The sequence below is a fragment of the Psychrobacter immobilis genome (assembly GCF_003148585.1).
Taxonomy (GTDB): domain Bacteria; phylum Pseudomonadota; class Gammaproteobacteria; order Pseudomonadales; family Moraxellaceae; genus Psychrobacter; species Psychrobacter immobilis.
The window spans coordinates 1-57,671 of the sequence record NZ_QGGM01000003.1 but is presented as its reverse complement, the minus strand read 5'-3'; the positions used below and the strand labels follow the sequence as shown (position 1 = coordinate 57,671).

Below are 57,671 nucleotides of genomic sequence, written 5' to 3'. Positions count from 1 at the left end.
CTCCTCTACGCTGCACAAACGCACGTTCTGTAACGATATTGGATCGGATGGACTCTTGCTGTCCTGAATGCAACTTATTTTTGCTGCCTGCTCAAGATATCAGTGAGCAATTACGTGCTGACGAACGATTCTTACGCTTCGCTATCATCGCCATTGTGCTGGTGCTAATTTTGTTTGCCTACATGTATTATTTAAATTTAGTATAATCACCGATCATGCTTCATACTAAATAAGCCAGTCCTATCACTAGTAATGCTTTAAGAGCACTACATCGTCAAGTAGTGATGGGTATGAAATACTGATGGTGGCCGAGCATTAATGTCATATTCTGTGATGACTGCTTTATTATACTAATATAAGACCGGTGTTTCACCGCATAGGGACGGCATGCTATTCCAATCTATACGGCGCTTGCGTCTTTTCGTTTACGATATTCTGCAAAATGATGAGCACGATACGCTGTTTAGCCGTTGCGTTGACTACTTCTTAATATTTTTAATCATGACCAATGTAGCAGCGGTCATTGCTGAGTCGGTTGATAGTTGGTATTACCCTTATCAGGAGTATTTTACTTGGTTTGAAAATTTCTCTATCGTGGTGTTTTCTATTGAGTATTTGCTGCGTTTGTGGAGTGTGGCCGAGGAAAAACCAGATGACACTACTTGGCGTCAGCGCTGGGAGTGGTTGAAAAGTCCTTCTGCGTTGATTGATTTAGTCGCCATTGCGCCAGCTTTCCTGAATTTCTTTGTTACGATTGATTTACGCTTCTTACGTATATTACGTTTATTCCGCATTCTCAAACTGACGCGCTATTTTGCTTCGTTACGCATCTTATTGGTGGTCATCAGCAAAGAAAAAGGTTCGTTCCAAGCGGTTATTTTTATTTTAATAATTATGATTGTGACGGCATCTAGCGGCATTTACTTGGTTGAAAACCACGCCCAGCCAGAAGAGTTTGAGTCGATACCTAAAGCGATGTGGTGGGCAGTGGTGACGCTAACGACGGTGGGCTATGGCGATGTCACGCCGATTACCAATGCGGGTAAAATATTGGGTGCGGTTATTACCATATTAGGTGTGGGTCTGGCGGCATTACCTGCAGGTATTTTAGCAACTGGTTTGGCAAATGAGCTTGCTCAGCGCCGTGAAGAGCTTGAACAAGACTTTCGAGCGCAGCTGATTGATAGCGATTTTGATTTGGTGAAAAATCAGATGATGATCGATAAAATTCGCCGTGAGCTGGGACTGGATAAAGAGCAGGCGCAAAATATCGTATTGCAGGTATTACGCGAACAAGAGCTTGAGCGCCGCGAAAGAGAAGTGGAAGAACGACAAAAGAACTTTTGCCCACATTGCGGTGAGCCACTGTAAGTCTTTTATAGTAATTATTTTAGGTTTCAAAAAATGGATAGGTAAGAAAAGGGTGCAACGTTATCAGAGCTTTGCACCCTTTTTATTAGCAATAAATGGATGTTTTATGGTATTTAGATAGCTTGTGGAATGGGTAGCGCACGTGCCAATTCATGGGCGACTTGCTGCGCCGCCGTTGCTAAATCTTCGGCAGGAAGGGGTAAGTTTTGCAGCGTGAGATGCCAGTCATCCACTTCTCGGCGTAAATGTGCCACCCACAGCGTCGTACAATCACGTGGCAGTTGCTTTAGATTGACTTCAAAACAACGATTGCCCTCATCATCACTTAGATGAATCTCGCCTTTTTTGACTCTTGAAAACGGATGACCGTGGTAAGAGTTGGCTATCATAGCAATGTAGGTGATATGCGCTGGGATTTTATCTAAGTAAAGCCTAATTTGCTCTTGGTCAAGAGGTGCCAAATACATCGCTTGTTCGCCGCGATCTTTGCCATTGAGACTGTCGCCTTGATGTTTCACTGATTCCGCTTTATCGCGCAATTTTTTGAACCAAACGATATCACTGATGGTGCAATTGTCGTCATATAGTACGCAAGCCAAATCAATATCAATAGCGCTCTGGTTTTTTTTAAAGCGCTTAAACATGCCTTTTGGCTCAATATTGGTAAATTCATAGTTTAGCGCAAAAAATAAGGTTCCCGCGTCTAAGCCCAGTCCTCTTAAACTGTCTGACAGTAATGGCAATGAGGCAGTGGTCGGCATAACATTCCTTATCTACTTTCGTTCTTCATTTTTAAATAGTGGTAATCGTCTGAATACGGTTAAATTTGAGCGTCATTACCCGCAGTTGTTATTTATGATCAAAAAACTTATCCAATACGGCTTGATGTAACAATGCTGGTTTGGCATTCAATAAACCATTGCCAAAACCACGTAACCACCAAACCAGTTGTGAAGTTAGATTGACAGTGGCTTGAATGGTCAGCGTGTCATCATCCAACGTAACAGTTTGATCGTCACTGAGCTTGCTTTCAGTCAGGCTTTTGCCCGCTTGTTTGGTGAATTGTAGCTCAATAGCGGTGTTTTTGCCATGATTAGGCAGCTCACCGAATAAGGGGTGGCTAAAGCCCATACCACCAGCATCCAAATAAGTATCGAGTTGGAAACTCTCAGGTGTTTGTGCGGCGCTTTCAAGAATGTCAACGCTAGCAAATCGATGTAGGGCAAAGGTACGAATGGTAAAGTTTGGATCATCAGTACGAGTTGCCAGCAGATAAATAATCACACCGCGCTGGATAATAGCGATGGGATTCAAAAGGTATTCACTGGCCTGTGATTTATTGCTGCGGGTATAGCAGGCTTTGATTTGTAATTGATAAAACAGCGCATGGTAAATATTGTCTTTGCTATCCAAGTCAATATGCGGCGCGATTAGTGGCTGAGTGGCAGGCTCGATACGCACTCTGTCGATCCATGAATGGGTGACTTTACTGTTTTTTAGCTGCCGCCTTGCCAAGTCAAACCACGGGAATAATTCATCTAAAATAACAGGTGGTAGTAGCTGAGTTAGATTGGCTTCAACCATATTAAAGGCGACTGCTTGCGATAGATTCATGTGCGGTAAGCTTTGGAGTGGCGCGTCATCACGCCAGCGCCAGCCTTGCGGGTTGGCGTTGTTTTTTTCTATGGGAAAGCGTTTTGCCAGCGCATTTAAGTCGCGCTGGACAGTGCGCAGGCTGATGTCAAAGCCTGCCATCATCAGCTGCTCGTAGATATGGGTTGTGCCCACCCAGCGGTTGCGCTGTAGTTGCGATAGCACTTGCCACTGGCGCGCTGTCGTCGCCGCGCCATGGCGATTATCGTTATTATCTTCTGAGACATGACTGTCCGCTGCCGCTACAGTATTAGCTTGCTCAACAGAGCTCGTTTGAGCATGAGAGTGGTCGGCGTCAGTAGAATGTACAGTCATTAAGCGATAACCTTTATGAAATTACGAGTTGGCTTTTGTATAGCTTAGCGGAGTATTAACCATTCATCATCGCAGAAAAGCATCGTAGCGTCTAGGGCATGTCTTAAATTAGCACACTGACTTATTGATTGGTTTTGACAAGGCTAAATTTCACTATAAATCAGCTTATATGGCGTCAATGGGCGTTTTAGTGGCATTGTTATCGATACCTTGATTGATGCTTTGGTTGATACCTTGATCATCATTTATAACGACTTCGTTATGCTCCGCCTTGTCTTTACATTTTTCTTTTTTTCTCTTGTCCCGTTTTTTTTGACGTTTTGCTTTTTGCTTTTTTTTATCTTTCTTTTTGGACTTTTTATCATCCATACCATCGTCATTGTTATCTTGATTTTCATCCCATAACATCAGACGACTTAAAACTTTGCCAAACAACGTGTCTTTACGATAGCGACCTTTCTTGTTCATGGTATCGATAGGCAAACCAGTCATCAGCGTCAATGCTTCGCTCAGTGTATAGACACCATAAATATGAAATTCGTTCGCTTTGACGGCAGCAATGATGTCGTCACGCAGCATGAGCTGTTTGACATTGGCCATTGGAATGACCACGCCTTGCTGCCCAGTCAATTCTTGCTCGCGGCATGCATCAAAGAATCCGGCGATTTTAGAGTTGATACCGCCAACCGCTTGCACTTCGCCCAATTGGTTCATAGAGCCAGTAATGGCAAATGACTGATCAATCGGGACGTTTGCTAAGGCAGATAGCAGCGCACAGCCTTCGCTGACGGTAGCACTATCGCCATCGATATGGGCGTAGCTTTGTTCAAAAGCGAGCGAGGCGCTAAAGTTGAGCGCATGATGTTGGCTGAATAATGCGCGCAAATAGCTGGTCATAATCAGCATGCCTTTGGCGTGTAAACTACCACCCAAATCTACATCACGCTCGATATCGAGAATCTCACCCGTACCGATATTTGGTTGAATGACGGCAGTCAGGCGGGCGGGCATGCCAAACTCGCTATCGGCATAGCTGACCACTGTCAGTGCATTGACTTGTCCGACCGCGCTGCCTGTGGTTTGAATAAGCTGCTGACCGTTTTTGAGCTCATCCCAATAGAGGTCACGCAGGTATCCTGAACGCTCGTCCATATCATCGATGGCTTGTGTGACATGATAGGCATTAACAATGTTTTTTCCGCTTAAATGCGCGTGGCGGTTAGACTCATGCAATAGCTTGATTAATAAATCACTGTGCAAGCTTAAGCGGTCTTGGTCTTCTGCTTGTAAGCTTAAATGCTCAAGTAGGGCAGCTTGCGCGCTACGATCAAACGGATAGAGATTGGCATAGTCAATGATGTCAGCCATTTTTGCGACTAACGCCAATTCGTGCTCACTGCTGCGAGGCACATCATCGTGAAAATCGGCACGTACTTTAAATACCGCATCAAACTCAGGCTCAAGCTCTAACAGCTCATAATATAAGTCTGCTTCACCAAGCAAAATCACTTTAACATCAAGGTCAATGGGGGCAGGTGCTAACGATAAGCTGCCTGTTAAGGTCAGCATTTGTTCAAGGCTTGAGAGTTTGATTTTGCGTGATTGTAGCGCGCGCTTGAGACCCTGCCAAGCATACGGATGCTCAAGTAAGTGACTCGCTTCTAATAGTAAATAACCACCATTGGCACGGTGTAGAGCACCTGCTCGAATCATACTGACATCAGTGGTGACCGTGCCCAATTGGGTGATTTGCTCGACATGACCCAACAAGTTCAAATGCGTTGGTAAGTCCTCAAAGATGACGGGTGCACCATCTTCTGGGGTGTGACTGACAATGACGTTGACCGCATAGCGACTTGGGGTTGTGGCCAAAACTGCTGTCACAAACTCTTCGTCATCGCCATTGACGATGCGCTCGACATGCGTAACCATGTCGGCAAATACGGTCTTGAGATAGTCAATGACCAGCGGGTGACTGGCAAATTGCTCGTAAACAGGGGCAAATAAAGGTTGCAGTGCACGACGTGCAATATTGCGATGCAGGGCTTCTATCGCATCATTGGCTTCGTCCTCTAACTGCTCTAACGCGATGGTCAACTGACTTAAGCGTTTTTGCATATGGTTTTTTTGGACAAAGTTATTTAGCTCAGCTTCGTATTCACTATTGCCGTATTCAGTATTGTTTTTATCCTGCTCTGCATTCGTAGGATCGTTATACTCGGTGTTAGAAATGCTTGCTTTACTATTGTTAACGCTCACGGATTTATTTTTATGGCTAGCAGATGATTTGTCATCACTACCACTAATTTCTGTCGCGAGTTGACTGGGATGTACAAACACCGCTTTATTATCAAAGGAGCGAAACGTCAACGCCAAATCATATTGTTTGCCTTCTGCATTGAGCACATCATAAGCCTGACTTTCTTTTTGATGTGTGTCATTTTTGATGGCTTCGATTTTGCTTTGATATTGGTCACTACGAAAGCGTTGGCTCAATCGTTTTTTGGCTTGTTGCCATAATTGATTGACTTGCTGCTGCAATAAGGAGGCTTGCCCCGCAGGTAGTCGCAAGGCTAGTGGAGTGCGTGGATCGGTGAAATTATGCACATATACCCAGTCGTCAGGTGTGGGTGCATCGGCGGCAATACGCGTTAGCAAGCGGCTGATGACGGTGCGTTTGCCCAAGCCATTTTCACCAGCAGCAAACACATGATAGCCACTGGCTTTGATATCCAAAGCTGTTTGTAAGGCTTTTAGTGCACGCTGCTGGCCAAAGCCAACGTCTAGATCTGGTGCCGTGCGAGTATCCGAAGGCAATTCATCAGGGTCGCTATAGCGTTTTAGTTGCTCAGGGGTGACGAGGCAGCGCTGCTTGATATCAATAAAGCATGGATGCGGTGCATTCGCTGTTGCTGATTTGGTGCTTTTTAATTCAATGATGGGTGTTGCCATATTATTAGCGTCTTTTTTATTAGCGTCTCTTGATGATTGAGAGGTAGGGATGTGTGGCTGTTTGGTCATAGGTATAAATTATATCGTTTGTAGAAAGTGGCGTAGTTATTAAGTGTTATTAAGTTTACTAATGAGTGCTAATACTTGGTTTTTTCTAGTTAATTTGCATCGTCAATAAGAACATCTTACAAGATAAAACGGTGTTTTAAATAAATCATTAAAAGCAGTTTTGTATCATTAGCAGGCTCTGTTAAAAACGGCTATATAAGCAATCATTCATCATCCATTTAACGCGATTAAAGAACAATAACGCCTCAATATAGGCTCAGATAGTATAAGATGTCTCACATTGGCGCAATCTGCAACTATTCAATGGGCAGACTGCATGATAAAATAGACGGTTCACATGTCAAAACTGGATAACTCGTTGTATGTCAGACTTTACTAAAACATCTTCATCCTCTGCTAACACGGGCAATATCCGTATTGATCCAACTGGCTTTGTAAAGCTTGGCGCACAGCTGCCAGCGCTGGCGAATACCTTGGCACAAGCGGTCAATGAGCTCAAGTTATCCTTGAGTGAGACGCAGCAGCGCACATTATTATTGTACTTAGACCAGCTTTTGTTGTGGAATAAAGCGTATAATCTGACCGCCATCACTGATCCAGAAGAGGCTTTGATCAAACATATAATTGATTGTTTGGCTATTATAACGCATTTACCGTCAGGGTCACTGTTAGATATTGGCACAGGAGCAGGGATGCCAGCGGTTATTATTGCGATTTGTCAGCCAGAGCGTCAATGCACCGCACTTGATAGTAATCAGAAAAAAATTCGTTTTATTAAGCAAATCAGCAGTGAGCTTGGCTTGAATAATATGCAGCCAATTGCTTCTCGTATCGAGGCGCATGAAGCCAGCTATGACGTTGTAACTTCTAGAGCCTTTGCCAGTTTGATCGATTTTGTCGAAGTGGCTCACCCGCGCTTAGCAGATAACGGTTACCTATGCGCGATGAAAGGCAAAGCGCCAAGCGATGAAGAACTACAAGCACTAGACAATGACTGGCATATTAAGATGATTAAGCTTAAAGTGCCTCGTTTACATGATAGTCGTCATTTAATTGAATTGTCCTATAAAAATGTCTAAGCTATGAACACCTTTTAAGTGATACGTGTCGGTGACACATGGTTTTGTTGATATCTGAATGGCAAGATATTCAAAATATGGTGATACAGATAGTGCTAATTGTATAGAGATACTCGTACTGTTTACACTTATGAGTATGATGCTATGCAAAGTTTAGCGAAAAATTAATTGTGTAAGCCAAAAGTAAAATAACAGTAATAGACCCTAATTAAATTGAGTGAGTGTATGGAAATCATAGCAATTGCGAATCAAAAAGGCGGCGTGGGCAAAACCACGACGGCAGTAAATTTGACCGCCAGCTTGGCTGCGAAGCGCAAGCATGTACTGCTGATTGACTTAGACCCACAGGGTAATGCGACCAGTGGTACGGGTGTCGATAAGAATGAATTGGCACTGACAATAGCGGACGTGCTATTGGATGGGGTGTCGTTATCTGATGCTATTGTTACTAGTCCGGCGGGGTTTGATGTGATCGGCGCCAATCGTGATTTGGCTGGCATGGATATCACCCTAATGAATAAGACCGATAGCCATGAGCTGTTTAAGACAGCAATGGTGGCATTGGTCAATGATCAGCTAGCTGCTAACAAACCTGCTTACGATTATGTGGTTATAGACTGTGCACCCAGCTTGAATTTGCTGACGATTAATGCGTTAGTTGCTACAGACAGCGTCATTATTCCGATGCAGTGTGAATACTATGCACTAGAAGGCTTGGCTGATTTGTCGCAGACGATTGAGCGCTTGACGGAATTGAATCCAAAGCTATATATCCGCGGCGTGGTGAGAACATTATTTGATGCACGCAATACACTGGCTCGCGACGTGTCTGCCGAGCTGGAAGCACACTTTGGCGATATTATGTATAAAACTCATATTCCAAGAAATATTCGCTTGGCAGAAGCGCCAGCACATGGTTTACCAGTTATCGCTTATGAGAGATGGTCAAAAGGTGCGCGCGCTTATCAAAAATTGGCGGCTGAAGTCATGAAACAAAGTGACTAATATGCATGCATGTATGCATGTTTTTTAGCACCAATGATAGACTGCAAGCAAAAGCGTGCAAACAGATATTGAACATTGAATATTGTATTTATGAGTAATGAGTAAGCTGTATTAATAATTATTTGGCTTTTATTTTAGCGTTAGAGGATAGGTAATCATGGCGAAGAAAAGAGGGTTGGCTGCCAATCGAGGCTTAGATGCCTTATTGGGGTCAATCAAAAAAGAAAAGCAAATCACCGCCTCTGCCTTGCAAGACGACATGGCGGCGCGTGAGAGTACTTTGCCAGCTGAAACGCTAAACGCTGATAGATTAAATATTAGCACACCTGCTAAATCTGATAGTAATGAGACCAGTGAAAAACCAACGACCAAAGCTATTGCCTCTGACACCACTGCCAGCAGTCGAACCACACGGTCGCCGCGCACGATAAATAAAGGTACGGCTAATAAAAGTCGTGTTAATGGAACAGATGCCATTGCCTCTGAAGACCAGATCAGCTTGGTGCAAATAGATGTCACGCGTTTGCAAGCGGGTAAGTATCAGCCACGCCGTGATATGAGTGAAACGGCGCTTGCAGAGCTGGCGTCTTCGATTGAGCAGCACGGTGTCATGCAACCGATCGTTATCCGTCCGTTGTTAGCCAATGAAGACAAGAGTGAAGCATTCGTTACCCATGAGATCATTGCTGGCGAGCGCCGCTGGCGAGCGGCAAAAATGGCAGGTAAATCTGTCATTCCAGCGATTGAACGTGCTTTATCTGATGAGCTTGCCATCGCACTGGCCTTGATTGAAAATATCCAGCGTGAAGACTTGTCTGTGATTGAGCAGGCCGCTGCATTACAACGCTTTCATACTGAATTTGGTATGAGTCATGCGATGATTGCCGAAGTCGTTGGCAAGGCGCGCACCACCGTATCGAACCTGCTGCGTCTCAATCAGCTGCATGATACCGTCAAAGATCATTTGGCAAATAGCGCCCTAGATATGGGGCATGCGCGCACGCTTTTGGCATTATCCTCTGAGCAGCAGCCGATTATCGCGCAAAAAATTATCGACGGCGGTATGACGGTACGCGACGCTGAGAAGTTGGTTAAATCGATCTTGCAGCCTGCACCGAAAGCCAATCGTGCTGAGCAAACGCAATCTCGTGAGGTTGAGCGCTTGACGCAAAGACTGACAGATATGTTAGGGGCTGAAGTCAAACTCAAACACAAAAAAGATGGTCAAGGTAGTGTTGAGATATTTTTCCATAACCAAGATCAGTTAGCAGCTTTGATTAAGCACATAGAAGCACAGGCTTGATATCGCTAACAAGTTTGTCATGATGCTTTGAACTTGAGATATTTTGATAACCGCTATTTTTATAAAAATATAAAAGAGAGTCAATATGTGGGAGTTGGTAAAAGCGGGTGGTTGGTTGATGACACCTATCGTGGTGTGCTCAATATTGGCATTGGTTATCATCATTGAGCGTAGTCATACCTTACAGTTTAATAAAGTTGCTCCGAGTAGATTGCGCGAACAGCTAATCACGCGCTTACGTGAGAATGGGGATATTGGTCGTACACAGTTGATGAATGTCAAAGAAAAAACACCTTTGGGAGATATTTTAGCGACAGGGCTGCTGTATCGTCAATATGGCTTAGACTCGATGACGATGCATATGCAAAACCGCGCTAGCGTACAAGTGCATCAGTTAGAAAAAAACATCAATATGCTTGGGACCATAGGGGCGATTGCGCCACTACTGGGGTTGTTAGGCACGGTATTAGGCATTATTTCGTCATTTCTGGCGATTACTGATGGGGCGATGCAAGACCCAACGATGCTTGCTGCTGGTGTGTCACAAGCGTTGATTACGACTGCTGCTGGTATGATCGTGGCTATCCCAGCACTCGTCGCCTATCGTTATTTTCAGCGCCGTATTATCGATATTAATGCCCAGTTTGAGACGCAAGCGGGGCTCATGATTCAAGAGTTGTATGATTATCATTTGCTGGAAAATACGTCTACTGCTGGCTTGAATGTGCCTGCACATCGTGCGCCATCGGCTGACGTTGTAGATAATGAGTATACAGTGGATGGGTTAAGCTCAAATAATGGTGTTGCCGTCACTTCTTAGCATTTATTTTTTTAGCATTTATTTTTTTAGCATTTATTTCTTAGTATTTATTTCTTAGTATTTGTGACTGTTCAGCACGCCCTAATAATCCATCAAGCACATGAGTATCCAGTAAATTAAAGAGAGTGATATGCGCTTTAGAAAACCGACTGTTGAGCCGCTCGAAATTAACTTGACCCCGATGATTGACTGCTTGTTGTTTTTGATTGTATTTTTGCTGTTAGCAACGTCGTTTAATCATTTTAGTCGTTTAAATATTATTCTTCCTGAAGCTGAAGGTGTTGCGCTGACAGAAGAGAAAAACAGTATCGAAGTGGCAGTACAAGAAGATGGCAGTTATCTGGTGAACGGTATTACGCTTGCCAGTAGTAATGAGGCAGAGTTGACCAGTATGCTACAACAAGAAGCTGGTAGTAATCGTGACATGCTATTTGTTATTGCTGCGGATGCCAATGCCACCCATCAATCGGTTGTGCGAGTGATGGACATTGCGGGTAAACTGGGATTTTTGAATCTTAATATCAGTACGGTCGTGCTACTTGGTCAGCCCTTACCGCAGTAGCCTATAGCTACTTTAGTGCCATTGATAGATGCTCTTATAAAACTGTGATTTTAACGCAGTCCATTCATATGATGACCCCCAAATTGAGGCTTTTATGAGCCAAGCATATCAACCTGACTCTGCAAAAACTGCTGCTAAAAAACTATCAGCAGAGCCGTCAAACATACCTAAGCATAAGACCTTACTGCGTTTGCTGAGTTATCTAAAACCATACTGGTGGGCATTAATGCTTACTGTGTTGGGCTTTGCGATTAATGCGGCGACAGAGATTTGGATTGCCAAATTACTTCAATATATCACCGATGCCATTAATCAGAACGATCAAAGCAAACAGGATTTATTTCCATTATTGATCATTGGTCTGTTTTTTGTCCGCGGTGTTGGTAGCTTTTTGGGTAATTATTATTCTGCTCTGGTCTCACGTAATTTGGTATATGAGCTGCGAGTGGAAGTCTTTAATAAATTACTTCGTCTGCCAAGCTCTTTTTACTTAGCCAATCCTGCTGGTACCATTTCATCCAAGCTGATATTTGATGTTGAGCAAGTCACTGCAGCTAGTACAGACTCTATGAAGACGCTACTGCGGGATGGTCTGACAGTCGTCGCCTTGATAGGTTTCTTGCTTTATAGCAATTGGCGTTTGACGTTGATTTTATTCGTTGTGCTACCGCCAATATTGTGGCTTATTCGCATCGCCTCAAAGCGTTATCTAAAGTTGTCTAAGGGTATTCAAGAGACGATGGGTGATGTCAGCCATATTACCAATGAAGTGATTGGTGGCTATCAGGTTGTCAAAAACTATGGCGGTCAAGCATACGAAGCCGCACGCTTCGATAAAACATCAAAAAAGAACTTACGCCAAGGCATGAAGGTCGTGGTGACCAACAGTATCAATACGCCAGCAGTACAGCTGCTAATGGCTGTCGCCATGTCAGTTGTGGTGTGGCTCGCACTACGCCCATCGGTGATTGACAATATCTCAGCGGGTGAGTTTATCTCATATATCGCCGCTGCAGGTTTGCTGAGCAAGCCGGTACGCTCATTAACTGATATCAATCAAAAACTACAAAAAGGTATCGCGGCAGGTGAGTCGATTTTTGCCTTGTTAGATGAGCCAGAAGAAACAGACACTGGTGTGCTTAGCCCTGCTTTGACGGGCGAAATCAAGCTGGACAATGTCAGTCTGGTTTATCCTGACTCAACGGTCGCTTTGCGTGACTTTACGTTAGATGTAAGAGCGGGTGAGACGGTTGCATTGGTAGGGCGAAGTGGTGCTGGTAAGTCATCTTTAGTAAACTTACTGACGCGCACCTTATCGACCTCTTCTGGGCAAATTACCTTGGATGGTATACCGATTGAAGACATTAAGCTTGAGAGCTTACGGGCGCAGATTGCGATGGTCAATCAACAAGTAGTTCTGTTCAATACCACGGTATTTAACAATATTGCTTATGGTGGCTTAGCCAATAAAACCCAAGCTGAGGTTGAGCGTGCCGCAAAAGATGCCTTTGCTCATGATTTTATTATGAAAATGCCAAACGGCTATCAAAGTGAAATTGGTGCTGAAGGTTTGCAGCTGTCTGGCGGGCAGCGTCAGCGCTTATCTATTGCTCGTGCGCTATTAAAAGATGCGCCGATTTTAATTTTAGATGAAGCAACCAGTGCGTTAGACAATGAATCAGAGTATTACATTCAGCAAGCGCTTGATAATGTGATGAAAGATCGTACCACGTTAGTTATTGCACATCGACTGACCACTATTGAATCAGCCGATCGTATCGCCGTGTTAGACAGCGGTCAAATCGTCGAGTTAGGCACGCACGATGAGCTTATGCAATTGCAAGGTCATTATGCGCAAATGTATGAACGCGACTTTGAATAAAATTATTGGACTATTCTTTGAGCAGCTTTGACGTTCAAATCGTGCTAAGTTAAAGTTTAACTGAATAGGTAAGTGGTCAATTATCATGAGTATTGAAACGACAGTGACGCGTGCCTGGCAACGTCAAGCCGCTTGGCTATGGCTATTGCTACCTATTAGTTGGTTGTACGGACTTATCACCACGCTGCGTCGTCAAGCTTATAAAGCTGGGCTGTTATCAAGTTATCGTGCGCCTGTTCCCGTTATGGTGATCGGCAATATTAGCGTGGGCGGTAGTGGAAAAACACCATTGATTATTGCCTTGGTTGATTATCTAAAAGAACATGGAGTAAAGGTAGGGGTTATCAGCCGTGGTTACGGTGGCGACACCAGTCAAATGCCTGCTTTGGTCGATGCCGCCAGTTTGCCCAATGTGGTAGGAGATGAGCCTTGTTTGATTGTTAATATGACAAATGCGCCCATGGCAGTATGTCCCGATCGTAAGCAAGCAATTATGACCTTGTTAGCTGCCCATCCTGACTTGCAATTCATTATTGCCGACGATGGCTTGCAGCATTATGCACTGCAACGTGACATTGAATGGATTGTGGTCGATTCAGCACGGGGCTTTGGTAATCAACAGCTCTTGCCAACAGGGTTTTTACGTGAACCCATGTCGCGATTGCAGGGTGCAACTGTCATCTACCATGAGCCACTAACAATAGATCCAGTGGACAAGAATAAAGATAATAGCAATCTGTACCGAGCCCATCGTTTGACAATGCACTTAGAGGCGGATGCTCTGCAACTCTTATGGCAACCTACTTTATCTTATTCTCAAATTGATGCACCTAAAAAGGGTCATACAGTGCATGCGGTGAGCGGTATTGGTTATCCGCAGCGGTTCTTTAATACTTTAAATTCGTTAGGCTTCGATGTCGTTGGACATGCTTATCCTGATCATTATGATTTTGAGTTGGCGGAATTGTTGCAGTATACCGAATATCCAATCGTAGTCACTAGTAAAGATGCGGTAAAAATAAGAGCGTTGCTGTCGAAAGCTACTACTGATAAAGCGCTAAATAATGAATATCAAGAGCTGATAAACAGACTATGGGTGCTGCCAGTAACCGCCGAACTCTCTGACAGCTGTTATGATAATCTGCAGCAACAGCTAAAAAAGCTAGGTATTGATATCGCAAACAATGACAATACCAATAACAGTACCAAAGCAAATAATAGATGATGCTTTAAACCGTATAAAAATAGCTATAGGAAACCCCATGTCGTCAGTGATTATGCCCGCCAAAACTCACATTGTTATCCCTGCTCGTTTTAAAAGCACAAGGCTGCCCGGCAAGCCATTACTAGAGATACATGGTAAGCCGATGATTCTTTGGGTTGCTGAAAAGGCGCAAACAGCGCACTTCGCTGATGATATGTGTATTGCCACGGATGATGACGATATTGCCAAGATATGCATGGATGCAGGGTTCGATGTGGTGATGACCAGTAGCGAGCATGCTTCAGGCACTGACCGTTTGGCAGAAGTTGCCGCCATCAAAGGGTGGGCTGACCATGATATCGTGGTTAACATGCAAGGCGATGAACCGTTAGTGCCACCGTTATTACTGGAGCAGGTAAAGGCGCTTTTGGTCGCAGACAGTGATAGCGTGATGGCGACTTTGTGTGAGCCTATCGACGACTATGAGACTTTTATGCGTCCATCAGTGGTCAAGGTTGTCAGTCAACACGCTAATGACTTGCAACGTGCGCTTTATTTTAGCCGAGCGCCCATTCCTTGTGATCGTGATGTCATATTGTCCAATGATAATCATAGAAACCCACCAAAAAATGCTTATCGTCATTTAGGGCTATACGCTTATCGCGTCCGTTTATTACAGCAGTTTGTGCATTGGCCGCAAACGCCACTTGAGACACTTGAAAGCCTAGAGCAGTTACGCGTTTTAGAAAATGGAGCGCAGATTGCTATTTCAGTTGCCGCTTGTCATCTACCTGCAGGGGTCGATACCCAAGAAGATTTAGACCGCTTAAACGCCATGAGCTTGACTGAATTTCAGAGTCCCATTGGATAAATAGCCTAAGCGAAAATATTTCATCTAAAGCGTCATGAACACGCTATATCCTGAATAATCAAGCGAAGTGATAGGACGTTAGCTATGAGTGATAAGACGCAAAATACAGGCACAATGGATACTACAGACCACATTTATTTCGCCGCGTTATTGCCATGGCAGCAAAATCTGTGGTCGCAATTGACCAAGCGAGTTTTGACATCACAGCAATCTTTGCCACATGCACTATTAGCTGCTGGTATGCAGGGTATGGGCAAGCGAGCTTTTGTATGGCGTTTGGTTGCTTGGCTATTATGCCGTGAGCGTGATAGTCATCCCACAGGGGCTTGCGGCGCGTGCGAAAGTTGCCAATGGCTAAGATCTGGCACGCATCCAAGCTTACAGGTATTGCCACTGATCAGTATGCCAATCAGTGCAGACAATGCTGATAATAAAGAGAAATTAAGTAACGCTGCAAAGGATAACAAATCATCCAAAACAGCTAATAATAGTGCTCTTAAGATTAAAGTGGATGATATCCGTAACTTGCAGCCTTTTATCTACCAAGGTGGTCAAGGGATGCGTATTTGTGTGTTAGACCATGCAGAGCAAATGACGATTGCCGCGGCCAACGCGCTACTCAAAACCTTGGAAGAACCACAAGCTAGAGTCCATTTATTTTTGATCAGTGATACTCCAGCACAACTACTGCCCACCATTAAAAGTCGGGTGCAGCAGTTGCCATTACAGACCATTCAGCCTGTGATCGCCGTTGACTATGTGACACAGGCACTTGGCTCTACGGTCAATCGTGAAGCGGTCGGAACGGCTGCGATTGAGCAGCTTATCCAATTGGCAAATGGCGCACCTTTGGCAGCAATAGCCATGGCACAAGCGCCATGGTATAGCAAACGTGCGCTATGGTTGACGACGTGGCAGGCACTGCGTAGTGGTAAACGTAGTAGTGTGGCAGCCAGTGACTATTGGCAAAACCAATTGAGTATCACGGAATTTATTCAGCTGTCTGAGCTGATGCTACTTGATATGCGCCGTGTTTGCTTAGGGCTTAATGAGCTTCAAAAAGACGTCAATCTATCCGCTGTATTAGAAAAGCATCCACCTGATAATAATGGCCTAGCACTTTTTTCTAATAGCTTACAGCAGACAAAAATCGCTCTGCAACAAAATGTGCAAGAAAAATTTGCCTATGATAAGCTAATGCAAGAATTGGCTTGTTTATAAGAAAATCTGCCTTGATAGCAAATAAAAATACCAAACTTAATGAAGGAAGCTGACTATGGCCATGCCAGGACGCGGCGGGATATTAACCTGCCACATTGAAAATATCGAAATGTTATATGCCAGCTACTTGTCCTTTGTCAGTAATGGCGCATTATTTGTGCCATCCAATGACGCTCAGCAGCTAGGTAACGAGGTATTTATCGCCATCACTTTACCCAATTCTAGCGAGCGTTTGCCTATGAATGGCAAAGTGGTTTGGATTAACGCCAAAACTCAAGGTGGTCTACCGGCAGGTTTTGCGGTACAGATTGGAACTGATATTGCAGGTCAAAGAATTAAAAACGAAGTTGAGCGATTATTGGCGGGTAAAATAGATGGTTTGCAGTCCACCTATACCATGTAATTATTTATTGTACTTGTAATGGTTTTGATGAATGTTAGACGACTATTATTCAACAAACAGTATAAAAAAAGCCACCTTATATATCGATAAGGCGGCTTTTTTTATGAGCATAAGACTAGGGCGTGTCTTCATTTTAAAAATGGTGATAAAAATTGCCGTCAAACAATAAAGGCAATGCCAATAATATCGAGATATCAATAAGCTGTTTGACTATCCTTGGCAAAATGTAGCCATTATTAGCCAATTTAGAGGACAATCGATTAAATTGAGGACACACCCTAAGTAAAGCTATTATATCTTTTAATAGCGCGGTGGCACATACATATCATCTGGAATAGGCTCACGGTAGTATTCGTCATCACGTTTACGATCGGGTAATTCTACCTCATCACGTGGCACTTCCTTATAAGGAATTTGTTCGAGTAGATGAGCAATACAGTTTAGCCTTGCGCGTTTTTTATTGTTACCTTCAACCACCCACCAAGGTGCTTCAGGGATATGCGTTCGCTCAAACATGGTCTCTTTAGCCTTGGTATAGTCTTCCCAACGGCGGCGTGATTGTAAGTCCATGGCTGAGAGCTTCCATTGCTTGAGCGGATCATGAATACGGCTCATAAAGCGTGAATGCTGCTCATCATCAGTGATCGAAAACCAGTACTTCACCAAGCGAATACCTGAGCGTACTAGCATACGTTCAAACTCAGGCACTGACTGAAAAAATTCTTCATACTGTGCATCGGTACAAAAACCCATCACACGCTCAACCCCCACACGGTTATACCAACTGCGGTCAAACAGCACAATTTCACCAGCAGCAGGCAAGTGGGCGACATAACGCTGAAAATACCATTGTGATTGCTCACGTTCCGTCGGTGCAGGTAGGGCAGCCACTCGACACACACGAGGGTTTAAGCGCTGCGTGATACGCTTGATAGCGCCACCTTTACCCGCTGAGTCACGACCCTCAAATATGACAACGATACGCTCACCGCGATCAACGACCCAGTCTTGTAACTTAATAAGCTCGCGCTGTAGCCTTACCAACTCTTGAAAGTACATACGACGATCAAGTCTTTCTTGCTCACTCATTTCGCGCCCATCAAAACGAAAGTCACGCACATAATCATCTATCTCGTTTTCTAGCTCTTCATCATAAGTATCGATGAGGTCTTCGTGCATCTTACGCCGCAACTGATCATTAAAAACCTCTTTATCCATACGCTCGATAAAACTGTGTTGCTCAGGTGAGCTAAGTTCCTGACGCTCTTGTGGCGTGAGGGATTTGGGATTGATGGACGAAGGTATCTTACCCATAAAAAACTCCTAATCAGTGTTGTTATGATTTTTATTGGTTATCCTCTTACTTTAGCATAACTACCGATAGAGCTATGCGTTGGCTACGTTTCATTATTGTGTTGTTAGCAAGACCATGACTAATATCCAGTTTTGAGTAGTGAATGGGCATAAAAAAGCACCCTTTAATCCATCGATTAAAGAGTGCTTTAAAGTATTCATGCTAACTATTGACTGATAATACCAATCAAATAATAGCAGTCAAAGAGTTATTTCTCTAAGATACAAGTCACGCCCTGACCACCAGCTGCACAGATAGAGATTAGTGCACGACCTGAGCCTTTTTGATCCAATAGCTTCGCTGCAGTGGCTAGGATACGACCGCCCGTTGCGGCAAATGGATGACCCGCAGCTAACGACGAGCCATTCACGTTTAGCTTGCTACGATCGATAGAGCCTAGTGGTGCATCTAGTCCTAGGCGCTCTTCACAGAATTTTTCATCTTCCCAAGCAGCTAGTGTTGATAACACTTGTGATGCAAATGCTTCATGGATTTCATAAAAATCGAAATCTTGTAGTGTTAGACCTGCACGCTCAAGCATACGCGGTACGGCATAAGCAGGTGCCATTAATAGGCCTTCTGTGGTGCCAGATTTACCAATGAAATCAACGGCGGCCGTTTCTTGATGAACGATATAAGCCAATGGCTTAAGACCACGCTCTTTTGCCCACTCATCGGTTCCTAGTAGGACACAAGAGGCACCATCCGTTAACGGTGTAGAGTTGGCTGCTGTCATCGTTGGGTTGGCGTTCTTTTTACCAAACACAGGCTTTAATTTAGCCAGTTTTTCCAAGGTGGTATCAGGACGCAAGTTGTTATCGCGCGTCAGACCTTTGTATGGAGTGATTAGATCGTCGAAGAACCCTTCATCATAAGCGCGCGCTAGGTTTTGATGACTGTTAAAAGCAAGCTCATCTTGTGCTTCGCGGCTGATGTTCCACTCAAGTGTGGTGATGGCTTGATGGTCGCCCATTGATAGACCAGTGCGTGGTTCACCATTTTGTGGTGAATCGATTAAGTCTTTTGGATTTAGACCCATTAACGCTTTTAGGCGTTGTTTGTTGTCTTTAGCCGCGCCCAGTTTGATCAGTACTTTACGTAGACCATCACCAATCGCGATCGGTGCATCAGAGGTCGTGTCTACGCCGCCAGTAATTGCTGAATCGATAAGACCCAGTGCAATTTTATTGGCAGAAGCAAAAGTCGCTTGCAAGCCAGTACCGCAAGCTTGTGAGATATCGTAAGTTGGCGTATGTGGGTTGAGCGCTGTGTTAAGCGTGGCTTCGCGAGTTAGGTTGATGTCACGGCTTAGTTTCATGACGGCACCAGATACCACTTCACCCAACACTTCGTCTTGTAGGTTATAGCGTTCAATCAAGCCATCTAATGCAGCTGTCAACATGTCGGTGTTGCTAACGTCAGCGTATGAACCGTTCGAGCGTGCAAATGGAATACGGTTGGCACCTAAGATAGCCACGCGATTTTGACCAGAAACGGCTTTGGTTTTGCTGGTTTTTTTGGCAGCAGATGCTGGCTTTTTCGTAGTAGAAGCTGGTGATTTATCATTCGCTTCTGTGGTGCTAGAAGACTCTTTATTACTAGAAGACTCTTTATTAGAGGTGTCTGTAGCTGTCGTGCTTTTAGCTTTTTTAACAGCCGTTTCTGTTTTGGCGCTGTCTGATTTATTATCAGTAGATTTTGACGCACTGGCTTTTACCACTGTGCTTTCAACAACAGGGCTATCAGGGTGATTGTTTTTATTACTCATAATATTATCCTTAAAAAATATGGGCAGAAGAAAAGAGGGTAACAATAGTAAAACTAATGATAATAAAAATGATTACATTAAAAAATTCAATAATCGAAAATAAACAAGAAGCAAATATTATCACTTATTACGCAGCATAACTGTTTATGATAAGACGTTTTTACGACCTTACTGTATATCTTTGGCAAACTATGTGACGCTTATCTAAGGTCGGTATCAGCTTTGAAAGACATCAATATGACTTTCGTAGACTGGCTAGTATCGATTATTGGCATTGCATAACGATAGATTTGATAATATATTGTTATCGATAATTGCATTTGCTATAACTTATAGGTCTGATTTTAGCACAATGTGGTGATTTTTAAATCCAGAAAAAGTGACCGTCTTGTATACTGAGTTGTTTACAGATTGTTGTAGACATTATCGGTTTTTGGACTTGTTTAAGATGGCAGTGTATAGTTAGGCCAGCTTTAGACTCATTTACTAAATATCAATAATTATGAGGTTATTGAGTCTATATAATAGGCACATTACATTTATTACTATTATTCTAACCGTTCGTTATAGGGATTATATTATGTCAGACCGTTATGGTGATTTTGTTCAGTCTTCTATTGGCAAAAAAGTGGCCAAAAATTTGGGTTTACCGTTACCTGTTACTCTTGATCGCTTCGAAAGCGGTGAGCCTTTAGTACGTGGTAGCGTATTGGTTGGTCGTGCTAATGGCGATGATAAAAGCGTCAGTGAGTCTGTGGCGCGAATTTTGTCAGACGTACATGCTGATGTTTATGTAAACAGCAGTGATGATATCAAAGATGCCCTTGCTGATGCAGGCGTGGAAGCAAAAGCCAATACGGGCGGCGATGATAAATTTAAAGTTTTATTGTTTGATGCCAGTAATATTAGCAATGCCGATCAATTAAAAGAAGTGTATGAGTTCTTCCATACTGTGGCTCGTCGTGTAGAAAAGTCTGGTCGCGTCATTATCATTGGCCGCCCACCAGAAAATATCACTGACATTGATACAGCTTTGGCTCAGCGCGCGCTTGAAGGCTTTGTGAAGTCTGTTGGTAAAGAGTTCAAACGCGGTATTACGGCACAGCTTATCTATGTGGAAGACGGCGCAGAGCAAAACTTAGATTCGACTTTGCGCTTTTTCACCTCCGCTCGTTCAGCTTATGTCTCAGGACAAGTCGTACGCGTTAGTAAGGGTAGCAATGTTGATGTCGATTGGACGCAGCCTCTTGGCGGTAAAACCATGCTGGTAACTGGCGCAAGCCGCGGTATTGGTGAAGCAATTGCTCGCGTTTTGGCTCGCGAAGGCGCTCACGTTATCTGCCTTGATGTACCGCAGCAGCAAGCAGACCTACAAAAAGTCGCTAGCGAAATTAGTGGCTCAGTATTGACCGTCGACATCACCAGTGATGACGCTGGCAAACAAATCGCCGAAGCTGCACAAAAGCGTGGCGGATTAGATTCAATCATCCATAATGCTGGCGTGACTCGTGATAAGACATTGGCAAACATGGACGAGAAAAAGTGGGACATGGTTATCGATATTAACCTAGGTAGTATTGCTAGGCTGAACCGCTATTTGCTAGACAACGACGTATTAAAAGACAATGCACGTATCGTTTGTGTGTCATCGATTTCAGGTATCGCTGGCAACTTGGGTCAAACCAACTATGCCACCTCTAAAGCAGGGGTGATTGGTTTGGTGAATGCCACTGCCAAGCAGTTAGAAGACAACGCCAAAGGTATGACGATCAACGCCGTTGCTCCAGGGTTTATTGAAACGCAAATGACCGAAGCCATTCCATTTGCTATTCGTGAAGCGGGTCGCCGTATGAACTCTATGAGCCAAGGCGGCTTGCCAGTAGACGTGGCTGAGACCATCGCATGGTTTGCATCACCTGCTTCTGGTGGCTTAAATGGCAACATTGTTCGTGTTTGTGGTCAAAGCTTATTGGGTGCTTAATAGCACTTTATAAGTGAGTATAGATGATGGTAAATAGTGGATGGTAAATACATGATATTAATCAGTATTTTTAATTTTCCTCACATATGCTTACGAAAAAATTGCTCATAAATCGTAATAAAGCTGCCCAAGGGTGGCTTTTTTATGATAAAAACACAGAGAACCAGTAGCCAAATTATTTTTTGCTGTGAGAGTTGCTTACATTGTCTAAAACCACGCCTATGAATTGTGCCTAATTTAGGCATAATACTGGTGGCATTGCTCAATGATAGGCTGTAACCACTAATGTCATAGCATCTTTAGATACACCAAGAAAATTTGCTCAAGCCCCACTTAGGATTTATTATGTCAGACAAACATTATGATGCGTTGCCGAAAGCGCATACGACCTATGCCAATATCGTTAAAAGTTTATTGCCTATTGGTAATAACGGCAAAATCAGTAAAGACCAATTGCCGCAAGCGACTTACTATGTGGACGATTTGCACATTGACCAAAGTAACTTAAACGATTATCGTAAAATTTGTGGTTTTGCAGATAATGGCAAAGTACCTATTACTTACTTTTCAGTGCTTTCTCAGACGCTGCAAATGAATATGATGGTCAAAGAGCCATTTCCATTTGCTATGTTGGGTCTAGTGCACGTCGATAATAGTGTGACTCAGTATCGTCCTATCGGTGAGCGTGAAACGGTTGCTATGTCAGTCACCTTTGATAATTTGCGTGACCATGCTCAGGGTCAGCAGTTTGATTTTGTGACGACGGTCAAGTCAGAAGATAAGGTGATTTGGGAAGGTACTTCGACGTATCTATCACGTAGCAAAAAACCAATCAGCAGCAAAGACAAAAAAAGCACTCCACGTCCAATAACGGTTAAGCCATCAGTCAACCCAGAAGGCGTGCATAGTATCTTTGAAGTGCCAGAAGATATCGGTCGTCGTTATGCTTTTGTTTCAGGTGACTTTAACCTCATTCATCTCCATCCATTATCTGCGCGTGCGTTTGGCTTTCCTAAAGCGATTGCTCATGGCATGTGGTCAAAGGCCAAATGCCTTGCTATGATGGACGAGTTGCCGGATGCTTGTACGGTTGATGTGTCATTTAAACTGCCTATCTTTTTGCCTGCCGAAGTAGAGCTGATCGCTGATCCGGTGGCTGCACTTGAAGACACAGACGCTACCTGTGAGTTTGGCTTATTTAGCTCTAAAAATGACAAGCCGCATTTGGCAGGTACGGTTAAATTACAGAGTGGCAATGAGTAAAAGCCAGTAGAATGACTGTCATTTAACTAAAAAATATCTCAATATGGTCGTTTCTTGATAGAAAAGTGATAGCGTTAACCTCGCTTGAAGTATTGCTTATACATCGACACGCGGTTGCTTTGTACTTATTTTAACTGGAATTGACCATAGTAAATATAACGAACAAATTTATAATTATGACTTCACATACCGCCGTACCAAACCCAGATCAACTGAATCATTCAGTAGCTATTGACACAGTATCGAATGCTGGCAATAGCGTTTTAGACAATGGTGTTGATCTTAGTACTATTCTTGAGCCTTATTTTCGTCCTGATGACACTACCATTGTATGCGGTGCACTCAATGACGAAAAAGTGGTTGCCTTAGCGAACGCTGGGGTTGAGTTAGTGATTAACTTACAGCCAGATGATGAATTGAGCTTTGATGAAGCCGCAGCGGTCGAGCGAGCTGGCATGCACTATGAGCATCTGCCTATTAACGGTGCTGCAGACTTGAAGCAGCTTAATATATTGGCATTTGATAATATATTGCGTCAACATCATGGCAAAAAAACGGCAGTGCATTGTGGCTCAGGCAATAGAGTGGGTGCCGCAATGGCGCTACGCGCAGGATGGTTACGTGGACGTAAAATGGACACCGCTATGGAACGTGGGCGCAGTCATGGATTAACGAAGCTTGAGCAAGAAGTTCATAATCGTCTGTTGGTACCGCGCTAAGACATAAAGATGACAACGTATTATTAAGCAGCATTGCATGACAGAGAGGCGACCACTAGGTTGCCTTTTTTATTAAGGCGCGTTGTTATTTTAAAAATGGTGATAAAAATGAGATAAATTGCCGTCAAACAAGGAAAGTAGCGCAAATAATATCGAGATATTAAGAAGCTGTTTGATGATGTTTGGCAAAATTTAGCTATTTTTAGCCCATTTAGAGGATAATCGATTGAATTGAGGACACGCCCTAGGAAAACGAAAAAATAACGGGCTAATATTGAGAGATTGAACAGTTACGCCTTAGTAAATAATATATTTTTTATCATATGAACACTTAACATTAAGGGCTAAATAGTTTTTTACCGTTTAGCTGTTTTATAGAAATGGAGCAGGGTAGCCATGATCGACAATAATAATAAAACCACACAGATTTTTGATCAACAGATAAATCTAACCTTGCAACAACGTTTGCAGCAAATACTCACCGACTTACAGCTTGATGATGCACCAGCTGGTGGTGCTGTGGTTGTTTATCTGGCAGGAGAATGCATTGCACAGGCGAGTGTGGGGATGGTACGCCCAGAGATGCCATGGCAGCCTGATACTTTGGCGATTAATTTTTCGACGGGTAAAGGTGTATTGGCGACGCTTGTACATATATTGGTTTCGCAGCAGATGCTTGATTATGACCAGCCTATTGCCCATTATTGGCCTGCATTTTCTGCACAGAATAAAGGGAATATTACGCTACGTAGCGTGATGTCGCATCAAGCCAACTTATTCTCAATTCAGAGTATCGTTGCGGATAGCGAAACTTTGCTTGATTGGGATCAAATGCTCAATAAAGTTGCTGCCATGCCAATCACAGCACCAGACCATGGCGAGCTATATGACAGCGCTTATAGTGCTCTGGTCTATGGTTGGGTGTTGGGCGGTCTGATAGAAGCCGTTACTGAAATGTCTTTAGCTGAGGCATTGCGCCATTATCTCACTGAGCCTTTAGGTATTGCTGATAGTTGCTATTTTGGTGTACCAGAGAATAAAGTCAACCAAGTAGCAAGACTGGCCAAAGACTTCGAAACATCAAATGAGGCTGGCTCACAACTGCGTAATAAACGTCATAAACCAACGCTAAAAGCCGACTCACAAAGTACTTTACGTACTTATGCTAGTCTGCCTAGTTATGCTTGCTGGCAGCAGCAAGCTTTAATGGATGGCAAAGCGGCAGACCTAAGGTCAGATGATGAGCAAAACACTTTACCGATACTAGACACGGCTCATATTAATCGTTTGTACTTCAATACCAGTCAGCTTAATCTAAAAAATTATAAGGCAGCACTCATACCTGCTGGCAAACAAGCGATCGATTATCACAGTCGTGAGACACTACAGGCCATTATTCCAGCAGCAAATGGTGTCGCTTCAGCTCAGGCATTGGCCACCATCTATGCCATGTTAGCCAATGGCGGAACATGGCAAGGACACACGTTTATTAATAGCGCCACTTTTGAGCAACTATCCAAACCGCAAGTCACAGGGATAGATGCTGTTATGCCAGCAAACATGGATTGGCGCTTGGGTTATCATCGGTTATTTAGTCTTTGTCAGCATACAGACAGTGAAGAAGTTGATGTAAACAAGCAAGGATTTGGGCATATGGGCTATAACGGTTCGGTTGCTTGGTGTGACCCAGAGCGTCAATTGTCATTTGCCTTTATCCATAATTTTGACACCACGATGCTGAATGATGTCCGTCAGTTTGCACTAACGGAAGCGGTACTTAACTTAGTCGATTCAGAGCTTTCAAAACGCTAGATAGCTCTATCAATAAGGTTAATGTGATTTATTCGGCGTCATTTTAAGCAACCTTGTAGCGCTAAGACCATGAATAAAGATTGACGCCAAAATGACAATTGAACAGACGACCCACAGTTTAAGCGCATCTTCATCACCGAAAAAACCTTGGTTGAGCGCATAAGATAAATAATATAGCGTGCCGATACCACGGATGCCCAAAGCAGAGATAGCATATTTTTCAGTGTGTGCCATGTTTAGTCCTGATAAAGCAATAAACCCACCAATGGGACGTATCAACAATAGGAAAGTGAAGCTGACGATGTAAACACGCCATGTCAGCTCAACACCCGACTGCAATCCTTGACCAAGAAACATGCCGAAAGTGACCAGCACTAGAGACATGAGTAAGCCTTCTGATTGTTCTGCAAAATCATGGAGCTTGTGGTGATAGCTGTGCTCATGCTCTGAGCGGCGAAAGGCAAATGCTGCGATAAATACGGCGATAAAGCCATAACTATGTACAAATTCGGCAAGTCCATAAGCCACTAACGTTAGCGCAATGACCACATAGCCTTGAGAAATAGTGGTGTTTTGGCTGTATTTTGAAAATACCAGCTTGGCCATAATTTTACCAACGACAATCCCCACCACCAGCCCAGCACCAATTTTCCATAAGACATCATGAGTGAACCATGACCAGAGTATCTCGAGGGTAAAGGAATTGCCTTGGCTAAAGGCTTCCGCTATTTTTATGGCCAAATAAACAAATGGGAAAGCCAGTCCGTCATTCAATCCTGCTTCTGACGTCAAAGTAAAGCGCGGTGTGTCTTCGCGACCTGTATTGGGTGGCCCTACTTGAATACTAGAAGCCAATACGGGATCGGTTGGAGCCAGTACTGCGCCCAGCAATATAGCAGCTCCCAGACTGAGACCAAATGCATAGTAGCCCAGTACCGCCATCGCAAAGATGCCAATCGGCATGGTAATAAGCAACAGACGTACGGTCGGTCGCCACAATTGCCAAGACAGCTTCGTATCAATTTTGATACCAGCACCAACCAAGGATACGAGCACTACAATTTCGGTTAATTTTTCGATAATTAAGCCGTTATTCATAGGGTCTAAAAATGATAAGGTCGTCCACCAGTACCCCATCAGCAGCCCAAAGCTAACCTGCAACATAGGCAAAGAGATAGGCGTGCGCTTAAATATAATGGGGAACAACGCCCCCAGTAAAAAAGCGATACCGCAGACCAATAAAAATAAATTGTAGTTTTCAATCATAAGGTAGGTGCACGCTGTTATGTTTATCTTAAAAAGTTAGAGTGAGGCCATATTTACTAGGGCGTGTCCTCATTTTAAAAATGGTGATAAAAATGAGGTAAATTGCAGTCAAACAAGGAAAATAGTGCAGATAATATCGAGATATTACCTAGCTATTTGACGATGTTTGGCAAGATTTAACCATTTTTAGCTCATTTAGATTGCTATCGGTTGAATTGAGGACACGCCCTAGTCCATTATAATGACGCTAAAAAATAATGATTACCGCAAAAAATCGTTATCAAAACGACATATGCGTTGTTTTTTGGTGAAAAAAAGCCTGCATAGCGCAGGCTTAATAGATTTTTACCAATATACTTTAACGATTAATAATTGAAGGCTCAGCGCTCAACTTGACTCACGTCACGTACCGCACCGGTATCGGCACTGGTAGTCATGGCAGCATAGGCACGTAGCGCAGGGGTCACATGACGGTCACGGCTTACAGGCTTCCACGCATCGCGGCCACGAGCTTCCATCGCTTCGCGGCGAGTGGCCAAATCGGCATCACTGACTTGCATGTTAATCGTACGATTAGGAATATCAATATGGATGGTATCGCCTTCTTCTACTAGACCAATGGTGCCGCCTTCAGCTGCTTCTGGGCTGGCATGACCAATAGATAAACCTGAGGTACCACCAGAGAAACGACCATCAGTGAGTAGGGCGCACTCTTTGCCCAAGCCTTTTGACTTGAGGTAAGTCGTTGGATACAGCATTTCTTGCATACCAGGGCCGCCTTTAGGGCCTTCGTAGCGGATGATAACTACATCACCTGCCACGATCTCGTCGGCCAATACCGCAGCGACAGCATCATCTTGTGACTCAAATAGACGAGCACGACCAGTAAATACTAGGATGCTGTCATCCACACCTGCGGTTTTGACTACGCAGCCACGCTCAGCGATATTGCCATACAATACGGCCAAACCACCATCTGTAGAATAGGCATGTTGGGCACTACGGATGCAACCTGACTCACGGTTGACGTCGAGGTTTGACCATTCTTTTGATTGTGAAAATGCCTCAGTGGTACGTACGCCACCCGGTGCTGCAAGGAAGCGCGCGCGTGCCTCTTGATTATCAGGATTCATGATGTCCCACTTATCAATCGCGGCTTTCATCGTTGGACTATGGATGGTCGGTACGTCAGTCTTCAGTAATCCAGCACGATCAAGCTCGGCCAATAACGCAAAGACACCGCCAGCACGATGCACATCTTCCATATGGTATTTTTGCGAGGCAGGGGCGACTTTTGCAAGGCAAGGTACACCGCGGCTTAGACGATCGATATCTGACATTTTGAAATCGACTTCTGCTTCGTTAGCAGCCGCTAACAGATGCAAAATAGTGTTGGTCGAGCCGCCCATCGCGATATCTAAGGTCATCGCGTTTTCAAAAGCCGCTTTGCTAGCGATGGAGCGTGGCAATACTGAATCGTCATCTTGTTCATAGCGACGTTTGGCAAGTGAGACAATGGTGCGTCCTGCTTCTAAAAACAGCTCACGACGCAGCGAGTGGGTGGCGAGTAACGAGCCATTACCCGGTAATGCCAAGCCCAACGCTTCGGTCAAGCAATTCATTGAGTTGGCCGTAAACATACCAGAGCATGAACCACAAGTTGGGCAGGCTGAGGATTCAATAGCGGCTACATCTTCATCACTAATGCTGTCGTCAGCAGCGTCCATCATCGCATCAACGAGGTCAAGTTTACGAATCGCACTACTGTCACTACCATCGGTATTATGGCTCTTACCAACGGTACTGGCTAAGATTTTGCCCGCTTCCATTGGGCCACCTGAAATAAACACTACAGGGATATTCAGGCGCATCGCAGCCATTAACATACCCGGCGTGATTTTATCGCAGTTGGAGATACATACTAATGCATCCGCACAGTGAGCATTGACCATGTATTCTACAGAGTCAGAAATCAAATCGCGGCTGGGTAGCGAGTACAACATACCGCTATGACCCATGGCAATACCATCATCGACCGCAATGGTATTGAACTCTTTAGCCACGCCGCCTGCTTGTTCAATCTCACGTGAGACCAGTTGCCCCAAGTCTTTTAGATGCACATGGCCGGGTACGAACTGGGTAAACGAGTTGGCGATGGCAATAATTGGTTTGCCAAAGTCGCCATCAGTCATGCCAGTCGCACGCCATAATGCGCGCGCGCCTGCCATATTACGGCCGCCAGTAGAGGTTTTTGAGCGATAATCCATGTGATGTTCCTTACAAATAGGCGAGGTTTGTGAAAATGTGCACCCTCAATTTTAATATTGATAGTGTGCTTTTTATAAAATGCGAGGACTAGTGAATAATACTAGGTCGTTACCATACCATTAGATATGAGTCACTGAAAACTACTCATTGATAATGCCAAGTCAATAGTAGTCATAACATCGTAAATAATTGGAAGAAAAGGTGTTATTCGACGCGCTCTACTATCGCCGTCTCAAACCAAGGTAGCTCTATTTTGTCCGCTTCCAATTTAGCGATAACCACTAACGCATGAGTCGCTGGCAAGCATTGATAATCAGCGTTTGCTTCAATACGAAGTAGTTGCTCATTGCCTTCAGCTTGTTCATCTATACTGATTAAGGTTTGCTTATTATTTTTGTAGAGTACATCGATACGACCAAAAAACTGCCAATCTTTAAAAGCAGCTGTAATAGCGTCTGCTTCATTCTGGGTATAAAGTTGTTGGGTGTCTTTGCCTGTATTGGTCCAATGCAAGCGTACGGCTAACTGCAACGCTTCGCTAAAAACCACCAATGACCCGATGATTTTGACATGCCAAGGGCTGCTTATTAGTGCTTCGTTAATACCAATCAGCTTGGCTGCTTCATGAGCGCTCATGGGTGTATTGAACTGTGACAGGAGGGCAGGTGTGAGCGGATTCGCTTGCTTAATCGCATCATTTAAACTGTCGTAATGATATAAAAACGGTAGTGGTAAATCCTGTGTCACTGTCTTTTTAGTGATTTTGCAATTGTGTATTTTCCAACCAATCGTCTTGTCGCTCAGTGCTTCGGCCAGAATGAGCGCGTTAGGCTCAATGCTTTGAGTGAGGGCTTGAGTCTCATTTTTAGTCTCAGCGCTGCTTGGTTCTTTTTCATTATTGAATACAGAGCCAGCTGTGACAGACGTTTGCGCTGCTTGAGCAGGTTCTGTGTAAATGTTACTCATATTTGATTGAGTCGGCAAAATAGACGAATCCATAAACGTAGTTTTGTTAAAGTAGAGGGTTAATATAACATTTAAAGCGCCTGACTCGCCAACCAAATTGGTGAGCTACCGCGATTAGCTTATGTATTGCTAATTTTCAATAACGAGTGCTATCGCAACTTGTGCTTAAACGACATTTCGTCCACTATATTACAGGCTATTCCATCCCTTCTAAAAGCTGTCGAGCAACCAATAATCAAACAAGTAAAGGAAAAAATAATGACCCAAGCCAATGAGCAAGCCGCGTATGACGATAACAATATCTTTGCCAAAATGCTAAACGGTGACATCCCATATCACAAAGTCTATGAAGATGATAAAACCCTTGCCTTTATGGATATCATGCCACAAGCAGAGGGGCATGTGCTGGTGATTCCTAAGCAAAAAGCCGTTGATTTGGCGGACCTTGAACCAGAGTATGCCGCCGCGGTGTTAATGACCGCTAAAAAAGTCATGCAAGCACAGCGTCAAGTATTTGCGCGTGAAGGCATTATTCAGATGCAATTAAATGGTAGCGAGGCGGGTCAAACCGTTTTTCATTATCACGTGCATCTCATTCCATCGAGTATTCATGAGCTCGGTCGACATGCAGTGACCCAAGCTGATCACACAGAACTGGCTGAAACGGCTAAGCAACTTGCTGCTACCATTACTGTTTAGTAATAAAAAAACGAGATGGCTGTCGAATTAACAAGCAAAACGTAAATTGTTCCAGAATAAAATAAAAAGGTCGCTAACAAGCGGCCTTTTTTATTACTTGGTAATAGTCATGTAACAATCGTTAAAGTCATGTTACAAGTTGGGCGCTTGTCTGGGGTTTTTGCAAATAGTGTGATAAAAATTGTATTTGTTTAATAATAACTGATGCATTTTCGCCTTTGTGAGTCAATTTTTATAAAAAAGGCACTGCTCCTTTTGATTATTAATCTTGATATCGAAGATTATTTTTCATTGCTACTTTTTGGGGATATCACTTTCTATGAGTAAATTACCTCGCTCCACTATTTTGTTGCCAGTTTTTGTACCGGCAGCAGCGATTATGCTCTTATTGGTGATCGGTACAGCCATCAACCCTGACGCTGCTGGCGAGCTGTTCAGCAAAGTGCTGGCATTTACCACCGACACTTTCGGCTGGTTTTATATGTTGGCAGTCGCCATATTTTTGATGTTTATCATCGCCTTGGCATTTTCGCCTTATGGCAGTATTAAATTAGGCCCTGACCATGCGGAGGCTGAGTATAAGTTTCTGGAATGGTTCGCCATGCTTTTTTCCGCAGGCTACGGCATAGCCTTGCTGTTTTATGGCGTAGCAGAGCCTGTATTGCATTTTGCCAGTCCGCCACTTTCCACGCCGCAGACGATTGAAGCTGCCAAAGAAGCCATGCAAATTGCCTATTTCCATTGGGGTTTCCATATTTGGGCGATTTATGGCGTAGTAGGTTTGTCGCTGGCGTATTTCTCTTTTCGTCATGGCTTGCCATTGTCGGTACGCTCAACGCTATATCCATTAATCGGTGACAAAATCTATGGCCCTATCGGACATACCGTTGATGTGTTTGCGATCGTGGGCACGATGTTTGGTATCGCCACCAGTTTGGGTCTGTCGGTGGCGCAAATTAATGCAGGACTAAATTATTTGCTACCAGAGATGGTGCCAGTTAATACGACGGTGCAGGTTATTATCATTGCTTTAGTAACAGCAGCTGCCTTGGTTTCCGTGTTGGCAGGTATGGACAAAGGCGTCAAGCGCTTGTCTATCTTAAACATGGTATTAGCAACGGCACTCATGTTATTTGTCTTTATCGTTGGTCCGTCGATTTTTATTCTCAATGCTTTCATGGAAAATACGGGCAGCTATCTGGGCAATATCGTTGAGCGTACTTTTAGCTTACAAGCGTACCAATCGAGTGATTGGATCGGTAGTTGGACACTATTTATTTTTGCATGGACAATTGCTTGGGCGCCTTTTGTGGGTCTGTTCATTGCCAAGATCAGTCGCGGCCGCACCATTCGTGAGTTTGTATTGGGCGTCATGTTAGTGCCAACGCTATTTACCTTCTTTTGGTTTTCAGTGTTTGGCGATACGGCACTGCATATGATTATGGTCGATGGTTACGACGCGCTGATTAGCGAAGTGCAAAACAACCAAGCGATTGCGTTATTTAAATTGCTAGAGAATTTACCATTCACGCAGATTGTCTCGTCATTGACAGTACTGTTAATTATTACTTTTTTTGTGACGTCATCGGATTCAGGGTCATTAGTGATTGACTCGCTCGCCGCAGGTGGACGTAGTGATACGCCTTGGTGGCAGCGCTCGTTTTGGGTGGTAACCGAGGGGGCGGTCGCGGCGGTTCTACTTATCGCAGGCGGTCTAAGTGCACTACAAACAGCAGCTATCGTTAGTGCTTTACCGTTTGCAATCATTATATTGATTTCGACATTTGGTATGTGGCGCGCACTACGTATTGAAGGACATCGCAATCAAAGCCTAGCCAATGACAATCATTTGCCGCCGCATCTACTTAAGCTCGACGCATGGCGTGATCGTATTGACTATATCACCAATCAACCAACGCGCGAAAAAGTGCTGGGTTATATCAAAGGTACGGTTTTATCATCGATGCATGAGGTGGCAGAGAAATTTGCCGAAACAGGCTGGTTGCCTGATGTAAATTATGATGAGGTCAATAACCGTGCTGTATTGGAATTAAGACGCGGTGACAATGTAGAGTTCTGGTATGAAGTTCGTTTGTCAGAGCATGAAATTCCTGACTATTATACGGAAGATATGGCCAATGAATTACCACAAGAGCACCATCATCGTGCTGAGGTGTATTTGCGCCGTGGTGGTCAAACCTATGATTTATATGGCTATCAATCAGAGTCGGTGATTAACGATATTATTGATCAGTTCGAAAAATACCTACACTTCTTAAATGTGTCGCCAGATAGTTTGCCGTGGCGTATGCAGGAGCATGATGAGGACATCACACTAGAACAGGGCAGTGTGTTTGATAAGTAAGGGTACACTGTTGAAAAAGTCGTGTTTCTTAATGCAAGTTATTCATGTTAATAGCTTGCAATATGCGTACGATTCCTTAGAATAACGGCTTGTTTTTATTATCTTATTTTAATTAATGGCAAGCCGTTTGTTATGTCTACTGATTCTCCTGCTTTACCGTCGTCTTTGCCAGTATCTGACCATCCATTATTGCAACCATTGAATATCGGTGGCCTGACGATTGAAAACCGCCTCATGGTTGCTCCTATGGCTGGCGTGACGGACAATCCTTTTCGGCGTTTATGTAAATCCTTTGGTGCCGGTCATGCGGTGAGTGAAATGATTATCGCTGACACGGCGCTTTACGCGCGCAAAAAGTCCTTGTATCGTGCCAATTTTGACAATGAAATTGCGCCTATATCAGCGCAAATTGCAGGGGCTGAGCCTGATAAATTAGCAGAAGCGGCACGTTATCAGATCGATAATGGCGCGCAAATTATTGATATCAATATGGGCTGCCCTGCCAAAAAAGTTTGCCGTAGGCTGGCAGGTTCTGCACTGTTGCAAGACGAAGATTTGGTTGCCCGTTTACTAGATGCGGCGGTAAATAGCGTAAATGCCCCCGTGACCTTAAAAACGCGATTGGGCTATGAGAATGGTCGTGAGAATATCTTGCGTGTGGCGAAGCGCGCTGAGCAAGCAGGTATTGCAGCGATTGCCATTCACGGACGCACGCGCGAGGATATGTACACTGGCGAGGCGCGTTATGAGCTGATACGCGAAGTTAAAGAAAGTATCAACATTCCCGTCATTGCCAATGGCGATATCGATAGCGCGCAAAAAGCCCAGCGTGTCTATGAGTTGACAGGCTGTGACGCGGTGATGATTGGGCGTGCTGCCCAAGGACAACCGTGGATATTCCGCGATATCGAGCATTTCTTACGCACTGGTGAGAGTCTTGATGCACCGAGCGTCAGTGAGATAAAAGAGATCGTATTGGCGCATTTGCAAGAGCTATATGACTTTTATGGTGAGTACTCTGGCTGCCGTATCGCTCGCAAGCACATTGCTTGGTATACCACAGGCATTCCTAATTCTAATGCTTTTCGCCAAGCAATGTATGGTGAAGAAAGTACCGCTGGACAGTTTCGCGTGGTCGAAGATTTTTTGCAGGCGCACGGATAGTAAGTGAGCAGAGGGTTCATGCTAAGCGTTTGTTAAATAATAAAAAAGCTTTAAGGCTCGTCCACTTTAGCGGTACTTGGTTCTTTTTTGAGTGCGGTATTTTCTTTTTGCCAAGGGAATTTGCCTTCTAATTCTACTTGTAGTGACAAGCTCAAAAAAGTCCGAATGAGTACGATAAAACCTAGTACTAGGACGCTGCGTAACGTCGGTTCTGTGACGACAGTCGCCATAATATCAGCGGCGATGAGGACTTCTAATCCTAACAAAATAGATTTACCGACGGTTTGTCTGACTTCGATATAGGTCTCATGGTTAAACCCACTGGTTAGGCGAATCCCTCGATAAAAAGCAAAAAACAGTCCAAAAAACATAATAAGTACGCCAATGACCTCGACTATCTTAGCAATTAAATCAATGTAATGAGCTAGAGTTGCAATCAAAATAGATACTCCTTATCGATGCTCGGTGAAAAGCGTAAGTCTGAAAAATACTGCGATTATACGTTTATCGATCCTTATGATCGGCAAATTATCTGGCTGAGACGGCGGTTTTGTTCACTTTAAGCCATAATTTTTTGCTATGCTGTAATCGAACATTCATAGGCATAGAAACAACAAAAAGGATTTTTTATGGCCAATCCCTCAAAAAAAGCAATCAACAAAGCGGTCAAAGATAAGCATATCATTATCACAGGGGCATCAAGCGGTATTGGTGAGCGTACAGCATATTTACTTAGTGAATGCGGTGCGCATGTTATCTTATTAGCACGTACCGAAGACAAACTAAAAGCCGTTAAAGAAAGTATCGAGGAGCTTGGTGGCAATGCCAGTTATTACCCTTGTGATTTGACCAATATGGATGATATCGAAAAAGTTAGCACGCAAATTTTGGCAGATTTCGGACATGTTGATGTCTTGGTCAATAACGCTGGTCGTTCAATTCGGCGTTCGGTTCACGAGTCTATTGATCGTTTCCATGATTTTGAGCGTACTATGGATATCAATTACTTTGGCGCGGTTAAAATAGTTCTTGGGTTTTTGCCGAGGATGATTGAACGTCAGACTGGTCAAATTGTGAATATCTCATCGATTGGCGTATTGGCAAACAGTCCGCGTTTTGCCGCTTATGTTGCCTCAAAATCGGCATTGGACGCTTTTAGCCGCTGCTTAGCTGCTGAAGTGAAGGGCGATAATGTGACGATTACCAATATTTTTATGCCATTGGTGCGTACGCCTATGATTGAGCCTACTAAGTTATACCGTTACATGCCTGCATTAATGCCTGATGAAGCCGCGATGATGGTTGCCAAAGCGATTGTCCATAAACCAAACAGTATTGCCAGCAACATGGGTAAATTTGCGTCAGCTACTTATTCACTGGCACCAGCAATCAACGTTGGTATTCAGTCGATGGGTTATCGTATTTTTCCAAGCACCCGCGCTGGACTGACTACCGATAAGAAGCCAAACCTTGCTCAGCGTGCTTTTGCCAGAATACTGCCTGGTGAGCATCATTAGAATAGGCTGTATATGAGCCTTGATTTAGAATAAAAAAGGACGCTGCGGTGTCCTTTTTTAATGCCTTAAAAATTATTATTGTTGATATAAAATAGGAGAGAGGGCAGTAGCAGCCTTTTGTTCTTAACGCTTTATTATGATCAAAACCTATTTATAAATGTCTATCATCATCACTTTTATGGGAACTAAAGTGTCTTCAACTCAAATTTAGATATGACACGGACATTAGATCATAAGTCGTTTTGGGTCATAAATGAGTCAATCATGGCAGCTCAAATCGTGATTGCCATGATGTTAGATCCTGTATGAGTCAGGATAATGTTTAAGGCATATGTCAGTCGGCTTATAATTAAAGCTCCGCTCCTAATGCTTATGTCCTGTAGAGTACTTTGACCACATGCCAGCCAAATTTGGTTTTTACCAAATGTGGGGTGAAGAGTTTGCCGCTGAAGCAGATTTTGTCAAATGGCGGTACCATGTCGCCTTGTTGAAACTCACCTAAGCTGCCGCCTTTTTTACCTGATGGGCAGGTTGAATGTCGTTTCGCCAGCACATCGAACTTAGCGCCTTTTTGAAGCTTGGCAATAATGTCTTCAGCCTGCTCTTTGTGTTTTACTAAAATGTGTAATGCGCTAGCTGTACGAGCCATAATGTAAACCTTTCATAAAATATCAATTATCGGGGCATTATATCACGGCTTATCTTGGTTGCTAACTTCACTTGTATGCGCTACTTCTTCAAAAGCCATTATCTACACAGGGACTACTATTTGGATGAGAATCAGTGTCTTTTGAGTGTCGCTGTCATTACATCGGTGCAATGCATTTGGGTAGCTTACGAGCCCAATCAAGCCTAATGGTTAGGCATTAAGCGCTTTGCTAACTTTTTAATATCGTTATTCCCAACAGGATCTAGTGATTTGGCATACCATAATGATCTGCGATTAGCTCAACAGTGCGCGATTGGGCGCGGCGCGAATAGCCCTGAACCACCATCATTACCTCATCGACACCTGTCTGCTCCTGAAGATCCTCTAAACCTTTTGCGACCTCGGCAGCAGTGCCATGCAGGGTTTGATCGGTATACTGTTCAATAATCTGGCGCTCTTGCATATTGCCTTGAAAAGCGGCTACTTCATCAGGAGGCAGTAAAGCAAAAGGCTTGCGCTGAAACATTCTCAACATTGCCATGGCAGACGATGTTGACTGGCGACGTGCCTCTACAGGATCTTCGTCCGCAATCGCGCCAATGCTGACTAAGCAGTATGGCTTGGCTAGAATTTTTGAAGGACGGAAATTCTCTCGGTAAATGCGCATGGCACTTAAGACATCAGCATTGCCAAACTGTAGAGCAAATGCATAAGGTCTACCCAGCTTTGCTGCCAGATGCGCGGAGTAAGTCGATGACCCTAAGATCCAAACATCAGCAGCGGTCTTCGATGGGGGTACTCGGTTTTGCTCGGCTTGCCATGGGCCTGGCACCGCATGAACCGCATGATAAGGATGGTCTTTTGGAAAACTGTTTTCTAAAAAGCCCAACAACTCTGCGACTTGCTGAGGAAATTCATCGTTTGCTGCCTTATGCCGACGCAAAGCGGAAGCCGTTGCACCATCCGTACCCAGTGCCCGTCCCAAACCAAGATCAATTCGTCCTGGCGCCATCGCATCGAGCATGCCAAATTGTTCAGCAATGACCAAAGGCACATGATTCGGTAGCATGATGCCGCCTGCACCAAGCCTAATTCGCTCAGTTTCCCCAGTAAGCCGAGCCACCATCATCTGCGGTGAAGGCACCGAAGCACCAGGCATGGCATGATGTTCAGACATCCAAAACCGCTGAAAGCCTCTTTTGTCAGCCAATTTCGCAAGCGCAATCATCTCTTGAAAGGTGTCCTCTGCCGTGTGACTAACGCCGGTGAAGGCATTGTCGAGCACCGAAAGAACGAAAGGGGCGCTACCTGAATGATTTGGCATATTCATAAACGATCTCATTTTTACCGTATTAACGATGCATAGCAACACACTTTGGGTATTGCCACACAGGGAAGATTTAAAGACCCAACCATCAAGCACTAGAATTTATAGGTTTGACCATCATTAGGGACAAGCGCACGCTGCTTGTCTAAGTGCTTTTCTTCGATAAAGCGGCGCAGCTCTGCCTTGGTGAGGGTGGCATGATTGACCGTATCCATGTGCACGCTCACGATCTGAGCATTAGGAGAGAATTTATACGCACGGTATACATCCTCTTTACCCATAATGATAGAGTCATCAACAAAGGTAGTTAACTTCGCATAGCCTGTATTAAGGATGACCGCATCAGGCTTATAGCGAGTGAATGCATCTTCCACTTCCTTATTCCAAACGGTATCCCCTGCGACATAAACGGTCTTGTAGTTTGGTTTCTGGAATACAATCCCCATCGTTTTGCCCAGTAGTTCAGCTAATGGTGCCACTTTGTACATCTCATCAGTACCATGCTGTCCGATGGTTTTATGAATTGTAACGCCTTTAAACACAAAGCCTTGCTCTGTTAATGCTATAACATTGGTAAAACCATCTTTACGTACGATTGCCGTATCCGCTTCATCTTGGGTAAAAATTGGCATGTCACGCGGCACGAGGTTGCGTGCGGCATCATCCCAATGGTCAGCATGAAGATGCGTCAAGATAATGGCATCAGCCCTAAGCACTTCGGCAACAGTCATCGGCAAATCCACCATTGGATAGCGTATTTGGCTATTTACTGTGCCATCAAACCCTGGATAAGCGTTTTTAGCTGCTAGCATCGGATCCACTAAAAACGTGGTGCCAGCATAATCAAGCTTGATCGTGGCATTACGGATTTGCTGAAATTGAACGGTATTGGTAGCTGTCTGTTTTACCGCGTTAGAATTTGCTGCTGGACTGGCAAAGGTGGTACATGCCGTTAACAACATGACGCCACTTAACAGTGTGGTGCCGGTCAGTGATTTTGCGATATTCATAATAGTTACCTTATTGAGGAAATTCTTCTTAATGGGACTAGGGTTTAAGAGTCTATTTCATGACTAAATCATGGTTTGGCTAACAACTCTGGATTAACGGGCAATCCAAGTTTGGGTATCAATCACTTCGCCATATAGAAACTCAATCGCTGCCATGATGGTGGCATGAGCCTGAACAGCAGGTACTTTCGTACCATTAAATTCAAGATCAAGCGTGGCACAGGCATCATGAACCGTAGTGGTTGTATAACCAAAGTCCACTGCAGCACGAACTGTGGCATCCACACACATGTGGCTCATGGCGCCAATCACAGTCACTTCTTTGATACCTTCTTTATCTAATAGCTCTTTCAGATTGGTCTCACGGAACGAATTGGGGTAATGCTTAGTGATGACGGCTTCATTCTCTATTGGTTTTACCTTTTCATTGATTGCTACACCATCGGTACCAGGCGTAAAGATCGGTGCGTCAGCAGGCATTTCATGACGGATATGAATGACGGTATGACCTTTTTCTCTCGCAGACGCAATCACCAAAGCTGCATTATCAGCGGCTTCGTTAATACCTACAAGTGATAAGTTACCTTGTGGGAAATACTCATTTTGAATGTCGACAACGATCAATGCTTGTGTGTTCATGATAATGCCTCTTTGTTTATGGAAGTGACTGTATAGGCGTATATTTTACAAGCACTGTGCTACACTAACGAGTGGCTACATCGACACATAAGAGGTTAATAACGACATATGAATCAAAAACATGCTATTGAAATTGGCTTGATCGTTTATGAGAAAGCACAAACGGCGGCTGTCCTTGGACTGACTGATTTATTCGTGGTGGCCAGTAAACTCGCCGCTAAACGTCAAGATACAACCGATCTGCCTTTACAGGTCAGTCACTGGGAGATTTGCGGCGTTAAGCAGCAGCCTAAGCGCACTTTTTCGAGCAATCCTGATAGCGTAGGAAGATTAACAGCCGTCATCATTCCACCCACGTTAGAAGCACCGATTGCAAAGCAAGCGGCAGAACCTTGGCTAGAATGGCTAAAAGAGCAGCATTCGACAGGGGTGATACTGTCGTCCGTCTGCGCCGGTGCTTTTTTATTGGGCGAAACAGGACTACTCTCCAAGCGAAAGGCAACCACGCATTGGGGTTATGCAGAGGATTTTAAGCAGCGTTTCCCTGATGTGGAGCTCGATGTCGATCGCATTATTATCGAAGACGGTGATATTGTGACCGCTGGTGGCGCGATGGCTTGGACGGATTTGGGATTGAGAATGGTGGATCGCTTTCTTGGTTCTCAGGTGATGAATGAGACCGCTCGTATGTTATTAATTGACCCTTCAAGGCGTGAACAATGTTATTACAGTGCTTTCTCACCCAACCTCACCCATGGAGACACAGCCATATTAAAAGTGCAGCATTGGCTACAAAGAACCAATGCACAAGATATCGATTTATCTACCTTAGCCGATTGCGCACAGTTAGAAGAGCGTACTTTTCTGCGTCGTTTTCATAAGGCGACGGGCATGACATCCACAGAATATTGTCAGCGATTACGCATCGGAGAGGCAAAAGACTTTTTACAGTTCTCGTCATCTCCTGTTGAGCAAATAGCGTGGAAAGTTGGTTATAGTGATGCCAGTGCATTTCGTAAAATATTTAAGCGCATTGTTGGGTTGACACCAAGTGAGTATCGACGTAGATTTAATTCGAATAAGGTGTGATAGGTTTAGGTAATGATTTTTTTAAAGGTAGGCTCATTGACTGCTTCTAGGTAAGAGGTGGATGTAATAAAACGGCCACTGATGTAGCCATAACCGTTTTATTCTTTAACTGTCATTAACGGGAAGACATTCCTTTAAAACGCAGTAAACGCAATGCATTCAGCGTCACCAGTACCGTAGCACCAGTATCCGCTAGCACAGCAATCCAAAGTCCTGTCACGCCGAGCACAGTGGTTATCAGAAATATGCCTTTTAACCCAAGTGCAAATATGACATTTTGATGGATATTTCTCATGGTGGCGCGGGATAAGGCAATAAGGTTAGCAACGTCCATCACGCGGCTTTTTAATAGGGCAATATCAGCCGTTTCGATAGCCACATCCGTGCCACTGCCCATCGCAATGCCAATATCTGCCGCTGCCAAAGCGGGTGCATCATTGATACCATCACCAATCATCGCTATTTTACTATTGCTTTGCATCTCGCTGAGTAGACGTAGCTTGTCTTCAGGTAACAGCTCAGCCTGCCACTCTATATCTAATTGACTAGCAAGTGCTTTTGCCGTACGGCTATTGTCACCTGTGAGCATGACAGAGCGCACGTTCATTTTATTGAGCTGGGCAATGGCTTGCTGTGCATCTTCTCGTAACTCATCACGTAGAGCGACCAATCCGAGCGCCTCCCTCGTGTGCTCATCAAACAAAATAGAAACCGTTTTACCATCATTTTGTAGCATCTCAATTTGAATCTGCTGCTCAGCTGGCAACCTCACTTTCTCAGCGACGTAGACTGGTGAGCCGATGGCCAAAGAGCGTCCAGCAACCGTTGCATGAACGGCTTTACCGGCAGTCGCAAAGGCGTTGGAGGATCTAGGTATGACTACCTTAGCGGCTTTGGCATGATCCACAATAGCGATAGCAAGCGGATGACTAGAGACGGAGTCGACACTCGCAAACAGTGACAGTAGTTTATCGTGACCCTCAGCATCGCCATGTACTGTTTTAAAATCAATGACATCGGTTACCCGTGGTTTTCCTTCAGTCAAAGTACCCGTTTTATCAAAAGCGACGGTGCTGACCTGACCAACCAACTCCATGACATTACCGCCTTTGATAAGCAGTCCATGGCGCGTGCCGACCGCCAAACCTGAGGCAATAGCGGCAGGTGTTGACAGCACAAGAGCACAAGGACAAGCTATCAGTAATAGCGCCAAACCGCGATATAACCATATTCCCCATTCTGCTCCCATCAGTAGAGGTGGGATAATAATGACCAGCGCTGCAATCGCCATCACGATAGGCGTATAGTAACGGCTAAAGGTTTCAATAAAGCGTGCAGTCGGTGCTTTGGACGATTGCGCCTGCTCCACAAGTTCAATAATACGCGCAATCGTATTATCTGCTGCTGTCTTTTCTACGCGTATTTGTAGTACCCCATCAACGTTGATAGATCCAGCAAAGACCTCAGCACCTATGGTTTTGGCAACAGGAACAGATTCTCCTGTCACAGGTGACTCATCAAGGCTAGATATTCCTTGAATAATCACCCCATCAGCAGAAACTCTATCACCGGGACGCACAAGCACCTTATCGTTAATCTGTAATGCAGTCGCTGCCACCTGACGTTGTTGTCCTTGCGTGTCTAACAAGATAGCTGTCTTTGGCACTAGCGATGATAACGCTCTGATGCCAGCGCGCGCACGATCAGCTGCGACACTTTCTAGCAGCTCACCAACTGAGAATAAAAATACCACGGCGGCAGCTTCTTCTGCCTCTCCAATGATAAGGGCGCCGATAGCCGCAACAGACATGAGCATTTCAATTGAAAAAGGCGAACCTACTAACGCCAGTGCAAAAGCTTTACGAGCAAATGGTAGGACTCCGATAGCCACAGCGGCAATAAAAACCCATGCGCCATATTCAGGGAAAATTAAGGACAACATATATGCGGCACTCATCAAAATCCCAGTACCAATAACCTGCTTACCCTTTATGGTTTGCCACCAGCGCTGATTCTCTATCGCTGATTGACTTTCATCAGTGCTACTCTTCTCTTGTTGACCATTTAACGCTGATATACCGAACCCGAGACGCTTAATGGTTTTTTCGATATCTTTAACATCAGTCGCTGCATCAGACGCCAAGATTAGCTCTAGCTTTTGGGTCGCAAAGTTTAACTGAACACCAGAGACGCCTGGCATACGTATGAGCGCCCGCTCAATTTTGCCAACACAACTGGCACAGTCCATACCTTCAATATGATATTGCATAGTTATTTATCCTCTTATTGAAGATATTATGAACCCTATAGTAGCTTCAGGGTCAAGGCTTTTAACGATAAAGGGGTTTGATTTTTTATCAGCAAACCTTATAGTTACTTTATTGTTTTAGATAATAGAAAATACTATTTAAGGAGATACACATGCTTATCAAAATTGGCGAGCTTGCCACGCGCACCGGTGCGACGGTCGAAACCATTCGTTATTATGAGAAAGAGATGTTATTACCAGAGCCTGCGCGTAGCCAAGGCAACTATCGTTTGTACAATGAGGCGCATTTTGAGCGTCTACAATTTATCCTGCACTGCCGTACGCTCGATATGACTTTGGATGAAGTACGAACCCTGCTTCAGTATAGAGATAAACCTGAGGAAAACTGCGGTGAGGTCAATGTGCTATTGGATGAGCATATCGATGCGGTAGAAACACGTATGGAAGAATTGGTTCAGTTAAAGCAACATCTACTAGCGTTGCGGCAAAAATGCGCAAGTGAAGCGCTGGCTGAATCCTGCGGAATATTGCATGCGCTTGCCGATAACTCCTGTCATAAATAAAGTATTCATTTTGGTAACATTATCCACTTTTCATACGTAAAAGTAGACCTATCACCAAACGCGCGTGGTCAATAAATTCAAAATGATTCAGCCCATAATCCTTTCTGTTAATCGTATAGACTGCGCGTCTATCAGACTGACTCATTGCACTTGTGCAGGGAAGCCAGCCTTTGCTAAAGCAGCCGTCATCTGCTCAACACTTGCGATGGTTTCAATACTGACCACTTTGGCTGCTAAATCCATGTCAACCTTGGCGTTTGAGTCGATATCGTGAATAATTGCTGTCACACCACGAGCACAGCCGCCATATTTCATGTTTCCAATCCATAGTTTCATAGCCTTTCTCCAAATAAGTTTTATTTCATCACTAAGCTTAAGCCTTGTCTTGATGGTAATGTCAAACATATTTTAAAAAAACACGCTTGACCTTACCATCATGTCAACCTCTATGCTGTTGATAACAGATTGAACATGATAGAGGATGTTATGAACTCAGAAAATAGTAAGTCTTATCTTTACAATGAAACATTACCCATTGAAGGTATGACCTGTGCTTCCTGTGTGGGGCGGGTGGAAAAAGCATTAAAAAAAGTTGAAGGTGTTGAAAATGCTGAGGTGAATCTTGCGACTGAAAACGCCATGATTTCCTCGTCTCAACCTTTAGATCTTATCGCAGCAACCAAAGCCGTAGAACGAGCCGGTTATAAGGTCTTGGCCTCTCAGCCGATTGAGCTGTCGATAGAAGGTATGACTTGTGCTTCCTGCGTTGGACGGGTAGAAAAAGCCTTAAAAAAAGTTGAAGGCGTACAACAAGCAAACGTCAACCTTGCTACTGAACGCGCATGGGTACAAGGCAACGCTCAAGTACAGAGCAGCGATTTGATTCAAGCCGTTAAAAAAGCGGGGTACACGGCTAAGCAGATTGAGCAGAATGCACGTGTTCGACAGGATAAAAAAGCCACGGAGCAGCAACAGCTGAAACGAGATTTGATGATCTCTTTAATTCTAGCCGTGCCTGTTTTTATTCTAGAAATGGGGTCACATATGATTCCAGCTTTTCATATGTGGGTCATGGACAATATCGGCACGCAACAAAGCTGGCTGATTCAATTTGTTTTGACCACGCTGGTACTCATCTTTCCAGGCCGACGTTTTTATCAAAAAGGTATTCCAGCATTATGGCGCTTGGCTCCAGATATGAATTCATTGGTGGCTGTTGGAACACTGGCGGCTTATAGTTTTTCGCTAGTCGCAACATTTATTCCACAAGTTCTACCTGAGGGTACTGTGAATGTGTATTACGAAGCGGCGGCTGTGATTGTGAGCTTAATTTTATTAGGGCGTTATTTCGAGGCAAAAGCCAAAGGGCGTACCTCTCAAGCCATTCAACATCTAGTGGGTATGCAAGCAAAAACAGCACGTGTTCACCACAATGGGCAAGTGACTGAAGTACCGATTGCAGAGGTGACCACAGAAACGATTGTTGAGATTCGTCCCGGTGAGCGTGTTCCAGTCGATGGTGAAGTAATTGAAGGTCAAAGTTATATTGATGAATCCATGATTACAGGTGAACCCGTTCCTGTCAAAAAACAAGTCGGTGATCAAGTGGTCGGAGGAACAGTCAATCAGAATGGAACCTTAAATTTTCGGGTGACTGCTATCGGAGAATCGTCGGTATTGGCACAAATCATTCGCATGGTTGAACAGGCTCAAGGGTCTAAATTACCGATTCAGGCATTGGTTGATAAAGTCACTATGTGGTTTGTCCCCATGGTCATGCTCTTAGCAATGCTCACTTTTATAGTCTGGTTTATCTTTGGTCCTGACCCTGCGTTGACGTTTAGTCTCGTCAACGCCGTTGCCGTCCTAATCATTGCTTGTCCCTGTGCAATGGGATTGGCAACCCCTACATCCATAATGGTTGGTACAGGTCGCGGCGCAGAAATGGGCGTCTTATTCCGCAAAGGTGAAGCGTTACAAGCTTTACAGGAAGTAAAAGTCATTGCTGTCGATAAAACTGGCACATTGACTGAAGGCAAACCAACCTTAACAGATTTTTATGTCCAACCAGGGTTCGAACGTGAGCAAGTCTTGCGTATTGTGGCATCGGTTGAAGCAAAATCTGAACATCCCATTGCCTTAGCCATTGTTCAGGCCGCAGAGCAACAGAATATTAGCTTATTGCCGATTACCACTTTTGACTCTGTGACGGGATTTGGAATCAAAGCAGGAGTTGAAGGTCAAGCCGTTCATATTGGTGCTGATCGTTATATGCAGCAATTAGGACTTGATGTTACTCCCTTTAAAGACGAAGCCGCGCACTTAGGACAAGAAGCTAAAACCCCCATATATGTCGCGATTGATCAGAAATTGGTTGCTATTATTGCCGTTGCAGATCCCATTAAAGACACCACTTATGCCGCGATTGCAGGTTTACATCAACTGGGCTTAAAAGTAGCAATGATTACAGGGGACAATCGGCATACTGCGCAAGCTATTGCAGCAAAATTACATATTGATCAAGTGATCGCAGAAGTGTTGCCTGATGGAAAAGTAGATGCAATACGTCAACTGCAACAACAATATGGACGAGTGGCTTTTGTTGGTGATGGTATTAATGATGCACCCGCTCTTGCTCAAGCTGATGTCGGACTGGCAATTGGCACAGGGACAGATGTGGCAATTGAAGCCGCAGATGTAGTGTTAATGTCAGGTAGTTTACAAGGGGTTCCTAATGCGATTGCTTTAAGTCAGGCTACCATCAAAAATATTCGACAAAATCTATTTTGGGCATTTTTCTATAACATTGCTTTAATTCCAATTGCCGCAGGGGTTTTATATCCAGCATTTGGAATTTTGTTGTCACCTATTTTTGCAGCAGGCGCAATGGCGCTATCCTCTGTTTTTGTACTAGGTAATGCCTTACGCTTAAAGTACTTTCAGGTGCCCGTGATTAAAGCGTAGAACTGTTAATATAGGGTTAAAGTACCCGTTTGGCTTTAACCCTTTTTATATCAGGAGGAAAGTTATGAATATCGGTCAAGCGTCAGAGCAATCAGGAATCTCTCCCAAAATGATCCGCTATTATGAACAGATTGGGTTACTTGATGCCGCAAAACGCTCAAATTCAGGATATCGAATCTATTCTAAACAAGATATAAAAGACTTATGCTTTTTAAGACAGGCTCGTGATTTAGGTTTTTCGTCCAAACAGATGAAAGAGTTGCTTGATTTGCGGAAAAATACAGATCGGCAGAGTGCTGATGTTAAACAATTGACACTGCAACATATCGCAACTTTGAACCAAAAAATAGCTCAATTGCAAGATATGGTGAGCTCACTACAGATTTCAGCTGATCATTGCTCAGGTGATGCAAACGCCGATTGTGCCATACTAAAAGATCTTGAACAGAATAAATAAAGTAAATTACATGTAATCTCATCTGTTTTTTATGCATATTTCAGTCTAAAAAAACATGTGTCTAAAAGAATACTTTCAGAAAAAATTAAGGCTATGGTTTCCTAGTGAGGACTTGAACACTCGGCTGTAAGCTAATAGTATCAATGGTTTTGCCCACTGAAATAGTCGCAGTATACTTCATGGTGTACTTACCATATATATTCTATCTGTGATCGGTGCGCTATACAGGAGTCGAACTACTAGTTTTAGATATGACTTTCATGACTATGAAATTTACAGTATAGGTTATGACTACTGAGCTGTTTGATTAAAATCTATAAGGTTTATCTCTACAGTTTGTTCAATATAACTCAAAGGTTGGTTTTTGATTTAATTACCAAAAGATCCAAAACCATCTATATAACCACCATACGGCTCTGCTATAGCATTCAGTAATGATTCAGTTTCTACTACATCATAATAGTTAGGAATCATGGATATTTTACAATAGCATGTAAAATCATCTTCTTCCTCTTCAATGCTGAAAGTAGTATTTGGTAAAGCTTCCTTAATTTTTTCTACTACTAAGATTCCAAAACTCTCAGATGGTACTGAGATAAAAAAATCTATTTCGATCATTTTTGTCAAATCTGTTCCATCATCTTTTAATCTTTGCAATGCATTTCCAGTATTATCATTCGGTAGTTCCTTATTCATCTTGATGTCCTTTGTTCATATTTAAAGTAATAGAGATATTAGAAAAGGCTATACCTCAAAGAAACCAGTTATTTCAGCCCTCATGCGTATTAGTAGACTACTTAAAACAGACTGATATAACAGAACCACTTATAACAGACTATAAAAAAATTAACACGACGATATCCTGTCCTATTTAACCAAATACTCGCCATAATATCCAAAATAATCCAGCCATAATGATGGCAATCACCAATAGCCGTTTCAGCCAATAGGGTATCAGCGGTTTTTTATAGCCTAAATCATTAAGCTGGCTGTCCACACCATTTTGTAGACTCTTGAATCCTCGACTTTGCTTAGTCGTTTTGACGCGATTTTTTATCAGATGTCCAGCTTCATCCTCAGCACCTTGCTCTCTATCAAAGCTAATAGCATGGTTAGGAATGCCTTGCTTGCTGGCGATAGTGTTGAGTTTTTGCTGCTGCTTCACCTTTAGTTGTGTCTCATAGGCATCAATCCTATTCTTGGCGTCATCCATACTAATGTCTTCATCTGCCGCCAAAGTTTTGATCGCCATCACTAAATTGTTTTTTTCGATCATCATGATGACGTCTCTTGGCAGCTTTGGGTTGACTGGTTTTGAGCTAGGGTCGGGGTTAAACATGACTGTCCTTATGGCGATATGAAAAATAGGCATCGATAGTGTTGATTATTATAACCATTTTATAGCAGTAATATTCAATCAAAAAAATACCGCAATCACGATAATGACTGCGGCATTTTAATAGCTATCCTTTATTAGCATTTCTGCCAATTTTTGATAGCCTATAGGTCTTTCCAGCGTTGGATAGACTCTTTGATGACTTCTTTTGCTTCTGCAACGTCGCCCCAAGATTCAACGACCGTAGTGCCTGGTTTTTTCAGATCTTTATAGTGGCTGAAATGGAACTCTAACTGGTTGATTAGCTGCTTTGGTAGATCCGCTAGGCTGTTATAAGCGTTGCCTGTATCACGGTCGTCAGCAGGTACGACGACGATCTTGTCATCGACTTCGCCATCATCAACGAACTTCATCACACCAATGACTTTGGCTTTTAAGAAAATACCAGTTGGTAGCGGCTGCTCAGTCAGCAATAACACGTCAAGCTCATCACCATCTTCGTCAAGCGTTTGCGGTATAAAACCATAGTTACAAGGCTTGGCAAAAATCTGTGGATCAATACGATCAAGCTCAAATACCGCCAGTTCACGATTCCACTCAATTTTATGGCTGCTACCAGCTGGGATTTCTACTACTACGTTGATAATGCCGCCGTCTACATCGCCTGCGTCCAAAATTTTGTTAAAATCTGCCATAAAGTACTCCAATTTGCTTTTGTTTTAAGTGCTTGAATAATAAGTGATGATAAAAGAATAACGTTGCGGCACTGCGATATTATCACTGTGCCCAATATGTGCCGCCTGCGATTATAACAAGTTTGACTCAAATTTTCTCACAATGCTTAAGTCTAAGCGTGCACGATATTATGCAAAAAAAGATTATGCAAAAACGGACCTAAAGACCTCACTTGGGTGCGAGTGCGCGTAGCTCAATGAGTCCAGCATGACGCTTAGCAATGTTATCAATAAGTTTTTGGGTCACTTGTTCATAGCTTAAGGCTTCACCAGTTTGTTCATCTGACTCTTTTTGCATAGCCGTAAAGTCGGATAACCGTAACATTTGCATCCCCGCATAGCCGCACGGATTAATCGCATTAAATGCGGATAAGTCACAATTTAAATTAAGCGCGATACCGTGATAGCTAAATCCATGTTTAATTTTGAAGCCTAACGATGCCATTTTTCCAAGCATCATTTTATCATCCGCTACAGATGTATCAGCATATAGATAAACACCGGGTGCGTCACGGCGCGCATGGGCGCTGATGGCTGTTGTGTCTGATGAAGCAGGATTTTGCAAACAGTCATTGATGACGTCTTCGATTGCTTGCTCGGCATGCGAGACCAAGTTGCGCACACTCCAGCCCAAGCTATTCAAATCGAACAACCAATAAATAACCAGCTGCCCGTGACCATGCCATGTCACTTGACCGCCGCGATCCGTTTTTATAATAGGCGTATTGGTACGTTGCAAGATGTGCTCTTCTTTACCTGCTTGCCCTAAAGTATACACATCATTGTGATCGACAATCCATAATTCGTCAGGTGTGCGCAGTCCTTGCTGTTTTTTTAAGTCAATACGTGCAAGTGTACGTGCTAGCATCGCATCGAGAGTGGGAACGTAATCGGCTGTTGTTAGAGATTTGCTGATCAGTGTGTCATTAAGCTGTTGCGTGGTGTTTTGCATGAGAGTCGCAGTCTTATTGTGGTCTGGTTCGAAGAGGTGTATCACTGATATTTAGTCGTGATATCGATAGTGAGTGTAGCAGTTTTTGCGATTGGTACCCAAGATTATCTCTGGTCACGCTGTAAAACTCAACAATCAAAACACTGATAAATGCCCTAACGGAGTAGCCATAATAAGCAAAAGTTCTCAGTGCTTAATATGAAATTTCTAGCATTGTGATGCGTGTTTATAGACACTTATTTCATACAGACGCAGGAGTCAACTTAATGTGCTGTTCATTGATTCGTTGATGCGCTACATTAAAGTGCAATGAATGGAATCGCATTACTTATGTTCAGGGGTTGCCATCAATGCAACCCGCTGATTAGGGCGTGTCCTTAATTCAATAGATTACTTTCTAAATGGGCTGAAAATGGCTAAATTTTGCCAAACATCGTCAAATAGCTTCTTAATATCTCGATATTATTTGCGCTACTTTCCTTGTTTGACGGCAATTTATCTCATGTTTATCACCATTTTTAAAATGAGGATAAGCCCTAGAAATACAGAGTCTCTAACCCAATAGAGTATATTGACTCCAACGCAGATGACAAGGAAGATAAATGACAGATAATAATCAAAACATGAATGAGCAGACCTCAATCGACACGGATATGTTGCAGCAACCTGCGCCAAAATCGCCTAGTATTGCTAATACGGTTGATGAGATGCGAGCGCAATTTTTACGCTTACAAACACTCAGTCGCACGCAGCCAATCAATGACTGGGCCACTCGTGAAACCCAACTAGACAGTCTAGAAGTCATGCTTAGCGATAACCAAGCCAGTTTCGCCAAAGCGATCAGTGCCGACTTTGGTTATCGTAGCGAATCAGAGACCCAGTTTGCCGAGTTGTTTCCTAGCTTTACTGGTATCAGTCATGCCAAAAAGCACGGTAAAAAATGGATGAAAGTTCAGCGGGCTTCTATTTCAGCGCTGTATATGCCAGCTCATAATGAAATCCAGCCTCAGCCATTGGGCGTGGTTGGTATCATGGTGCCTTGGAACTATCCGTTATTTTTAGCAGTAGGACCGATGATTGATGCACTCACTGCTGGCAACAGAGTTATGATCAAGATGAGTGAAGCGGCACCGCAATTTGCCCAAGCATTTGCCAGTGCGATTGCTCGTTATTTTTCACCAGACATGATTTGTGTAGTACTGGGTGAGGTAGACATTGCGGTTGCTTTTAGTGAGCTGCCTTTTGATCATCTGCTTTATACGGGCTCTACGGCTGTGGGCAAAAAAGTCATGGCGGCGGCGGCTCCTAACTTAACACCCGTCACGCTCGAGCTGGGCGGTAAATCACCGGTCGTCGTGTTAGAGGGCGCAAACTTAGAAAACGCCGTCAATCGTGTGATGATGGGCAAAACACTAAATGCGGGTCAGACCTGTATTGCCCCTGATTATGTACTGATTCAGCGCCAATATCATGAAGAGTTTATCCGTTTAGCAAAAGAGTGGATGGAAAAGCACTATCCAAATATTGAGAGCAATCCAGATTACTCACGTATTATCAATGGCGAGCAATTTAAGCGTGTCAAAGGCTATCTAGATGCATTATCGAGCGATGGGATCCATAAGCTCACTGATGCTGAGTCTAATATCGAAACGCGTCTAATGCCGCCTGTCATCGTGAGTGAGCCTGCCCCCGATAGTGATGTGATGCAGGAAGAGATTTTTGCGCCGATTTTGCCATTGATGCATTACGATACGCTTGATGATGCCATTCATTTTGTCAACGAGCGACCACGCCCACTGGCGTTATACGTTTTTGGTGATAACTATAACGCCCTAGAGAAAGTACGTAACAATACGGTCTCTGGTGGCCTATGTATTAATGAAGTGCTGATACATGTTGCCCAGCATGACTTACCGTTTGGCGGGGTTGGCGATTCAGGAACGGGGGCTTACCATGGTAAAGCGGGATTCGAGCGTCTTAGCCATATGAAACCAGTATTTGTACAATCCAAGTTAAATGGGTTGAATTTGTTGTTGCCACCTTATGGCGGGTTGTTTAAAAAAGCCATGGCAATGTTTTTAAAATAACAAATGCTAAAGTGAGCAAAGTTGACATAACTTTCGTTCAAGTAAACAAAAATACCTAATCATTGTGAGCAATCATATAAGCAACTTTAAAAAACAGCATCTATCTCAATAGGTGCTATTTTTTTGTATAAAAGTAAGCGATAAAAAATTAATGAGCATTTGTCATCTTGTCTATAAATCGCTACACTTTGTAGTGAGCCTAAACGATAGTAGTATTAGTTTTAGATGAAGACGTTGTCTAGTCTTCAACGACTGAATGAGTCAAAAGCAATACACGCTTGGCGTAAAGCAATAATGTTATTGACTTGGGCGTTCATTTCCATAATAAAAATTATAAATAGGACATCTTATGCGCCAATGGATTGCGTTAAGTTTACTATGCATGAGCGTGCTGTTACTGCCAGTATCGGCATCAGCAGCCTGCGACTCACCAATCAAATTTGGCGCTCTGACATGGGAGAGCGGTCAGTTTATCTCTGGGGTGCTTAAGTACATCGCTGAAGATGGCTATGATTGTACAATTGAAGAGGTGCCGGGTGCTGGTCCTGCACTCGAAACGGCATTGTCACAAAACGACATTCAAGTGATTGGGGAGCAGTGGGTTGGACGCTCGCCAATTATGGAACAAGCCATCGAGCAGAATAAAGTGGCAGTCATCGGTGATACGCTCAAAGGCGGCGCAACTCAAGGTTGGTATGTACCCAAATATGTATTAGAAGAAAACCCAGGTCTACGCAGTTATCAAGATTTGCCTAAATATGCTGAGCTGTTTAAAGATCCTGAAGACCCTAGCAAATCACGCTTTATGAATTGTCCGTCTGGTTGGACGTGTGAGATTTTCAATACTCGCTTGCTGAAGAATACAGGTTTGGACAGTATCTTTAATAATGCCCATCCCGGCACTGGGGCAGCGCTCGACGCTGAGATTGCCTCTGCTTTTGAGCAACATAAGCCACTACTGTTTTATTACTGGCAGCCTACGGGCTTGATGGCAAAATATGACTTTGCGCCATTAGAGTTCCCTGCCCATGATGACGCTTGTTGGCAAGATTTGTTACGAGCGGATGGCACCGCCGATTGTGTGTCTGGCTTCCCTGTCTCACCTTTAGGTATCGCAGTATCTACCCCCTTTATTGAATCCAATCCAGAGCTTGCTGATGTCTTTAAAAAAGTTCAGTTTAGCTCCGATGAGCTCAATGGTGCTATCTTGGAGATGAGTGAAAATAAACGCAGTGGCGATGAGCAAGCACTAGCATTTTTGCGTAAATATCCGAGCGTCTGGCAAGCATGGTTGTCTGATGAAGCAGCCAGTAACCTTGCGGCTAAGCTAGGCATCAGCTTAACGGGCGAGGCTATCACTTCAGATGCAACCGTCTCTAGCACTAATCGAGCGACCTCATTATCGAGCTTTCCTTCTTGGTCACTTGAGACGCCGCTTAATAATACATTAGCAAGCGTTGTCCAAAATTATGGCGATGTGTTTCGTACTGTCAGTACCATGGCGTTAACCTATCTATTGCTACCGATTGAGCGTCTATTAACCACTATGCCGCCTTGGCTTATCATTGCGCTTGTGAGCGTATTGGCATGGTTTGGTGTCCGTAAAATCTGGTTTGCACTGGCATGCGGCGCAGGACTTTTTCTCATTGGTGCATTTGGACTATGGGGCGCATTGATTGATACCTTGGCACTGCTCATCGTATCAGTGTTGGTGACCGTCGTGATTGGTATTCCTATAGGCATTGCTATGTCGGGCAGTAAAATTCTTCGCAAGGTTGTGACGCCAATACTGGATGTGATGCAGACCATGCCAAGTTTTGTCTATTTGATACCCGTATTAATGTTATTTGGGATTGGCAAAGTGCCTGCGTTATTTGCCACTATTATTTATGCCTTGCCACCACTGATTCGGCTGACGACATTGGGGATTACCCAAGTCAATCATGAGATGGTCGAAGCAGGGCGCTCGTTCGGTAGCACACACTTGCAGCTGCTCATTTGGATTAAATTGCCGCAAGCATTACCCAGTATTATGGCGGGCGTGAATCAAGCGGTGATGATGTCGCTCTCTATGGTGGTGCTCGCGTCTATGATTGGCGCACCGGGGCTTGGTGAAGATGTGTTGCAATCGATTCAAACGCTTAATATCGGTCAGGGCTTGCAAGCAGGTACGGCGATTGTCATCGTTGCCATTATCATTGACCGTATCACCCAAGCGTTCGGTCAAGGCAAGCGTGCTCGGCAAAAAACCATCGATGCTGGCAGGCATCCCATTGGTTAATTATCAGTGCCCTGGTCGAATGTTCAACACGCCCTAATCATAATGATAACTAGAAAAATAAAAATGAGAGCCATCATGAATCATATTCAATTGGAAAATATCAGCAAGATTTATAATGCCAATAGCTCGCAAGCAAAGTCTGCATTGGCATTACTAGCAGAAGGTATGGATAGTATTCAGGTAAAGGAACAAACAGGCTATTCGGTCGGGCTTTATGACATCAATTTAAGCGTTAAAGCAGGTGAGCTGCATTGTATTATGGGCTTGTCAGGTTCAGGAAAATCAACCTTGATACGCCATATCAATCGTTTGATTGACCCAACCAGCGGTAAAATATGGGTTGATACTTCTATTAATGCTAAGCCGTCTACTATTGCTAAGCCCTCCACTAATGCCAAACCCTCTGCTGATGTATTAGAAAATGGAAGATCATCGTCTGCTATTAATATTTTAGAGCTAAATGATAAAGCGCTACAGCATTATCGCCAGCAGACACTCAGTATGGTTTTTCAGCATTTTGGTTTGGTGCCACATATGACGGTGCTGCAAAACGTCGCTTACGGCTTGCGAGTGCGAAAAATGAGTATCAAAGAACGCCACGAGGTTGCTCGGCATTGGCTTAATGAAGTTGGGCTAGCAAATTTGGAGAAAAGTTACCCTGATGAGCTGTCAGGAGGGATGCAGCAGCGAGTAGGGCTTGCGCGTGCCTTAGCAACCGACAATCAAATATTGCTGATGGACGAGGCTTTCTCTGCCCTTGATCCCCTTATTCGTGCCCAATTACAAGACCAACTACTTGAGCTACAAGCACGGCTAAACAAAACCATCGTCTTTATCACTCATGATATCGATGAAGCGATTAAGGTCGGTCAGCGGATTAGTATTTTAAATGGCGGGCGTTTGGTACAAACGGATACACCCAGTGAATTACGCCACAACCCAGCTGATGAGTATGTGGCGCAATTTATGCGTGCCAAAATTTAATTTAAAAATAATACGACGTTTTTTTAAATGCTGTTTTATAAATTACACCTGCAAAATGATAGATTTCTGTCTATATCATTATTCTTACACTGGTGTTAAAAAAGTGTAGCAACCCCTTAGTTACTATTAAAGTAAACTCCATCATCGATGTATACTATTAAGATACTCTAATAGTGTATTAGCTTTGCTAAAATCTTGATTTATCCACTCTCATTGATTACGTAAGAAGATCATGAGCGAGCATAAAAACTCAGTTTATGATCGTAAGACTTCGTAAAAAGGACCTCGCATGCCGCATAAGAAAATTCGCCATAATGATCATAGTCATACTAATAAGTTAGCGACAGACTCACCATGTGATTCATCACGTTGGCTAAAAAACATTAGTGCCGTTGGTGTCACGACAGTACTGAGTGCTGGCATATTGGTCGCTTGTGGACAAATGAGTAGTGCGGAGAGCAATGCAAGTAGCACGACTAAATCAGCCAAGCAAAACAGTGGAGTGACTAGCTCACGTGACATGCTGCCTTCCGATATGCTTGGACAAATGCGAGCGCTGCCGCAATTGACAAAAGGCTTAGGTGACACGGGCACAGCAGTCATTGACCCTAATAAACCGACATTGATTAAATTTTGGGCAAGCTGGTGCCCATTATGTTTGGGTACGTTGGCAGAAACCGAAGAATGGCGCACCGATCCCAAGTTCGCTGATTTAAATGTCGTGACTGTTGTCAGTCCCGGTCATCTAAACGAAAAAGCCGATAGCGACTTTAGCACTTGGTATGCAGGCGTCCAAGCAGACTATCCAAAGCTACCAGTATTGTCTGACGCTTCAGGCGAGCTGATTAATAAACTTGGTGTGCAAGTTTATCCAAGCTGGGCGATACTCGATAAAAGCGGCAACTTGGTGCATTTGGTGAAAGGCAATATATCGGCAGAGCAAGCCTATGCCCTTGCTGAAAATGCCAATAATGATTTTGCTGAGCTTAAAGCAGGGAGTGCTAAACCAGCAAACGCGCAAACCTTAGACAACAACAGCAAGATTGAAACCATCAAACAAAAAGAGGGCGTTTATTATAACGATAAAGGCAAAGCGATTAATACGCGCTCAATCTACTTGGCGGGCGGCTGCTTTTGGGGCGTAGAAGCTTACATGGAGCGCGTCGAGGGTGTGGTCGACGCTGTATCAGGCTATGCCAACGGTGATACCGCCAATCCAAGTTACGAGCAAGTGATTCGTGGTTCAGGTCATGCCGAAGCCGTCAAAGTCACTTACGATGCGGATAAAACAGACCTTGATACTATCTTAAAATACTACTTCCGCGTGATAGATCCAACCAGCCTCAACAAACAAGGCAATGATCACGGTGTGCAGTACCGCTCAGGCGTTTATTACACCGATAAAGAAGATAAAGCAGTGATTGATGCTGCCCTCCAACGTGTGCAAAGCCAGTATAAACAAAAAATTGTAGTAGAAAATGAGCCGCTAGACAATTTCTACTTAGCTGAAATGTACCATCAGGATTATCTGGCAAAAAATCCAAACGGCTATTGTCATGTTGATTTAAGCCTTGCCGATGATAAACCAGAAGGTACTGCGCGTACCAAGCTTGCACCTGTAAGTACCGTTGCTGAGACTTTAAATCCTAAGCGTTACGCAGGATTTGATAAAGGCGCGCTCAAAAACACCTTGACCAAAGCACAATACAATATCACGCAAGATGCCGGTACTGAGCGCGCCTTTAGCCATGAATATGATAATTTATTTGCGCCGGGTATCTATGTCGATGTGGTGAGCGGTGAGCCTTTATTTTTATCAACTGATAAATACCAATCTGGCTGTGGTTGGCCAAGCTTTACCAAGCCGATTGACATGCAAGTCATTACCCAGCATGAAGACACCGCTTTTAATATGGTACGCACTGAAGTTCGCTCGCGAGTAGCAGACTCACATCTGGGTCATGTATTCCCTGATGGGCCAAAAGATCGTGGCGGGCTGCGCTATTGTATCAATGGCGGGGCGCTACAGTTTATTCCAGTCGATGTGATGCCGCAGTCAGGCTATGCGCCATTAGTGAAGTTGGTTAAGCCTGCAAAACCTTAATTATTAATACTGATAATCGACTTTATATAGAGACGTTAAGATAACTCTTAGCGTCTTTTTTATGATTGATGCCTTGAGCATAATTACTATCACAGCATGATGGTTCGTTTTATTATCGTTGTATTTTTGCTGTTATAGCCGTTGAATTATGAAAAACCAACCAAACTTCGTTATACTCAAAAGCTGAGCGTTTTCTATTATTAATACTTTTATCATCTAGCGCCGTAAAACCACGTCCTTCTAGGGCATGGATATCAGGCGTCAACCGTTGTCACCTAGGATTGAACATACCTTGATAACCAAATACATTGAGATCATAATTACCCCATGAAAACGCTCAAACTACGCATCAAAGACAAACATGCCACTCAGCT

At 43.8% G+C, this 57,671-nt stretch carries 46 protein-coding genes; 27 read left to right on the top strand and 19 right to left on the bottom strand.

The features are described 5' to 3' along the window. Positions 1-387 precede the first annotated feature (387 nt). Positions 388-1,371 carry an ion transporter gene (locus C8D84_RS03660; protein WP_087814355.1) on the top strand — a complete coding sequence of 328 codons (984 nt, stop codon included), beginning with the start codon at positions 388-390 and terminating at the stop codon, positions 1,369-1,371. Between the two features lie 113 nt (positions 1,372-1,484). Here C8D84_RS03660 and C8D84_RS03655 read toward each other — a convergent pair whose 3' ends face one another. The 3 genes from C8D84_RS03655 to C8D84_RS03645 form a co-directional block, all read right to left on the bottom strand. Further along, positions 1,485-2,132, bottom strand: a complete 648-nt coding sequence (locus C8D84_RS03655; protein WP_109590146.1) for a TerD family protein — start codon at positions 2,130-2,132, stop codon at positions 1,485-1,487. Between the two features lie 88 nt (positions 2,133-2,220). Next, on the bottom strand, positions 2,221-3,339 hold the full coding sequence (locus tag C8D84_RS03650; RefSeq protein WP_109590144.1) for a helix-turn-helix transcriptional regulator: 1,119 nt from the start codon (positions 3,337-3,339) through the stop codon (positions 2,221-2,223). A 165-nt stretch (positions 3,340-3,504) separates the two neighbouring features. Beyond that, a complete protein-coding gene (locus C8D84_RS03645; RefSeq protein WP_109590142.1) occupies positions 3,505-6,360 on the bottom strand; it encodes an ATP-binding protein in 2,856 nt (951 codons plus the stop codon). Between the two features lie 362 nt (positions 6,361-6,722). On the opposite strand from C8D84_RS03645, the gene rsmG reads away from it, so the two are divergent. The 10 genes from rsmG to C8D84_RS03595 all read left to right on the top strand — a co-directional run bounded on the left by rsmG (position 6,723) and on the right by C8D84_RS03595 (position 16,710). Further along, a complete protein-coding gene (gene rsmG, locus C8D84_RS03640; protein WP_109590140.1) occupies positions 6,723-7,439 on the top strand; it encodes a 16S rRNA (guanine(527)-N(7))-methyltransferase RsmG in 717 nt (238 codons plus the stop codon). A gap of 225 nt (positions 7,440-7,664) precedes the next feature. Continuing rightward, complete coding sequence (locus C8D84_RS03635; RefSeq protein ID WP_109590138.1) at positions 7,665-8,444, top strand: ParA family protein; 780 nt, start codon at positions 7,665-7,667, stop codon at positions 8,442-8,444. 157 nt (positions 8,445-8,601) lie between these two features. After that, entirely contained in the window at positions 8,602-9,747 is a 1,146-nt protein-coding gene (locus C8D84_RS03630; protein ID WP_109590136.1) for a ParB/RepB/Spo0J family partition protein, read from the top strand. 85 nt (positions 9,748-9,832) lie between these two features. Further along, a complete protein-coding gene (locus C8D84_RS03625) occupies positions 9,833-10,567 on the top strand; it encodes a MotA/TolQ/ExbB proton channel family protein (RefSeq protein WP_109590134.1) in 735 nt (244 codons plus the stop codon). A 130-nt stretch (positions 10,568-10,697) separates the two neighbouring features. Continuing rightward, positions 10,698-11,129 carry an ExbD/TolR family protein gene (locus tag C8D84_RS03620; RefSeq protein ID WP_109590132.1) on the top strand — a complete coding sequence of 144 codons (432 nt, stop codon included), beginning with the start codon at positions 10,698-10,700 and terminating at the stop codon, positions 11,127-11,129. A 94-nt stretch (positions 11,130-11,223) separates the two neighbouring features. Beyond that, positions 11,224-13,011 carry a lipid A export permease/ATP-binding protein MsbA gene (gene msbA / locus C8D84_RS03615; protein WP_109590130.1) on the top strand — a complete coding sequence of 596 codons (1,788 nt, stop codon included), beginning with the start codon at positions 11,224-11,226 and terminating at the stop codon, positions 13,009-13,011. An 85-nt stretch (positions 13,012-13,096) separates the two neighbouring features. Continuing rightward, positions 13,097-14,236: a tetraacyldisaccharide 4'-kinase gene (gene lpxK, locus C8D84_RS03610; protein ID WP_109590128.1), complete on the top strand. Its 1,140-nt coding sequence runs from the start codon at positions 13,097-13,099 to the stop codon at positions 14,234-14,236. A 37-nt stretch (positions 14,237-14,273) separates the two neighbouring features. Continuing rightward, a complete protein-coding gene (gene kdsB, locus C8D84_RS03605; RefSeq protein WP_109590125.1) occupies positions 14,274-15,086 on the top strand; it encodes a 3-deoxy-manno-octulosonate cytidylyltransferase in 813 nt (270 codons plus the stop codon). 84 nt (positions 15,087-15,170) lie between these two features. Beyond that, positions 15,171-16,307 carry a DNA polymerase III subunit delta' gene (locus C8D84_RS03600; protein WP_109590123.1) on the top strand — a complete coding sequence of 379 codons (1,137 nt, stop codon included), beginning with the start codon at positions 15,171-15,173 and terminating at the stop codon, positions 16,305-16,307. 55 nt (positions 16,308-16,362) lie between these two features. After that, complete coding sequence (locus tag C8D84_RS03595) at positions 16,363-16,710, top strand: PilZ domain-containing protein (RefSeq protein WP_109590121.1); 348 nt, start codon at positions 16,363-16,365, stop codon at positions 16,708-16,710. Between the two features lie 300 nt (positions 16,711-17,010). On the opposite strand, the gene ppk2 is transcribed toward C8D84_RS03595, so the two are convergent. Both ppk2 and C8D84_RS03585 read right to left on the bottom strand, forming a co-directional pair. After that, positions 17,011-18,024 carry a polyphosphate kinase 2 gene (ppk2, locus tag C8D84_RS03590; RefSeq protein ID WP_228139068.1) on the bottom strand — a complete coding sequence of 338 codons (1,014 nt, stop codon included), beginning with the start codon at positions 18,022-18,024 and terminating at the stop codon, positions 17,011-17,013. Positions 18,025-18,272: 248 nt separating this feature from the next. After that, entirely contained in the window at positions 18,273-19,832 is a 1,560-nt protein-coding gene (locus C8D84_RS03585) for an acetyl-CoA C-acetyltransferase (RefSeq protein WP_109590119.1), read from the bottom strand. 580 nt (positions 19,833-20,412) lie between these two features. Between C8D84_RS03585 and C8D84_RS03580 the strand changes: the two genes are divergently transcribed. From C8D84_RS03580 to C8D84_RS03565, 4 genes are all read left to right on the top strand, one after another. Then, the gene (locus C8D84_RS03580; protein ID WP_109590117.1) at positions 20,413-21,813 is read left to right on the top strand and encodes a 3-oxoacyl-ACP reductase; all 1,401 of its coding nucleotides are present in this window, start codon (positions 20,413-20,415) and stop codon (positions 21,811-21,813) included. Positions 21,814-22,158: 345 nt separating this feature from the next. Further along, positions 22,159-23,076 carry a MaoC family dehydratase gene (locus C8D84_RS03575; RefSeq protein ID WP_109590115.1) on the top strand — a complete coding sequence of 306 codons (918 nt, stop codon included), beginning with the start codon at positions 22,159-22,161 and terminating at the stop codon, positions 23,074-23,076. 176 nt (positions 23,077-23,252) lie between these two features. Then, positions 23,253-23,795: a beta-lactamase hydrolase domain-containing protein gene (locus C8D84_RS03570; protein ID WP_109590113.1), complete on the top strand. Its 543-nt coding sequence runs from the start codon at positions 23,253-23,255 to the stop codon at positions 23,793-23,795. Between the two features lie 396 nt (positions 23,796-24,191). After that, positions 24,192-25,607: a serine hydrolase domain-containing protein gene (locus tag C8D84_RS03565; RefSeq protein WP_109590111.1), complete on the top strand. Its 1,416-nt coding sequence runs from the start codon at positions 24,192-24,194 to the stop codon at positions 25,605-25,607. 18 nt (positions 25,608-25,625) lie between these two features. On the opposite strand, the gene C8D84_RS03560 is transcribed toward C8D84_RS03565, so the two are convergent. The 3 genes from C8D84_RS03560 to C8D84_RS03550 all read right to left on the bottom strand — a co-directional run bounded on the left by C8D84_RS03560 (position 25,626) and on the right by C8D84_RS03550 (position 30,107). Beyond that, entirely contained in the window at positions 25,626-26,873 is a 1,248-nt protein-coding gene (locus tag C8D84_RS03560; protein ID WP_109590109.1) for a cation:proton antiporter, read from the bottom strand. Positions 26,874-27,253: 380 nt separating this feature from the next. Further along, positions 27,254-29,140: a dihydroxy-acid dehydratase gene (gene ilvD / locus C8D84_RS03555; protein WP_109590107.1), complete on the bottom strand. Its 1,887-nt coding sequence runs from the start codon at positions 29,138-29,140 to the stop codon at positions 27,254-27,256. Between the two features lie 205 nt (positions 29,141-29,345). Continuing rightward, the gene (locus tag C8D84_RS03550; RefSeq protein ID WP_228244449.1) at positions 29,346-30,107 is read right to left on the bottom strand and encodes a hypothetical protein; all 762 of its coding nucleotides are present in this window, start codon (positions 30,105-30,107) and stop codon (positions 29,346-29,348) included. Positions 30,108-30,365: 258 nt separating this feature from the next. On the opposite strand from C8D84_RS03550, the gene C8D84_RS03545 reads away from it, so the two are divergent. The 3 genes from C8D84_RS03545 (at position 30,366) to dusB (ending at position 34,335) form a co-directional block, all read left to right on the top strand. Beyond that, complete coding sequence (locus C8D84_RS03545; RefSeq protein WP_045452152.1) at positions 30,366-30,806, top strand: HIT family protein; 441 nt, start codon at positions 30,366-30,368, stop codon at positions 30,804-30,806. Between the two features lie 319 nt (positions 30,807-31,125). Next, positions 31,126-33,171, top strand: coding sequence for a BCCT family transporter (locus tag C8D84_RS03540; RefSeq protein ID WP_087814377.1), 2,046 nt, complete (start codon positions 31,126-31,128; stop codon positions 33,169-33,171). Positions 33,172-33,303: 132 nt separating this feature from the next. Then, positions 33,304-34,335 carry a tRNA dihydrouridine synthase DusB gene (gene dusB, locus C8D84_RS03535; RefSeq protein ID WP_087814378.1) on the top strand — a complete coding sequence of 344 codons (1,032 nt, stop codon included), beginning with the start codon at positions 33,304-33,306 and terminating at the stop codon, positions 34,333-34,335. Between the two features lie 50 nt (positions 34,336-34,385). Here the strand turns inward: dusB and C8D84_RS03530 are convergent, their stop codons facing one another. Then, a complete protein-coding gene (locus C8D84_RS03530; protein WP_087814379.1) occupies positions 34,386-34,775 on the bottom strand; it encodes a DUF1622 domain-containing protein in 390 nt (129 codons plus the stop codon). 189 nt (positions 34,776-34,964) lie between these two features. Here C8D84_RS03530 and C8D84_RS03525 point away from each other — a divergent pair, with 189 nt between their 5' ends. Beyond that, positions 34,965-35,852: an SDR family NAD(P)-dependent oxidoreductase gene (locus C8D84_RS03525; protein ID WP_087814380.1), complete on the top strand. Its 888-nt coding sequence runs from the start codon at positions 34,965-34,967 to the stop codon at positions 35,850-35,852. A 370-nt stretch (positions 35,853-36,222) separates the two neighbouring features. Here C8D84_RS03525 and C8D84_RS03520 read toward each other — a convergent pair whose 3' ends face one another. From C8D84_RS03520 to C8D84_RS03505, 4 genes are all read right to left on the bottom strand, one after another. Then, the gene (locus tag C8D84_RS03520; RefSeq protein ID WP_045446094.1) at positions 36,223-36,501 is read right to left on the bottom strand and encodes a peptidylprolyl isomerase; all 279 of its coding nucleotides are present in this window, start codon (positions 36,499-36,501) and stop codon (positions 36,223-36,225) included. A 262-nt stretch (positions 36,502-36,763) separates the two neighbouring features. After that, positions 36,764-37,831: an LLM class flavin-dependent oxidoreductase gene (locus C8D84_RS03515; protein WP_087814381.1), complete on the bottom strand. Its 1,068-nt coding sequence runs from the start codon at positions 37,829-37,831 to the stop codon at positions 36,764-36,766. 92 nt (positions 37,832-37,923) lie between these two features. Next, the gene (locus C8D84_RS03510) at positions 37,924-38,838 is read right to left on the bottom strand and encodes an MBL fold metallo-hydrolase (RefSeq protein ID WP_087814382.1); all 915 of its coding nucleotides are present in this window, start codon (positions 38,836-38,838) and stop codon (positions 37,924-37,926) included. A 93-nt stretch (positions 38,839-38,931) separates the two neighbouring features. Continuing rightward, positions 38,932-39,477 (bottom strand): cysteine hydrolase family protein, encoded by a 546-nt coding sequence (locus C8D84_RS03505; protein ID WP_087814383.1) that lies wholly within the window; start codon positions 39,475-39,477, stop codon positions 38,932-38,934. Between the two features lie 108 nt (positions 39,478-39,585). On the opposite strand from C8D84_RS03505, the gene C8D84_RS03500 reads away from it, so the two are divergent. Next, a complete protein-coding gene (locus C8D84_RS03500; RefSeq protein WP_109590103.1) occupies positions 39,586-40,566 on the top strand; it encodes a GlxA family transcriptional regulator in 981 nt (326 codons plus the stop codon). Positions 40,567-40,681: 115 nt separating this feature from the next. Here C8D84_RS03500 and C8D84_RS03495 read toward each other — a convergent pair whose 3' ends face one another. Then, a complete protein-coding gene (locus C8D84_RS03495) occupies positions 40,682-42,835 on the bottom strand; it encodes a heavy metal translocating P-type ATPase (protein WP_109590101.1) in 2,154 nt (717 codons plus the stop codon). 152 nt (positions 42,836-42,987) lie between these two features. On the opposite strand from C8D84_RS03495, the gene cadR reads away from it, so the two are divergent. Then, on the top strand, positions 42,988-43,398 hold the full coding sequence (gene cadR / locus C8D84_RS03490) for a Cd(II)/Pb(II)-responsive transcriptional regulator (protein ID WP_045452168.1): 411 nt from the start codon (positions 42,988-42,990) through the stop codon (positions 43,396-43,398). 141 nt (positions 43,399-43,539) lie between these two features. On the opposite strand, the gene C8D84_RS03485 is transcribed toward cadR, so the two are convergent. Further along, entirely contained in the window at positions 43,540-43,734 is a 195-nt protein-coding gene (locus tag C8D84_RS03485) for a heavy-metal-associated domain-containing protein (RefSeq protein ID WP_109590099.1), read from the bottom strand. 150 nt (positions 43,735-43,884) lie between these two features. On the opposite strand from C8D84_RS03485, the gene C8D84_RS03480 reads away from it, so the two are divergent. Next, positions 43,885-46,362 carry a heavy metal translocating P-type ATPase gene (locus C8D84_RS03480; RefSeq protein ID WP_109590098.1) on the top strand — a complete coding sequence of 826 codons (2,478 nt, stop codon included), beginning with the start codon at positions 43,885-43,887 and terminating at the stop codon, positions 46,360-46,362. Positions 46,363-46,426: 64 nt separating this feature from the next. After that, positions 46,427-46,819 carry a Cu(I)-responsive transcriptional regulator gene (gene cueR, locus C8D84_RS03475; protein WP_087814389.1) on the top strand — a complete coding sequence of 131 codons (393 nt, stop codon included), beginning with the start codon at positions 46,427-46,429 and terminating at the stop codon, positions 46,817-46,819. Positions 46,820-47,188: 369 nt separating this feature from the next. On the opposite strand, the gene C8D84_RS03470 is transcribed toward cueR, so the two are convergent. The 4 genes from C8D84_RS03470 to lipB form a co-directional block, all read right to left on the bottom strand. Then, the gene (locus tag C8D84_RS03470; protein ID WP_087814390.1) at positions 47,189-47,515 is read right to left on the bottom strand and encodes a ribonuclease E inhibitor RraB; all 327 of its coding nucleotides are present in this window, start codon (positions 47,513-47,515) and stop codon (positions 47,189-47,191) included. A gap of 175 nt (positions 47,516-47,690) precedes the next feature. Next, entirely contained in the window at positions 47,691-48,158 is a 468-nt protein-coding gene (locus C8D84_RS03465; RefSeq protein WP_087814391.1) for a hypothetical protein, read from the bottom strand. Between the two features lie 161 nt (positions 48,159-48,319). After that, positions 48,320-48,850: an inorganic diphosphatase gene (locus C8D84_RS03460; protein WP_010198287.1), complete on the bottom strand. Its 531-nt coding sequence runs from the start codon at positions 48,848-48,850 to the stop codon at positions 48,320-48,322. Between the two features lie 208 nt (positions 48,851-49,058). After that, complete coding sequence (lipB, locus tag C8D84_RS03455) at positions 49,059-49,841, bottom strand: lipoyl(octanoyl) transferase LipB (RefSeq protein WP_087814392.1); 783 nt, start codon at positions 49,839-49,841, stop codon at positions 49,059-49,061. A 602-nt stretch (positions 49,842-50,443) separates the two neighbouring features. Here lipB and C8D84_RS03450 point away from each other — a divergent pair. From C8D84_RS03450 to msrAB, 4 genes are all read left to right on the top strand, one after another. Then, on the top strand, positions 50,444-51,928 hold the full coding sequence (locus C8D84_RS03450; RefSeq protein ID WP_176393036.1) for a coniferyl aldehyde dehydrogenase: 1,485 nt from the start codon (positions 50,444-50,446) through the stop codon (positions 51,926-51,928). Positions 51,929-52,277: 349 nt separating this feature from the next. Next, entirely contained in the window at positions 52,278-54,209 is a 1,932-nt protein-coding gene (locus C8D84_RS03445) for a glycine betaine ABC transporter substrate-binding protein (protein ID WP_176393037.1), read from the top strand. A 75-nt stretch (positions 54,210-54,284) separates the two neighbouring features. Next, on the top strand, positions 54,285-55,193 hold the full coding sequence (locus tag C8D84_RS03440) for an ATP-binding cassette domain-containing protein (protein WP_087814393.1): 909 nt from the start codon (positions 54,285-54,287) through the stop codon (positions 55,191-55,193). A gap of 289 nt (positions 55,194-55,482) precedes the next feature. Then, positions 55,483-57,297, top strand: a complete 1,815-nt coding sequence (gene msrAB, locus C8D84_RS03435) for a bifunctional peptide-methionine (S)-S-oxide reductase MsrA/peptide-methionine (R)-S-oxide reductase MsrB (protein WP_087814394.1) — start codon at positions 55,483-55,485, stop codon at positions 57,295-57,297. The last annotated feature ends 374 nt before the right edge of the window (positions 57,298-57,671 follow it).

Bases quoted from the DNA above. Each gene is read 5' to 3' on its own strand.
- lpxK (WP_109590128.1), top strand. From the start codon at position 13,097: ATGAGTATTGAAACGACAGTGACGCGTGCCTGGCAACGTCAAGCCGCT.
- C8D84_RS03635 (WP_109590138.1), top strand. From the start codon at position 7,665: ATGGAAATCATAGCAATTGCGAATCAAAAAGGCGGCGTGGGCAAAACC.
- C8D84_RS03520 (WP_045446094.1), bottom strand. From the start codon at position 36,501: ATGGCTCGTACAGCTAGCGCATTACACATTTTAGTAAAACACAAAGAG.
- C8D84_RS03505 (WP_087814383.1), bottom strand. From the start codon at position 39,477: ATGAACACACAAGCATTGATCGTTGTCGACATTCAAAATGAGTATTTC.
- C8D84_RS03660 (WP_087814355.1), top strand. From the start codon at position 388: ATGCTATTCCAATCTATACGGCGCTTGCGTCTTTTCGTTTACGATATT.
- dusB (WP_087814378.1), top strand. From the start codon at position 33,304: ATGTCTACTGATTCTCCTGCTTTACCGTCGTCTTTGCCAGTATCTGAC.
- C8D84_RS03540 (WP_087814377.1), top strand. From the start codon at position 31,126: ATGAGTAAATTACCTCGCTCCACTATTTTGTTGCCAGTTTTTGTACCG.
- C8D84_RS03585 (WP_109590119.1), bottom strand. From the start codon at position 19,832: ATGAGTAATAAAAACAATCACCCTGATAGCCCTGTTGTTGAAAGCACA.
- C8D84_RS03515 (WP_087814381.1), bottom strand. From the start codon at position 37,831: ATGAATATGCCAAATCATTCAGGTAGCGCCCCTTTCGTTCTTTCGGTG.
- ppk2 (WP_228139068.1), bottom strand. From the start codon at position 18,024: ATGGGTAAGATACCTTCGTCCATCAATCCCAAATCCCTCACGCCACAA.
- rsmG (WP_109590140.1), top strand. From the start codon at position 6,723: ATGTCAGACTTTACTAAAACATCTTCATCCTCTGCTAACACGGGCAAT.
- C8D84_RS03440 (WP_087814393.1), top strand. From the start codon at position 54,285: ATGAATCATATTCAATTGGAAAATATCAGCAAGATTTATAATGCCAAT.
- C8D84_RS03625 (WP_109590134.1), top strand. From the start codon at position 9,833: ATGTGGGAGTTGGTAAAAGCGGGTGGTTGGTTGATGACACCTATCGTG.
- C8D84_RS03575 (WP_109590115.1), top strand. From the start codon at position 22,159: ATGTCAGACAAACATTATGATGCGTTGCCGAAAGCGCATACGACCTAT.
- C8D84_RS03570 (WP_109590113.1), top strand. From the start codon at position 23,253: ATGACTTCACATACCGCCGTACCAAACCCAGATCAACTGAATCATTCA.
- C8D84_RS03500 (WP_109590103.1), top strand. From the start codon at position 39,586: ATGAATCAAAAACATGCTATTGAAATTGGCTTGATCGTTTATGAGAAA.
- ilvD (WP_109590107.1), bottom strand. From the start codon at position 29,140: ATGGATTATCGCTCAAAAACCTCTACTGGCGGCCGTAATATGGCAGGC.
- C8D84_RS03495 (WP_109590101.1), bottom strand. From the start codon at position 42,835: ATGCAATATCATATTGAAGGTATGGACTGTGCCAGTTGTGTTGGCAAA.
- C8D84_RS03550 (WP_228244449.1), bottom strand. From the start codon at position 30,107: ATGAGTAACATTTACACAGAACCTGCTCAAGCAGCGCAAACGTCTGTC.
- C8D84_RS03465 (WP_087814391.1), bottom strand. From the start codon at position 48,158: ATGTTTAACCCCGACCCTAGCTCAAAACCAGTCAACCCAAAGCTGCCA.
- C8D84_RS03645 (WP_109590142.1), bottom strand. From the start codon at position 6,360: ATGACCAAACAGCCACACATCCCTACCTCTCAATCATCAAGAGACGCT.
- C8D84_RS03600 (WP_109590123.1), top strand. From the start codon at position 15,171: ATGAGTGATAAGACGCAAAATACAGGCACAATGGATACTACAGACCAC.
- C8D84_RS03560 (WP_109590109.1), bottom strand. From the start codon at position 26,873: ATGATTGAAAACTACAATTTATTTTTATTGGTCTGCGGTATCGCTTTT.
- C8D84_RS03655 (WP_109590146.1), bottom strand. From the start codon at position 2,132: ATGCCGACCACTGCCTCATTGCCATTACTGTCAGACAGTTTAAGAGGA.
- msrAB (WP_087814394.1), top strand. From the start codon at position 55,483: ATGCCGCATAAGAAAATTCGCCATAATGATCATAGTCATACTAATAAG.
- msbA (WP_109590130.1), top strand. From the start codon at position 11,224: ATGAGCCAAGCATATCAACCTGACTCTGCAAAAACTGCTGCTAAAAAA.
- C8D84_RS03445 (WP_176393037.1), top strand. From the start codon at position 52,278: ATGCGCCAATGGATTGCGTTAAGTTTACTATGCATGAGCGTGCTGTTA.
- C8D84_RS03580 (WP_109590117.1), top strand. From the start codon at position 20,413: ATGTCAGACCGTTATGGTGATTTTGTTCAGTCTTCTATTGGCAAAAAA.
- C8D84_RS03460 (WP_010198287.1), bottom strand. From the start codon at position 48,850: ATGGCAGATTTTAACAAAATTTTGGACGCAGGCGATGTAGACGGCGGC.
- C8D84_RS03650 (WP_109590144.1), bottom strand. From the start codon at position 3,339: ATGACTGTACATTCTACTGACGCCGACCACTCTCATGCTCAAACGAGC.
- C8D84_RS03450 (WP_176393036.1), top strand. From the start codon at position 50,444: ATGACAGATAATAATCAAAACATGAATGAGCAGACCTCAATCGACACG.
- C8D84_RS03595 (WP_109590121.1), top strand. From the start codon at position 16,363: ATGGCCATGCCAGGACGCGGCGGGATATTAACCTGCCACATTGAAAAT.
- cadR (WP_045452168.1), top strand. From the start codon at position 42,988: ATGCTTATCAAAATTGGCGAGCTTGCCACGCGCACCGGTGCGACGGTC.
- lipB (WP_087814392.1), bottom strand. From the start codon at position 49,841: ATGCAAAACACCACGCAACAGCTTAATGACACACTGATCAGCAAATCT.
- cueR (WP_087814389.1), top strand. From the start codon at position 46,427: ATGAATATCGGTCAAGCGTCAGAGCAATCAGGAATCTCTCCCAAAATG.
- C8D84_RS03480 (WP_109590098.1), top strand. From the start codon at position 43,885: ATGAACTCAGAAAATAGTAAGTCTTATCTTTACAATGAAACATTACCC.
- C8D84_RS03485 (WP_109590099.1), bottom strand. From the start codon at position 43,734: ATGAAACTATGGATTGGAAACATGAAATATGGCGGCTGTGCTCGTGGT.
- C8D84_RS03545 (WP_045452152.1), top strand. From the start codon at position 30,366: ATGACCCAAGCCAATGAGCAAGCCGCGTATGACGATAACAATATCTTT.
- kdsB (WP_109590125.1), top strand. From the start codon at position 14,274: ATGTCGTCAGTGATTATGCCCGCCAAAACTCACATTGTTATCCCTGCT.
- C8D84_RS03565 (WP_109590111.1), top strand. From the start codon at position 24,192: ATGATCGACAATAATAATAAAACCACACAGATTTTTGATCAACAGATA.
- C8D84_RS03620 (WP_109590132.1), top strand. From the start codon at position 10,698: ATGCGCTTTAGAAAACCGACTGTTGAGCCGCTCGAAATTAACTTGACC.
- C8D84_RS03510 (WP_087814382.1), bottom strand. From the start codon at position 38,838: ATGAATATCGCAAAATCACTGACCGGCACCACACTGTTAAGTGGCGTC.
- C8D84_RS03630 (WP_109590136.1), top strand. From the start codon at position 8,602: ATGGCGAAGAAAAGAGGGTTGGCTGCCAATCGAGGCTTAGATGCCTTA.
- C8D84_RS03525 (WP_087814380.1), top strand. From the start codon at position 34,965: ATGGCCAATCCCTCAAAAAAAGCAATCAACAAAGCGGTCAAAGATAAG.
- C8D84_RS03470 (WP_087814390.1), bottom strand. From the start codon at position 47,515: ATGAATAAGGAACTACCGAATGATAATACTGGAAATGCATTGCAAAGA.